Source organism: Bacteroidales bacterium (assembly GCA_023229505.1).
GTDB lineage: Bacteria > Bacteroidota > Bacteroidia > Bacteroidales > JAGOPY01 > JAGOPY01.
This window is the reverse complement of the sequence record JALNZD010000011.1, coordinates 1-57,671: the sequence shown is the minus strand read 5'-3', so window position 1 is coordinate 57,671 and position 57,671 is coordinate 1. Positions and strand designations below refer to the sequence as shown.

General features: G+C 42.3%; 40 protein-coding genes and 1 tRNA gene (1 of these 41 running past the window's edge). 21 read left to right on the top strand and 20 right to left on the bottom strand.

Features of this window, described 5'->3' with window-relative positions; genetic code table 11:
* Both M0Q51_05725 and M0Q51_05720 read right to left on the bottom strand, forming a co-directional pair.
* Positions 1-623 carry the 5' portion of a hypothetical protein gene (locus M0Q51_05725; protein ID MCK9399479.1) on the bottom strand. Its footprint begins 19 nt before the window's first position, so only the first 623 of its 642 coding nucleotides appear in the window; the start codon lies at positions 621-623; its stop codon lies off the left edge, out of view.
* On the bottom strand, positions 620-1,552 hold the full coding sequence (locus M0Q51_05720) for a hypothetical protein (protein ID MCK9399478.1): 933 nt from the start codon (positions 1,550-1,552) through the stop codon (positions 620-622). Before M0Q51_05720 ends, M0Q51_05725 begins: the two co-directional genes overlap by 4 nt.
* A 156-nt stretch (positions 1,553-1,708) precedes the next feature.
* On the opposite strand from M0Q51_05720, the gene M0Q51_05715 reads away from it, so the two are divergent.
* The 9 genes from M0Q51_05715 to M0Q51_05675 all read left to right on the top strand — a co-directional run bounded on the left by M0Q51_05715 (position 1,709) and on the right by M0Q51_05675 (position 9,287).
* Positions 1,709-2,785 carry a hypothetical protein gene (locus M0Q51_05715; protein MCK9399477.1) on the top strand — a complete coding sequence of 359 codons (1,077 nt, stop codon included), beginning with the start codon at positions 1,709-1,711 and terminating at the stop codon, positions 2,783-2,785.
* 93 nt (positions 2,786-2,878) lie between these two features.
* On the top strand, positions 2,879-3,283 hold the full coding sequence (locus M0Q51_05710) for a hypothetical protein (protein MCK9399476.1): 405 nt from the start codon (positions 2,879-2,881) through the stop codon (positions 3,281-3,283).
* 33 nt (positions 3,284-3,316) lie between these two features.
* Positions 3,317-4,645 carry a hypothetical protein gene (locus M0Q51_05705; GenBank protein MCK9399475.1) on the top strand — a complete coding sequence of 443 codons (1,329 nt, stop codon included), beginning with the start codon at positions 3,317-3,319 and terminating at the stop codon, positions 4,643-4,645.
* 36 nt (positions 4,646-4,681) lie between these two features.
* Positions 4,682-4,831 carry a hypothetical protein gene (locus M0Q51_05700; GenBank protein ID MCK9399474.1) on the top strand — a complete coding sequence of 50 codons (150 nt, stop codon included), beginning with the start codon at positions 4,682-4,684 and terminating at the stop codon, positions 4,829-4,831.
* Positions 4,832-5,009: 178 nt separating this feature from the next.
* Positions 5,010-5,777 carry an SDR family oxidoreductase gene (locus M0Q51_05695; protein MCK9399473.1) on the top strand — a complete coding sequence of 256 codons (768 nt, stop codon included), beginning with the start codon at positions 5,010-5,012 and terminating at the stop codon, positions 5,775-5,777.
* On the top strand, positions 5,774-6,652 hold the full coding sequence (locus tag M0Q51_05690) for a radical SAM protein (GenBank protein MCK9399472.1): 879 nt from the start codon (positions 5,774-5,776) through the stop codon (positions 6,650-6,652). The genes M0Q51_05695 and M0Q51_05690 overlap by 4 nt, the downstream gene beginning before the upstream one ends.
* Before the next feature lie 91 nt (positions 6,653-6,743).
* A complete protein-coding gene (locus M0Q51_05685) occupies positions 6,744-7,280 on the top strand; it encodes a hypothetical protein (protein ID MCK9399471.1) in 537 nt (178 codons plus the stop codon).
* A gap of 16 nt (positions 7,281-7,296) precedes the next feature.
* On the top strand, positions 7,297-8,592 hold the full coding sequence (locus M0Q51_05680) for a radical SAM protein (GenBank protein MCK9399470.1): 1,296 nt from the start codon (positions 7,297-7,299) through the stop codon (positions 8,590-8,592).
* A 101-nt stretch (positions 8,593-8,693) separates the two neighbouring features.
* On the top strand, positions 8,694-9,287 hold the full coding sequence (locus M0Q51_05675) for a hypothetical protein (GenBank protein MCK9399469.1): 594 nt from the start codon (positions 8,694-8,696) through the stop codon (positions 9,285-9,287).
* A gap of 6 nt (positions 9,288-9,293) precedes the next feature.
* Here the strand turns inward: M0Q51_05675 and M0Q51_05670 are convergent, their stop codons facing one another.
* From M0Q51_05670 to M0Q51_05635, 8 genes are all read right to left on the bottom strand, one after another.
* Positions 9,294-9,806 (bottom strand): cache domain-containing protein, encoded by a 513-nt coding sequence (locus M0Q51_05670; protein MCK9399468.1) that lies wholly within the window; start codon positions 9,804-9,806, stop codon positions 9,294-9,296.
* Positions 9,807-10,009: 203 nt separating this feature from the next.
* Positions 10,010-10,954: a glycyl-radical enzyme activating protein gene (locus tag M0Q51_05665; protein ID MCK9399467.1), complete on the bottom strand. Its 945-nt coding sequence runs from the start codon at positions 10,952-10,954 to the stop codon at positions 10,010-10,012.
* A 231-nt stretch (positions 10,955-11,185) separates the two neighbouring features.
* Entirely contained in the window at positions 11,186-13,876 is a 2,691-nt protein-coding gene (gene hpdB / locus M0Q51_05660) for a 4-hydroxyphenylacetate decarboxylase large subunit (GenBank protein ID MCK9399466.1), read from the bottom strand.
* Positions 13,877-13,924: 48 nt separating this feature from the next.
* Positions 13,925-14,884 (bottom strand): proline iminopeptidase-family hydrolase, encoded by a 960-nt coding sequence (locus tag M0Q51_05655; protein ID MCK9399465.1) that lies wholly within the window; start codon positions 14,882-14,884, stop codon positions 13,925-13,927.
* A gap of 432 nt (positions 14,885-15,316) precedes the next feature.
* Entirely contained in the window at positions 15,317-16,237 is a 921-nt protein-coding gene (locus tag M0Q51_05650) for a slipin family protein (protein ID MCK9399464.1), read from the bottom strand.
* A 162-nt stretch (positions 16,238-16,399) separates the two neighbouring features.
* A complete protein-coding gene (locus M0Q51_05645; protein ID MCK9399463.1) occupies positions 16,400-17,263 on the bottom strand; it encodes an endonuclease/exonuclease/phosphatase family protein in 864 nt (287 codons plus the stop codon).
* A gap of 136 nt (positions 17,264-17,399) precedes the next feature.
* Complete coding sequence (locus tag M0Q51_05640; protein ID MCK9399462.1) at positions 17,400-17,597, bottom strand: DUF6496 domain-containing protein; 198 nt, start codon at positions 17,595-17,597, stop codon at positions 17,400-17,402.
* 2 nt (positions 17,598-17,599) lie between these two features.
* A complete protein-coding gene (locus tag M0Q51_05635; GenBank protein MCK9399461.1) occupies positions 17,600-17,779 on the bottom strand; it encodes a hypothetical protein in 180 nt (59 codons plus the stop codon).
* A gap of 267 nt (positions 17,780-18,046) precedes the next feature.
* Here M0Q51_05635 and M0Q51_05630 point away from each other — a divergent pair, with 267 nt between their 5' ends.
* The 3 genes from M0Q51_05630 (at position 18,047) to M0Q51_05620 (ending at position 22,383) form a co-directional block, all read left to right on the top strand.
* Positions 18,047-20,158 carry a T9SS type A sorting domain-containing protein gene (locus tag M0Q51_05630; protein ID MCK9399460.1) on the top strand — a complete coding sequence of 704 codons (2,112 nt, stop codon included), beginning with the start codon at positions 18,047-18,049 and terminating at the stop codon, positions 20,156-20,158.
* A gap of 429 nt (positions 20,159-20,587) precedes the next feature.
* Positions 20,588-21,043: a hypothetical protein gene (locus M0Q51_05625; GenBank protein ID MCK9399459.1), complete on the top strand. Its 456-nt coding sequence runs from the start codon at positions 20,588-20,590 to the stop codon at positions 21,041-21,043.
* 89 nt (positions 21,044-21,132) lie between these two features.
* On the top strand, positions 21,133-22,383 hold the full coding sequence (locus tag M0Q51_05620; GenBank protein ID MCK9399458.1) for a carboxypeptidase-like regulatory domain-containing protein: 1,251 nt from the start codon (positions 21,133-21,135) through the stop codon (positions 22,381-22,383).
* Positions 22,384-22,756: 373 nt separating this feature from the next.
* Here the strand turns inward: M0Q51_05620 and M0Q51_05615 are convergent, their stop codons facing one another.
* Positions 22,757-25,615 carry a DUF5110 domain-containing protein gene (locus M0Q51_05615; GenBank protein ID MCK9399457.1) on the bottom strand — a complete coding sequence of 953 codons (2,859 nt, stop codon included), beginning with the start codon at positions 25,613-25,615 and terminating at the stop codon, positions 22,757-22,759.
* 222 nt (positions 25,616-25,837) lie between these two features.
* On the opposite strand from M0Q51_05615, the gene M0Q51_05610 reads away from it, so the two are divergent.
* From M0Q51_05610 to xylE, 3 genes are read left to right on the top strand one after another with little or no spacing between them, the layout of a single operon-like run.
* Positions 25,838-27,334 (top strand): FGGY family carbohydrate kinase, encoded by a 1,497-nt coding sequence (locus M0Q51_05610; protein MCK9399456.1) that lies wholly within the window; start codon positions 25,838-25,840, stop codon positions 27,332-27,334.
* A gap of 19 nt (positions 27,335-27,353) precedes the next feature.
* On the top strand, positions 27,354-28,667 hold the full coding sequence (xylA, locus tag M0Q51_05605) for a xylose isomerase (GenBank protein ID MCK9399455.1): 1,314 nt from the start codon (positions 27,354-27,356) through the stop codon (positions 28,665-28,667).
* A gap of 9 nt (positions 28,668-28,676) precedes the next feature.
* Entirely contained in the window at positions 28,677-30,299 is a 1,623-nt protein-coding gene (xylE, locus tag M0Q51_05600) for a D-xylose transporter XylE (GenBank protein MCK9399454.1), read from the top strand.
* Between the two features lie 45 nt (positions 30,300-30,344).
* Here xylE and M0Q51_05595 read toward each other — a convergent pair whose 3' ends face one another.
* The 5 genes from M0Q51_05595 to M0Q51_05575 form a co-directional block, all read right to left on the bottom strand.
* Positions 30,345-32,786 carry a DUF4982 domain-containing protein gene (locus tag M0Q51_05595; protein MCK9399453.1) on the bottom strand — a complete coding sequence of 814 codons (2,442 nt, stop codon included), beginning with the start codon at positions 32,784-32,786 and terminating at the stop codon, positions 30,345-30,347.
* A 7-nt stretch (positions 32,787-32,793) separates the two neighbouring features.
* Positions 32,794-34,977, bottom strand: coding sequence for a hypothetical protein (locus M0Q51_05590; GenBank protein ID MCK9399452.1), 2,184 nt, complete (start codon positions 34,975-34,977; stop codon positions 32,794-32,796).
* 138 nt (positions 34,978-35,115) lie between these two features.
* Entirely contained in the window at positions 35,116-36,534 is a 1,419-nt protein-coding gene (locus M0Q51_05585) for a hypothetical protein (protein ID MCK9399451.1), read from the bottom strand.
* Between the two features lie 67 nt (positions 36,535-36,601).
* Positions 36,602-38,236: a RagB/SusD family nutrient uptake outer membrane protein gene (locus M0Q51_05580; GenBank protein ID MCK9399450.1), complete on the bottom strand. Its 1,635-nt coding sequence runs from the start codon at positions 38,234-38,236 to the stop codon at positions 36,602-36,604.
* Between the two features lie 11 nt (positions 38,237-38,247).
* Positions 38,248-41,469: a TonB-dependent receptor gene (locus tag M0Q51_05575; GenBank protein MCK9399449.1), complete on the bottom strand. Its 3,222-nt coding sequence runs from the start codon at positions 41,467-41,469 to the stop codon at positions 38,248-38,250.
* A gap of 313 nt (positions 41,470-41,782) precedes the next feature.
* Between M0Q51_05575 and M0Q51_05570 the strand changes: the two genes are divergently transcribed.
* On the top strand, positions 41,783-42,739 hold the full coding sequence (locus M0Q51_05570; GenBank protein MCK9399448.1) for an AraC family transcriptional regulator: 957 nt from the start codon (positions 41,783-41,785) through the stop codon (positions 42,737-42,739).
* Positions 42,740-42,864: 125 nt separating this feature from the next.
* Here M0Q51_05570 and M0Q51_05565 read toward each other — a convergent pair whose 3' ends face one another.
* From M0Q51_05565 to M0Q51_05550, 4 genes are all read right to left on the bottom strand, one after another.
* Positions 42,865-43,086, bottom strand: coding sequence for an Ig-like domain-containing protein (locus M0Q51_05565; protein MCK9399447.1), 222 nt, complete (start codon positions 43,084-43,086; stop codon positions 42,865-42,867).
* A gap of 75 nt (positions 43,087-43,161) precedes the next feature.
* Positions 43,162-44,511 (bottom strand): alpha-L-fucosidase, encoded by a 1,350-nt coding sequence (locus tag M0Q51_05560; protein MCK9399446.1) that lies wholly within the window; start codon positions 44,509-44,511, stop codon positions 43,162-43,164.
* Positions 44,512-45,011: 500 nt separating this feature from the next.
* A tRNA-Val gene (locus tag M0Q51_05555) sits at positions 45,012-45,086 on the bottom strand.
* 163 nt (positions 45,087-45,249) lie between these two features.
* Complete coding sequence (locus M0Q51_05550) at positions 45,250-46,023, bottom strand: glycosyltransferase family 2 protein (GenBank protein MCK9399445.1); 774 nt, start codon at positions 46,021-46,023, stop codon at positions 45,250-45,252.
* 112 nt (positions 46,024-46,135) lie between these two features.
* On the opposite strand from M0Q51_05550, the gene M0Q51_05545 reads away from it, so the two are divergent.
* The 5 genes from M0Q51_05545 to M0Q51_05525 all read left to right on the top strand — a co-directional run bounded on the left by M0Q51_05545 (position 46,136) and on the right by M0Q51_05525 (position 57,529).
* A complete protein-coding gene (locus M0Q51_05545; protein MCK9399444.1) occupies positions 46,136-51,676 on the top strand; it encodes an MG2 domain-containing protein in 5,541 nt (1,846 codons plus the stop codon).
* Positions 51,636-53,933 carry a penicillin-binding protein 1C gene (gene pbpC / locus M0Q51_05540; protein ID MCK9399443.1) on the top strand — a complete coding sequence of 766 codons (2,298 nt, stop codon included), beginning with the start codon at positions 51,636-51,638 and terminating at the stop codon, positions 53,931-53,933. Before M0Q51_05545 ends, pbpC begins: the two co-directional genes overlap by 41 nt.
* A gap of 118 nt (positions 53,934-54,051) precedes the next feature.
* Positions 54,052-54,813: a hypothetical protein gene (locus tag M0Q51_05535; GenBank protein MCK9399442.1), complete on the top strand. Its 762-nt coding sequence runs from the start codon at positions 54,052-54,054 to the stop codon at positions 54,811-54,813.
* A 12-nt stretch (positions 54,814-54,825) separates the two neighbouring features.
* The gene (locus M0Q51_05530; protein ID MCK9399441.1) at positions 54,826-56,103 is read left to right on the top strand and encodes a 3-deoxy-D-manno-octulosonic acid transferase; all 1,278 of its coding nucleotides are present in this window, start codon (positions 54,826-54,828) and stop codon (positions 56,101-56,103) included.
* Positions 56,096-57,529, top strand: coding sequence for a leucyl aminopeptidase (locus M0Q51_05525; GenBank protein ID MCK9399440.1), 1,434 nt, complete (start codon positions 56,096-56,098; stop codon positions 57,527-57,529). The genes M0Q51_05530 and M0Q51_05525 overlap by 8 nt, the downstream gene beginning before the upstream one ends.
* Positions 57,530-57,671: the final 142 nt, after the last annotated feature.

Sequence of the window (57,671 nt, the reverse complement as noted above, 5' to 3'; positions counted from 1 at the left end):
AACACGCTCCACACCTGCAACGTATCTGGCCCAAACTGCTTGCGGACCTTCGAAGCAAAAATATCAACCTCCATCCTGTCGGGACCTGTAAATAGAGTATCAGAAGCGGAACTGATTTTCACACGCCGTGAAAATGAAAGTCTTCCTTTATAATTAAAATTATCGGTTCTACGCAAAGGCGCGGCAACCTCTATGGAATCGAAAATGAAATCCATGGAATTATAACCAGATGCTGAACAACTGCTCAGAAATTCGGTTATCTGGAAATTTTTCTCATTTGATTCTTGTAATAAGAGGGTTGTAACCCTTATAGTGTCGGACATGAACATGTCCAGGATCATCTGACGGGCCTGACTTTTAAAGGACTCATCCATTTGTTTATCCGAATAAATGTCAAGATAATCGGAAAAGTCCACCAGCTTTTGCTTCGCCTTAACTTCAAATGCCCTCAGTGACTTTTTTGAAAGGTCATCTGATTTAAATTCATTTTTAATGCTCTCCTTTGTTTTAGTCAGTTCAGCTTCCTGCCTGGCGGTATCATCTTTTTCATCAGATCCGCATGATTTAGAACATAACAGCAGATAAGCCAGGATAGCAACGAATATGAATAAAAATTTTCTCATTTATCTGCCTCCTTTTGCCTGAAACGGATAAGCGTAATTTTATCGCCCTGGTATTTGGTGTCCAGTATTTCGATATCCTTTAAACCGGTTGAAGGTAAAGTCAGTTTGTTGATGAATTCCCATTTGTTAAAGAGCTCCACTCCGATAGACTCTTTAGCAAAAACCTGGTAAATCATGGCGCTGTCAGCTATCACAAGATTTAGCTGGTCCCTCCTCTTTTGCCAGTCTTTCACATTCATCGTCGAAAAATATTGTATCATCATGACATAATTGTTCGGCCTGATCTGAACTATTTCGTCGCGGTTGAATTTATCGAGGATGCGGATAATTGTATCTGTTTGATAAAGAGGCGATTTTACCACAAAATGAACATTGACTTTTTCCGTTTTCAGGATGAAACTGCCGTCCGGCCCGCAAAGATAGCTCACCGGGGATTCTCCTTCCAGGAGTACATTGACTTCGATAATATTGTTGGTGACAGGCTCTTTGGTGTCGGCATCATAAAAACGGAATTTATAATCTCTGGTGCTGACCATTTTGAAAAGGATAAACAAGATGCCCAGGATCAGCAGGACTAATAGGGGGATATATATGAAATACCGGTTTGCTTTTTTTGTAGGATTAACAGTGATCTCCCGGCTTGTATTCTTAAATCTGAAATCATCCCAATTGGCATAACCGGCAAACTTGCTAAGCAGGTTGAGAATATCGATTCGCGGCAATGTATCCTTTGCGGTTTTAATATGACTATAAAACCATTTTTCACTGATATGGGCATTCACCTTCTGCAGCAATTCTTCCTGGAAATCAACGATCTCCTGCCCTTTCCAATCCGATATGGAAGGATTAATGCCCGGATATGACTGCAACATGCGCTCCACAATCTTTTGTTTCAGCAATTCGAATATCTGTGAATCTTTATCTTTCACAAAGATGATCAGTTACAGGGTGGTATAAAAGAAAAACAATTGTAAAATGTTTACAAATGGTTTACAAGCGCAATTCAAAAGAAAAAACCGGTTTGTCCCTAATTTCGACTTCTAAATTACAAAATTATTTTGTGTTTAATTTAAAACCCTGACCTTATGAAAAAGCTGATTATTTTACAAATTTTTATTATCGGGGCATTGGCATCCTGCACTTTTGCCGGCAACAATCCTGATAAAGAAGTACTTAAAGCCTTTAATCTGCGGATGAATGGTAAAGTTGACGAGGCAAAAGCTTTACTGGAAACTATCCTTGTCAAAGATTCAACCAACGCGATGGCCCATTATGAAATGGCCCGCCTCAAACATTATATGCTGACCGGGGGAGGAGGAATTAAAACTGAAGATATTCTCACCTCCGTCAATAAAGCGGTAACCTATGATCCCAAAAACGTGACTTATGCCTATTACAAGGCGATCGCCAGCTTTCTGAATGCTTTCATGGCCATGGAAACAGGACAGGGAGATGTGAAGAGATACCTTGAAGAGACCTGTATCCAGTTTGATAATGTTCTTTCCCTGAAACCGGATTATTATGAGGCCAGTTTGTACCTTGTTGAAATATATGGCATGCTGCCGAAGGATATGGGCGGGGACAGCGCAAAAGCAGCAGCTTATGCCGAAAAACTGGGAAAAGCTGACAGCTATTTCGGGGCAAAAGCAAAAGCTGCACTGGCTCCAGAAAATACCGACCTGGTAAAATTCTGGAAGGACCTGCTCGTTTTGGATGGGAAAAATCCTGAACTCTTCATGGAGACCGGTAGGGCTTGCCTGTATACAGATGATCTCATAAATGCTGAGAACTATTTTAATGAGGCGATCAAATCAGATCCTTCGAAAAACATCCTTATTCTTGACCTGGCCAGGTACCACATGATGAATGTCATGCAAAACAAAGATCTGGCCGGAACAGAATTGCCAATTGCCAAAACGTTTATTGAGAAGTATTTAAAAGTTACCCCGGAACCTGTTGTACCGCTGAAATCATATGCGATGGGGTTATTGATGCGGGTTGAAATGTTCCTTGGAAACCAGGCAGAAGCCGAAAAACTGATGGAAGAGGCAAAATCGTTGGATCCTTACTTCTCCAGGGCTTCTGGTATTCCGACATTATTGTTGTTTGATCCACCCGATCAGATTAGCCATCATTATTTTTCTTTTTTCAGCCCGTTTTAGGAATCTGGAGAAATCAAACCAGTTTAGTGTTGCAAAAAGCAATGAAATTTATTACATTTATACGAAACATAATTAAAATAGGAGGAACAAGCCATGTTAGAACATGTACACAAGCACATCATCTCTGAGCTGCAGCAGAGTGCGAAAACGGATATCATTTTTATCCTTTCATCTATTGCTCTGAACCTGATTACCCTTGCTGTCAATGCGGGTATGGTGGAAAAATCACGAACGGATGATACCATAGTGATGGTGATGTTCATTTTTGTCGGGTTGGTCATCCTGATCAACATTGTAGCCATTTTCGGTTTACTGAAAGGAAAACAGACGCGGACAAAACTGTTAAAAGGTTTAATTACCATGTACAAAGACCAGAAGGTCGACAAATATTACGATGAATCGTTGCTCAGCAGTTACAGCGTGAGGTATAACCTGTTTATCATGGTAGTTGTATGTACCGGTATTATAGCCATCATTGTTCCGTTTGTGATGAGATAAAAACATTTTTTTTAATTTATTAACCTTAATAACATGAAAAAGCTTACATGCATTCTAATACTAGTGGCATTTGCTTGTATTGCAAATTCTTACGGGCAAAGGCCGGCTATTGAATTGACCTTCACAAGTGTCAACGACACTTCATATTTTCAATTAAGCAACATCAAAGTGAAGAACCTCACCCAGGGAGGAGATACAATTTTATATTATCCTGACACGGTGCTCGTTTTGAACTATGTTGGCATCAACGAAAAACCGGATCTGCTCAATGAGTTCAGGGTGACGCAGAACTTTCCGAACCCTGTGGCAAACCGAACCACTATCGGCGTGTACGTCCCGGAAAAGGACAAAGTCAGTTTGACCGTTACAGATGTCCTTGGTCACCGGCTCATTACTTCAGAAAGAATGCTGGAGAAGGGTTATCACACATTCCAGTTTGAACCGACAGGCGAAAAGCTTAATTTTTTCACCGCCAGTTGGGAAGGTATCAGCAAAACCATAAAGATCCTGAATACCGGTTCGGGTTCCGGCAGGCCTTGCTCGCTGGAGTATATGGGAAGTGGTAATAATGATACTCCCTTAAAAAGCAGTCCTGCTATCCAGGAGTTTCCATTCAGCCCGGGTGATGAGCTAATGTTTATCGGTTACGCTGATACTCTGGAATCCGGATTCCTTGATTCCCCGGAAACAAGCCAGGACTATGTATTTCAATTTGCCACGAATATTCCCTGTCCGGGTGTGGATTCGGTATATTATGACGGACAATGGTATCATACCATCCAGATATTTAGCCAGTGCTGGATCAGAGAGAACATGAACGCGGGGATAATGATCCCGTCCACGCAGGTTCAGACTGACAACGACATCATCGAAAAATACTGTATGGGGGATGATGATTATTACTGCAATATTGCGGGAGGTTTGTATTTCTGGGATGAAATGATGAAGTATACCAATGAAGATGAAGGGCAGGGTATCTGTCCGGAAGGTTTTCACGTACCAGGCGATCTGGAATGGCAGATACTGGAAGGCGCCGCAGACAGCGGATATGAAATAGGGGATCCGGTGTGGGGAATTAATAGTTGGAGAGGCACCAATGCAGGCGGAAATCTCAAGCAAACGGGTACAACATACTGGGTGTATCCGAATACGGGAGCAACAGACGCTTTCGGTTTTACAGCTCTTCCCGGAGGATATTTTGTTCAGAATGCTTTCTGGGGCATTGGATATAAAGCTTATTTCTGGAGTTCTCATCCATTACAGAAATTCTACCGCAATATGGACTGGAATCAGGCCATGATCCAGAGGTATACGGGTGGAGATGGTACTATAGGTTTTTCTGTTCGTTGTATCAGGAATTAAAACGTGCCGGAAGCGCATCCTATAAAATCGAAAATTATGAATGAATATAAACTAAAAACCATTACTCGCACAGGCATGTGGCTTGCTGCGATTGCCGGAAGTATCTACGGCTTATTATTAACAATCATAGGATATTTATTGGACTATAGTTCTGGTTTACAACCCTTTAATGTCTTTTATATATAGCATCCCTGTTAGTCTGATTGCTGCTATTTTGTTTGGTGTATTTGTGTTTCTTTAATTTCGGGACACCTAACTTCTTTTTAGTCACTTTTCTATTAACAATAGTGTTGGTGATACTCAGTTCATTCTTTATTATTAGTTGGTATTTAAGAAAAGATAACAGCAAAATGAGAAATGAGAAATGAATTATGCTCTGATCACCGGAGCTTCCAAAGGCATTGGTTATGAATTAGCCCTGCTATTCGCTAAAAACGGGCATAATCTGATTCTTGTCGCCAGGCAGGAAAACAAATTAGCTCAATTAGCTGATAGCTTGATAAATAATTATAAGATTCATGTCTGTATTATTCCCATCGATTTAAGTCATCCCGATGCTGCCGGAGAAATTTTCCGACTCGTTCTGGAGAAATCAATTTCTGTAGATTACCTGGTTAATAATGCAGGCTTTTATGTAAAAGGCGCTTTTTCCAAAACGTCCTGGGAAGATGAGCAGAAAATGATTCAATTGCAATGCATAACTCACAGCCAGCTTACAAAATTGTTTCTTCCTGGTATGTTAGAACAGGGAAAGGGAAGGATACTAAATATTGGTTCAACAGGTTCATTTGTGCCTGGTCCATATAATGCCGTTTATTGCGCAGCAAAGAACTTTGTAATGAGTTTCTCAGAAGCTGTTGCCGAAGAAGTGCAAGGTTCAGGAGTTACTGTTACGGCTTTATGCCCTGGTGGGACTAAAACGGCTTTTCAGGATTTTACCAAGAGGAGGAAATCTTTCTTCTTTCCTGTAATGGATGCTTCCAGGGTCGCTAAAATCGGATATGAAGCCTTAATGAAAGGTAAAAGAGTCGTAATACCCGGAACGACTAATAAGATCCAGGTATTTCTAATTCGGTTTATCCCGCGAAATCTCGTTACCCGGCTGACAGGAATGAAAAATAACCACTTATGAAACAAGTCATCTTTGGAATAAAATATCTGGCAAATTATTGGCTGAGGGGAAAGGCAAACCCGCTGATATGCGGCCTTGTACTTCATAATAAATGTAACCTTCGGTGCCGTCATTGCACTGTGATTGATCGTCCGCCGGCAACCATGAGTTTTGACGAATCGGTTCAGGTCATTGATACTTTTTATGCTGAAGGAGGGCGTTGCCTTTATTTAGAGGGCGGGGAACCAATGATATGGTATGATCATTCTTACAACATGGAAGACATTGTTGACTATGCGAAAAAGAAGGGATATTATTCAGTTATTATTTATACCAATGGCACACGACCAATAGAATCGGGTGCTAATACAATTTTTGTGAGCGTCGACGGACTGCATGATACACATGACACATTGAGGGGGAAATCCTTTGATAAAATAATGGACAATATTCAGCAATCAAATCATCCTTCGATTTATATCAACTATACGATAAATTCAGTAAATAAAGAAGATATAGCTGGTTTTTGTGAATATGTAAGCAGGTTCCCACAAATCAAAGGCACATTCTTTTACTTCCATACACCTTACTACGGATATGATGAGCTTTACCTTGATATGGAGGCAAAAAATGAAATTTTAGTGAACCTGCTGAAACTGAAAGGTAAATATAACATACTAAATTCTTCTGCCGGACTTAAATCTGCAATCAGAAACAACTGGAAGAAAAACCTGGATATATGCAGCGTCTATGAGGATGGTAATTATTATACCTGTTGCAGGGAAAACAATAATGGTGAAGTATGTGAAGATTGCGGTTATTTAAGTTACGCAGAAATTGATCAGACGCTTAAACTTAAACCCGGCGCTATAGTTAATGCACTGAAATATTTTTAAATTTTAAAAACGGGCTTTGACAATATTGATGATGCATGGGAAAAATATAATAAGTTTTGCATTAGCACTCTTTTCTGCATTAATACCTTTAATGGCCTTTGCGGAAGAAGAAATTGATATTAAATACATATATACCCAAACCGACTCCAGCTACTCATTTTATAGCAGCTTCAAGATAAATGCTAACCCGAAATGTCTACTTGAAATATCTTTTAACTATGAACATATTCGCTCACTGGCAATGGATGCAAAAGAAGTCGTGTTAATTGACCAGGGCAGTAACTGGAACCAAATCAGTTATACCTATCAGAAATTTATCTTTTTTGAAAATACGACAGTTTGGTACAGGAAACTTGATGAAGAAAAACAAAGAGTGGATTTTACCCTGGTATCAAGTCAGAATAACCAAACGATAATGCCCCGGCTGATTTCGTCTTCAGGTTTTTACCAGGTTAAAAAGCAGGAGGAATATGTTATAGTGGAATACTATCAGCAATGCAGGCTTGCAGAATCATCTTTAACAAAAGTATATCTGAACAGGGTGAAAAAAGAAGCAATAAACTTCATGTACCTGTTTTCGGAATATGCCCTTGAACACTGTAGCTGGTCATCATTGCCTGATAATTAATAAACGATCTCACGCTATGATCACTGATTATTTAAGAAATAGGATTAGTAAAAACTTCACCGGGCAGGACAAGGTAATCTTTGACCGCAATATTCCATCCCAAGAATTACTGGCTGAAAAAATCAGGGACATTCAGGAAGCCGGTATTTATCTCCATATTCCGTTCTGCAATCAAATTTGTCCGTATTGTCCATATAATAAGGAGATTTTCAGGTATGAATCGTGCCGGAATTATAAAAATGCCCTTATAAAAGAAATAGATTCCTACATTCCCCTTCTAAGCAATAAACCGGTTACCAGTTTCTATATCGGAGGAGGCACGCCAACCACGATGATTGGAAATGGAATGGAGCAGATCATTGATCATATTTACAAGCATTTTAATATGCAATGCCATGTTCATATGGAAAGCCATCCGAATCACCTGACACATAAAAATCTAGATGCAATAGAGGCGATGGGTGTCAGGTATCTGAGTATTGGCGTTGAAGCCTTGCAGGACCGGCATCTGAAGTCCATTGAGAGGCCTTACACGGTTGCAGAAGTGAAAAAAAGCGTTGAGCGGGCAGTGGGAAGAAACTTCGAGTGTGTGAATATCGATTATATGTTTGATTTGCCCGGCCAGACTGCTGCGGAGGTTGAACAAGCAGGCCATGATATGGTGAACCTGGGCATACACCAGGTAGCGACTTATCCCTTATTCAGATTTCCTTATACACGCCTGGGAAGAGAATCTAATAATAATGGAAATGCAATTGCTACAATGTTTCGTCGCAGGAAATTACTGGGAATTCTGGAGGATATCTTTTATGATTCCGGGTTTGAGCGGTCATCAGTATGGGCATTCACGAAAAAAGGAATAGCTAAATATTGTTCTGTTACCGTGCCTCTGTACCTTGGGCTGGGGGCAAGCGGAGGTTCTTATTTGAAAGATGTTTTCTATGTAAACACGTTTAATGTTGCAGAGTACATTAAGGCTATCAATGAAGGAAAGTCGCCAATTGCTTTGTCACTTGATCTGTCTGAAGAAATGCAGATGGCAGGTTGGCTGTATTGGCGGATTTATGAAACCAAATTCAGAAAAAGCGATTTCCAGGATCGGTTTGGTGTAAGTTTTGACCAGAAATATGGGAAACAGATTAAAATGCTGTCGCGACTAGGTTATTTAACAAATGGCAGCGATCAGATTTGTTTGTCCGATAAAGGCACGTATTGGATCCATGCTTTTGAAGATTTTTTCTCCATCGATTATATCAGCAAACTCTGGGGCACTTCAAAATATAATCCCTGGCCGGAGAAGGTGGTTTTGTAAATCTTTCTGAAATTAGTTTGATATGACAAATAAACACAAGTCACAGTAAATTAATTGTTTGATATAATGTTATAAAGCAAAAACCATTAAATGTTAACAAGATGAGATCAACAATTTCCAGATCCGATAAGCTAGTCAATATATTGGCTCTTGCTGTAATAATTATAATAAATAGTTGTGATTATGCCATTCATCAAATGAGTGAAATAGTTGTAGATAAAATGGCCGGAATGAATGGCAGCTTTGAATTTACAAAGTCAGGATTACCTGTAAATTGGCTCCTTTACACGCCAAAAACGGTTCCTACAGGAGATTTTGAAATAATTGTTGATTCTATTGAATTCAAGGAGGGAAAGCAATCATTGAAATTCATAGTCCGGGAATGTTCTTCTGCTGGTGGGTGGTATTCTCCCGGATTTTGCAATGAATTCCCTGCTAAACCAGACGAATCTTATAAGATTAGTTTCTGGGTTAAAAATAATGGAAGTGGTTTTCATGTACGAATTGGTGGTGTGGGTTATTCAACGGGGCAATATGAAACGATAGTCAAATCAGATGAAACAATAGACAATTGGCAGCTATATGAATATAAATATGAAATTCCTGAAAAGATGAATGCGATCAGGTTTGAATTAAACATTTTAAAACCCGGCATTTTCTGGATTGATGATCTACGGATTGATCAGGTTTTATAGGATTTTTCAGAGATAGTATCCGCTGCCGACAACCCATCCGAATGGTTTGAACAGGAGTACGTATGATCGCTTAGGTTGGGCCGTAGTCTGGCCCTCCCTTGGAAACAAGTACTCGACATATCCGCCACCGGCTTTACCTTTTGCAAGGAATTCCTTTACGAAAAACGTGCCTTGTTGATCCTTATCCTCAAGCCGGTTTCTTCCCTCCACATCCTTTCGGCCATACAAAACCACATTAACGCCTTCCTCCGTATCGGCCCAGAAATATCCTCCGGTACCATAACTAAGTTCCCGCAAAAGGTCGGCGCCAAGTTTCTTTGCCTGCTCAAGGGTCATTTCCCCCTGTTGATATTTTGTGAAAATTGCCTGAAGCATGCTGACCGCTGTTTCGACCTCACACTTGACCAGCAGATCCTGTGCTGCCGAACCTGCCGGTTTTTCAGCCTGTGCACACGCAAGCTGACATAATGAGACCACACTCGAAAGAACCACAAGAACTGTCATCAATGCCCTTTTCATATTTCCTCCTTTTTTATAGTTGCTATTAAAAATGTTGCAAAACAATATTCTTTATCATTTTTACAAAAATATAATATAAAGATGGCAAATCCAAAAAATCATTAGATAGTTGGCTATGGAAAACTTAAAGAGAAAACCTGTAAGAAAAATATAGAATAATATTGAAATCATTTGGATATATGGTTCATTGTTTCTAAATATCATTAAAAAGGAGTTTCACTACCTATATAACAATCAATACCATATGCTTTAAATGCTTTTTCAATATCCCTTAATTTTTCATTTGTCGGAATAGGAAAGTTGCTCCCAAGATAATTATTATTAAGCATTGGATACTTCTCCCTGCCTAAATGATGTAAAGGCAAAATGTTGATTTCATTTCTTCCTGTTTTTTTAATAAATGAAATAATTGAGTCGATGTCTTCTTTCGAATCGTTAAAATCGGGAATTAATGGAAGTCGAAATACTAGTCTTCCGTCAAATTCTTTTGAAAGTAGTTTCGCATTTTCTAAAATCAGTGAATTGCCGGCATTTGTGGCCTTTTTGTGTTCCTGACTATTAAGATGTTTAAGGTCGAAGAAAATCCAATCAATGTACGGAATAACAGCTTGAAAGTTTTTCCATGGAATATTACCGCAGGTCTCGATAGCAGTGTGAATATAGGCATGGTGACATTTAGAAAGTATTTCTTTTACAAAATCTATCTGCAATAATGGTTCTCCACCTGTTAATGTTATTCCGCCTGCACTGCCCCAAAATTGTCTGTCGCGCTGGATAATTTCAAAGAGCTTTGAAACTGTAATTTCATATCCGCTTAATCTCAATGCATCGGTAAAACACTCATCAATACAACTTTGTTTTTCGCATACAGCACAAAGTTGCCTGGAAATTTTAAGTTTTTCATTTTCGATTCTAATTGCATTTTGCGAGCAATTGCTTATGCAATTACCGCAAGCAATGCATTTTGAAGAAAAATACAATAGCGAAGGTTTCCTATTGATGCCTTCCGGATTAGAACACCAAAAACAATTCATGGTGCATCCATTCAAAAATATTGATGTTCGACATCCGGGACCATCATGTACTGACAGTCCCTGAATATCGAATATATAACCTTTAGAATCGGAATGGTTATTGTTTAAAATCATTGCATGTAACTGCGTTCATTTCCGGATAAGCTTCATATTTGCTCATGCATGTTCCCCAATCGTTACCGTATAATAAAAAATTTGAACAATGTTTACATTTCTGTGCTTTTTCAAAATTATTACATGCTTCATCGTCGGCATTTATGTTGCTTTTATCTCTTTTACAAATGCCTTTAAAAACATCTGTGTTAAGGTAATATTTACAATCGTAGTGTATCACATTTATTAATTTTATCCTATTTGTTCATACTCTGTTCGCGCAATAACTTCATCTTGTATTTGTTTCCCGAGTTCAACCCAATATTGAGTAAATCCTGCTACCCGCACCATTAGTCCCCTGTATTTTTCAGGATTTTTTTGTGCATCTTTAAGCATTCTGGAATCAACAATATTGAACTGAATGTGGAACGCTCCTTTACGAAGGTAAGCTTTTATCATTTCTAAAAACTTCCGTGAACCTTCCCTTCCCTTAACAACCGAAGGATGGATTTTCATATTCAGCTGAGAATTCTGAGATAAAGCATGATTGTAACAAGTTGCAGAATTGAATAATGCATAAGGACCATTTTTATCAGATCCCGGATAAGCAGAAACAGATCCATCGGCAAAAGTAGTTCCACATAATCTTCCGTCAGGAGTTGCTAACGTTACAGCTCCCATTGGCGCATGTGTTGATACTGATATTTGACATGAATACATAGGTTTGTCATAAAGTGAACGGTAATTTTCACACATTTTGCTAAACCATATTTGCCATTCTTTAAAAATGTTGTCGACATATTTATCATCATTTCCATATTTGGGAGCATCAAGGCAAAGTTTATGAATTTTCAGCCAATCCATATAGTTTTTGGTTTTAACTTGTTCAATTAAGCTATATGAACCGGTTTCTAATGCCGATAGATAACCGAAATTTGATTCTATTGCAGCTTTGAGTTCTTGTAGTGATAATTTTTTCTCATCAATAACATTTTTCTTTATTGATGCTAATGAATTTACAAGATTTACACCTCCGCAAATTTCAACATTAAACGTTCTGTTGTACCGGCAACCTTTATGACTGATATCTTTCCCCACTTCCAAACAATCCGGTTTCAGCATGCTATTTATAATTGAGGGAGAAATTTTACCCCAAATGTCGTGCTGTATATTGTTTGCAAGGGTCAATACTTCAACCGTAATGCTAAAATACTTTTTAAAAACAGTCCATATTTCTTCATACGACTCTAATTTGGAACCATGTGCAGGATAAACACGTCTTCCTGTTCGTTTGTCCAGGCCATCAAATAAAACTGCTTCGAGTACTTTTGGAAGGGAAATAAAATGTACACCAACACTTGTTGCAGGTGCGGAACCGCCTGGTATAAAATATGTTTCTTCGTTAAGTTCAAGAGGCATCCAGCTTCCCGGTGAAGTTTCAAGACAACCTCCAATCGCCCATGCTCTTGCTTCTTCGAGTTGCATACCTTCTTTTTTGAAATTGTTAAGAAGAAACTCCATTGCAACCCTATTGTTTATCCATGCAGGATATCCTGTTCCAATTTTAGTACATTCAATGCCCTTTAATAAAAATTCTTCGGGTAATTTTTCATCATAAAGCAGACTAAGTGTTGGTTGAGGAGTATCGCAAGACATAGCTGACTCAAGGATAAGCATTTCTAATTCATTTGCTGCACTATCTCCATCTTTATCTAATCCACCAATGCACAGATTGTTAAACGTATTTCCGCTTAAAACTCCACCAACTACGCCCATTGACGCGAAACAGTCTAATTCTGTGAATTTCATGCGCATACACTCAAGAAGCTCAATTGTGCATTCTTTTGTAAGAATGCCTTGGTCCATATCCTGTTTCCAGAAAGGGTAAAGAACCTGCCCCAGACGACCCGGTGATAAGCCTGAAATTGCATCTTCGTTAAGGACAGCAACATGAAATATCCACACTAATTGAAGTGAATCGTGAAAAGTTCTAGGCTTGTTTTTCGTTAGCCATTCTAATCGCTCAGCAATATCAAGATATTCTTCTTTTTGAGTCTGATTATCCTCAAGCGAAGCCATGAAGCGAGCTTCTTTAGCATAATTCATTATCCACGTTTGAAGACCTTCAAGCATTATATAAACGGCTTTATAAAAGTACAATCTGTCCATGTCAGGATAACCGGCTGTTTGGTCTTGTTTTTCTTTGCAAATGTTTTTTATCCCTTCGATTCCAAATTGTAAAGGATAATAATAATTCATTACTTCTCTGCCTTGCGGAAGTGTGTATCCTGAATCGAACATACATATTACGGCACGCATTATCTCCTCTTTTGTATTATAGTCGGGAACAAGCTGCTCGTATTTATGACCTACATCATCAACTGATTTGTTAAACCATTTTTTTGCAGTTTTTATTAAAATCGGCATTTCTTCTTTTCGCAGACCAAATTTACCGGCAATGGAAATTACATTACCTACACTTTTTGTTACATTTCCACCACCTTGTCCCATGGTGGTTACTTCATCGGCACTTACTTTTCCTGATTTTTGAGCTTCTTTGTATAATTCATCTTCTTTAGCCAGAAAGAACGCTTCCGACAGCCATGGCATAGGATAAGAACCACGCAAATAATTTGCTTTTCTCATAGCCAGTAATTCTCCCGGTAATATGGCTGGAGTTAAATGTCCGAATCCTGCCTTTAACGCTTCGGCTCTTCTTATTATTGGAACCTCACCTTCCACTTCTTCCCATCGTCGTGTATACCAATAGGGAAACTCAACTGATGCAGATGACTTTGTTTCAAAATACATCTGGCGTGCCTTTTCAACACGTTGTGTGGGTGCTTTTTTTGCCTCTCTTGTTTGAATCTCGCCTTCCGGCTTTGTTCCATAATAGTTATAAATATCAGTGGAACATTGTACACAATCTTGATTTTCTGTCATAATACTAAATATCAAATTATTATACAACCAATAATTTAGGGCCATATTCTATTCTGTCACCTCAACCTTTTTAAGAAAGTTTTTGACAACCAGATTATATTCATCTGGCTTTTCAAGATGATGTTCGTGAGATGCGTTCTGGAAAATGTATATTTCAGAACCGGGGAGTTTACTCTGGTAAAACATTGTGGTAGCGGGAGTGGCTTCATCAAATTCGCCGCAGGTAAATAAGGTTGGAACCGTGATCAGGCTCAGCTGTTCACTCAGGTCCGCATTCTTCAATGTACCCATCGCGGTAAATTCACTGGGGCCCCACATATATTCGTACACATCTTTTCCAAATTTTTCCATCGCCCTATTCAGGCAATCGGGCCAGGGGTCAAGCCGGCAGACATGTTGACGATAATAATACATCATGGCGTCCTGGTATGAGGGAGATGCGAAATTTCCATTTTCTTCGTACTTTCTGATTGTATCCTGGATGTTCTGCGGAAGTTGTGAAATCCATATTTGTTGGTCGGCAATCCATTTCGGAGCATTTAAAAAGGGGCCGGAGAGAATCAGGCTTACAATACCTTCCGGTTTTTTCCGAAGCACATATTCAACTGCAAGCATAGTTCCCCATGATTGGCCCATGATGTGAACCTTTTCGAGATTTAACGCTGTGCGCACCTGCTCCAGTTCTTCCACGAAACGTGCTACATTCCACAAAGTGCTATCCGAAGGTTTATCGGAATTGCCGCATCCAAGCTGATCATAGAAAATTACCGGACGCTCGTCAGCAAGTGCCTCCAGCGTCTCAAGATAGTCATGGGGAGCTCCGGGCCCGCCATGCAATGTAAGCAACGGAATACCTGTTTTATCTGCACCTACGATCCTGTACCATACCTGACCTCCTGTGACATTTATCATACCTTCTTTTATTGAAGGAGCATCATCCTCATTTTTGGACCCGCACGAAAACAATGTCATAATCATTGTCAATGTCAAAATCAAATTGGTTTTCATAATTATTCCTCTTAAAGGTTACAACTCATTTATTTGTTTCCGCTTTATTCCAATTGCTGTTTTTCCATTGAACGCTAACAGACAGATTTTTATCGGACTGTAAAATCACAGTTAGTCTCTGATAAATCAACAATAAAATTCTTTAAATACTCCAGATAGCAGTACATATGATCGAAATCAATAAGGCCAATTTCATCTTGTGGGGTTTGGTAGTTTAGGAAATTCCCCATGGTGAATGTATGAGCGGGAATATCATGGCAAACACGACCGAACGCTTGTTGTTGAACGAATTTGAGTAAGTTGTTGAGTTAAACAATCTTGCTTTGGTTGAGTTTGATAATGTAAATATAAAATCTTTTCTTTGAACTCCGGAGGATTTTCTAAAAATATTTCCGGTTTCAACTCGCCTGAATGCGCTTACTTACGGAGTGATCAGGGATTATTTTCCTTCTCTTTATCCGCCTGTTCTTTTTTTAACTCCATGGTCAATGCAGTTAACCCGCTAAGGCCACCTAATTGCATAGATTCTACTGCCGAACTTGGAACGATCACGATGGTGGCATTTTGCTTTAAACCTTCATAAAGCATATTCATTGCTCTCAGGTGAAGAGCGATAGGATTATCAATATAAGTCTTAGCTGCATCCCCGAACTTTTCCGCTACCTGCCGTTCCGAATCTCCCAGTATTACACGGGCCTGCCGTTCTCTTTCTGCCTGTGCCTGCATCGACATGGCATCCTCCAGTGCCGGTGGAATCAGTACATCCTTAACCTCCACCGAAATAACGTTGACTCCCCAAGGCTCGGTGCGCTCGTCAATGATCTTTTGAAGCTCTGCACTGATTTTTTCCCTGCCTTCGAGCATATCCGAAAGCATAGTCTTGCCGATTACATCCCTTAGGGCTGTTTGCGATGCCCAGCTTATGGCACTTTGATAATCGGCTACATCGAGAGCTGCTTTTTTTGAGTCGATCACTTTCCAGAACAGGACCGCATCTACATCTACCGGGACCGTATCTTTGGTCAGGGTTTTTTCTGTCTTGAAAGTTGTCGTGATCACGCGGGTATCAATCCAGAAACGGACAGCATCGATTACCGGGATGATAAAAAACAGTCCGGGACCCTCAATGACACGGAATTTACCCAACCGCAATACCACCGCCTTTTCCCACTGATCCGCGACTTTAATTGCGGATGAAACAGTAATGGCGATAATAAAGGTTATGACGATGATACCCACAATTCTACCAGCATCAGCCGGACCGCTGTACGAATAATAAGCTAATCCTCCACCGATGGCCAGGATAAGTACGAAGATCATTGCTGCAAAAGTGTTAAAACTTCTCATTTCCATTCCCTCCATAATTTAGGTTCATAAACAGGCATTATTTTGGACATTCTAAAAAAGATAAAGATACCACTTTTTTTTGAAATATATTCAATTTCAGGAAGATAAGTTTATAAGATTCTTAAAATAAAATTATACCCCAGGCTTCCCTAAAAATAAAAAACCTCTCTAAGGTATTAATATAGAGTTGTATTTTTTTATTTTTATTATCCCATAATTTGCAGAATGATCTGATACCCAAAGTGAATCAATCAAACTTCCAAATTCTATGTTTTTAAAATAACTTTTGGAATAAAAAATTCTATCAATCCAGTTTTTTTCATACGTCGAATCTACATCATTTAACCCAATTTCTTTAAATTCATTTATTTCACCAGTATAATTAAAGTCACCCAACAAAATAACCGGTTCATTAATCTGTTTTAAATAATGAGCAGTATTCGGAATACCTTCTTGAATAGGCAAATAATGCAATGACATAGTATGTAAAGTAGTCGAATTATTAATTTCAATTTTAGCATCTAGTATACTACGCTTTTGCCATTTGTCAACGTATTCTACTTCTATATTATTAATATTAAGTATCTTATACTTTGTCAATATTGCGGTTCCCCATTCTCCATATACTGGATAAATTCCATAAGGATCGTTATATCCATGTGCTCCAAAAGCATAATTCATATTCAATTTAGCAGCTAACTCTTCAAGAAAATTTTTAACCTCTGCATTATAACGATTTCTTGGAACTTCTTGTAATGCAATGATATCAGGATTAATCTGTTTTAATACATCGGCTATGTTTTGAATTTGTGCTTTATTAGCGCCAATTTCTTCTTTTTCCCAAGGGTCTTGAATTGCCTTAAATCCTAAATGTATGTTATAAGTAACACAAATAATTATCGAATCATTATAAGATTGTTTATTAATGTTTTTAAAATATGAAGTCCTATTATTTTCATAATCATATGGTTCCTTGTTACAGGAAATTAAAATAAATAGTACAAAAAATAGATAAATGATTGTAGCTCTCATCTAAAAAATTATTGCTGCTCCCTTACACCCGCCATCCCTGTGGTCCTATAAACACACCAGTAGGGATGTGGATAGGCAATGGTGTATAGCGTGTTAGTTTAGTTCCACCTGGATTTGTTTTTAAGAATTGTTCTTTTTATTCTTGATTAAGAATTTTTTTCTTAGGAACTTTTGCTCCTGCTTGTCGCGCTTCACTTAGAGCGATGGCTATTGCCTGCTTGCGGCTTTTTACAATTCCACCTTTACCGCCCTTGCCTGATTTTAATTCTCCATGCTTATATTCATGCATGACCTTTTCAACTTTGTCCTGAGCTTTTTTGGAATATTTAGCCATAATTATTTGTTTTTAAAAATTGGAGGTGGTTCATCAATGCGGGTGGGGTCGATTTTTACGGGTTTGTTTGGAAGCGGATTGCCGGTTTTTTTTTGTGGATTTTCTCCTTCTTTTCCTGCTGATGGTTGATTTGACTTGCTATCAGACTGCTGACTGCGTTGGTCAATTTTATTTTTTTTCATTTTTATTTAAATTATGTATGATAATCACAATGCAAAGGTGAATACCCTTATAACGATAAGTGTTACACATTTTTAGAAATAAGTTACATCATTCACATATTTCAGAGTATACTATTGCACAAAACGTTGGCGATAGGACGCCAATGGAAATTTTAAGCCAAATAAAAATAGCTTGAAAATATTTAGAGACTTTTTCGGAGTTTATTGTGTGTTGGTTGACTATCAATTAAATAAATCATATCTTTGAAGAACCAATATATAAATGCCATGAGATCAATCGTGCTGCTATATTTTGTATTGAATTTCTGTTATCTGTCTTCTTTTTCCCAGGAAAAGTCATGGGAATGGAGCATTCAATCGTTCTCTACATGTCAGGATATGGCCGTTGACATGGTGATCGATGATGCGAATAATTGTTATCTCAGCGGAATTTATGACTCGGGTGACTTCCAAATCGGAGATTCTGCTTTCTCCGGTCAGGATGGAGACTTCAGATCTTTTATTTCAAGCTTTGACAGAGAGGGAAATTTCAGATGGGCAGTTTCTCTTCAGAAGGAGCCTGCCGGTCCCTACGGGATGGTTGCTGATTGCTTAATGGCGGTTGATGCCCAGCAAAATCTATATGTAACGGGCACTTTTGATTTTTCTGTCGACTTTGGTGATACGATACTTTATTCCCTTGGTAACTGGGACGTGTTTGTCGCTAAATACGACAGTTCGGGGCAATTTATCTGGGCGTACCATATCGGCGGGCCAAGCGTTGACCGGGTCGGAGACATCAAGATTGATGACCAGGATATTATCTATCTTGGTATGTATCATTCCAGGCCTCTGTTGGATAATTATGTAATCTATGGCAATAATGATACGACCGTGAATTTTAGCGACTATGCTGCATCAGTCCTTTCCCTTCAGGCCAATGCTGAATTCTCATGGCTTTCCTGCGGTACATCTTCCACAGAGGTGCAAACCAATAACCTTGTTCTGGATAATGAGAATAACCTTTATGCGCAATTTTTCGTGATCGGTGAGTTCCTGTTAAACGGGGACACCATAATAGGAGATCTCGAGCCATATACGCACATCATCATTCCTTACGCTGCGAACGGCCATCCCGGGGATTACATAAAATTCGCTCAATATTGGCTCACTGATATGGTGATCGACAGCCATGGTGATTTTATAACGATCGGTGACTTTAATTCACCACTCATCATCTTGGGTGACACGTTAAATCCTGTAGGCTATTATGACCGGTTACTGGTGAAATATGACCACCAGATGGAACCTGAATGGTATATTACCATTCCAAACATTACAGGGACGAGTGATTTTTCACTTGATCTGGACCGGGATGACGGGATTTATATCAGCGCTCCTTTCGAGGGCGAACTGGTCCTTGGAGATACCATTCTGCCGTGGGAAGGTATGAAAGGCCTGTTTATTGCAAAATTGCACCCTTTCGGAAACCTCAATTGGGCTATTACTGTTCAGGGTACTAACTTTCATTACAGCAGTGCACTGAATCTTGATCACTGTGGCAATATACTAATTGGAGGAGGGTTTAATGGAGAAATATATTTTGGAGAAGACACACTCAGCAGTTCCCTGGACATTCCCGAAGTATTCATAGCAAGGCTTTCCAACGAGATGGGGTTTCTTAACCTGGGAAAAGACACGGTCGTCTGCGGAAGCCTGCTGTTATCCTCCCCTGAAGGATATCATTACTACTCCTGGAACAATGGTGCTTCATACGAAGACCATTTTGTGGCGAATGAAACCGGCTTATATTCGCTTTTGGCAGTCGATGAACATTATTGCACCGACATGGATACTATCTTTGTAGAGATCACGCCACTGCCACAGGTGGATTTAGGCAGCGATACCCTGATTTTTATTTCAGACACACTAAATTTTTCTGTTGATCCTCAAACCGACTCCATCCGCTGGAGTGATGGTTCAACAGGAGTGGGTTTTATGTTTAGAGCCATTGATTATGGTGAAGGATATCATATAGTTTGGGTACACCTTGGTGAAAATGGATGCTACAAAGCTGATTCCATAAGCATCCATGTGGTTGATAATTCATTTCTGGACGAGCAGACATTGATGATAGACCACTTATACCCCAATCCTGCAAAAGATAAGCTCTATTTTGATTTAAGCCATATAGGATTAAAAAGTTATAGCGACCTGGCGGTTGAAATCTTTGATCTCAAAGGACAACTGCTGTTGAGTGTATTGATCAATAGTTTAGATGGATGCACTCATCCGGGTTGTGTCCTGGATATTTCCACCCTTACCGGCGGCATGTATTTTCTACTATTAAAAGAAGGTCGAAAAGTGATTACTGAGAAGAAATTCATTGTCTTCAAATAAAGTGTGAGATGACCTCATGTTCTAAACTTCCTTAAAGTTCGGCAATTAATTATTTATGGCAAAAACCACTCCCTCAATTCCTTATTTGCCAGCAGCCGTTTCACCAGCCCTGTCAGTTCTGCCCTATCCATTTCACCGTAATAGAAGCGATTGAACAGGATTTCTTTTTCCGGCATTTTCATCACATCACCTTCCTGGATTCGATAAATATGATAAGGATGGAAAGTTTATGGGTTACATGGTTCTCCCATCTATGAAATTGTAAATTTTACATGTCTGAGGCATTTTTTCGCACTTTAGGGCAAATTTATCCCTTATAATTATTTGCCTTTCCCCTTGCTTTCTCCTCAAAAAATCACTATCTTTGTAGCTGAAAATCAAGTCTTAATTTCCCTATTCGTGGCATAACTTTGTTTTAACTTAAATGTCATGAAAAAAAGAGTTTCTATTACCGGTTTGGTGGTTCTTGTGTGGATCACTATTTTTTTAGGTATTGATCTTAACTCCTATTCCCAGGAGGAAATTGCCCAGGCAACCCTCCAAAATGATGAGTTTATCCTGAAACTGCCTAAAGCAAGCCTGAGACATACAATGGCTGATACTATCTTGCCAACGATTTGCAATTCCGGGCAAGGGCTGTTGCACTATGAAATTATTTCAATACAGAATAATGAGAAAGGTTGCAATTATAATTTCAAGGGCGGCAGAAATTCAACTGCAATCCCTGAGGATTATACTGAATCAGAATTAAAATTCCTGAGAGAGCAGCAACGCCTGATGGATGAACAATATCATTATGAAGTGCAGCAACAAATAAGGAAGGATAAAATGGACATCGGTTTAGAAGAGATCATTAAAGGCTTTTATATGAAACCAGTTTTCTGATTAAGAAACTCATTCCATTCACCATTTATTCTTCCATAGTGCATTTCACCCCGACCTTCTCTCAAACACTTAAAATGACATCCACAGCCATGAAAACATTCAATAAGAATCTGATCCGTATTAGCATATTATTTCTGCTTTTTACGACATATGTTATAACTTTAGCACAAAATACATTTGTTACTGTTAATGGACTTTTGAAGGACGCCAAAACCGATGAAAAAGTTAGTTTTGCCACAATTACTGTTCCTAACACGAGCATTGGAACAGTATCAAACTCCGAAGGGGAATTCACTTTAAAAGTGAATACATCGCTCAATGCCGAATACTTTGAAGTATCGCACCTGAGTTATGCAACAGCAAAGTTTAAAATAAGTGAAGCAGTCGGAAAAGACAAAACATTCTATCTTGAGATTCAGCCTATCCAGCTAAAAGAGATACCTATAGTGCCGAAAGATGCACGCGGAATGGTGGAAATGGCTTTTAGAAACATCAGAAAGAATTACAGTGAAGTACCTAACATGATGACCGGCTTCTACCGTGAGTCCATCATGCAGCGCCACGATTATCTTTCAATTTGCGAAGCTGTTATTGATATTTATAAAGCTCCTTATTCAAGTATGCAGGACGACCAAGTGAAAATTTACAAAGGCCGCAAGGGTACCAATGTGAAAAAAGCAGATACCCTTATGGTTCAACTGCAAGGTGGTCCAAATGTTTCGATGTTGCTTGATATTGTCAAAAATACCGACCTCAGCATAGCTTTGGATAACCTTGATAATTACCAGTTCGAATTTGGGTCGATGGTAAATATTGATAATAAACTGAACTGGGTAATTACCTTCTCGCCTAATATTGTAAAAGAAGAGCCGCTTTATTTTGGAAAGCTCTACATCTCGCAGGATAACAAGGCAATAACCCGGGCTGAATTCAGCCTCGATCTCAATGATGAAGCCAAGGCTTCGCGCGTTTTTGTTCAGAAAAAACCTATGGGATTGCTCTTTATGCCGACTTCGACCAGCTACCTGGTAACCTATAAAGAACAAAACGGCAAATACTACCTCAACTATGTGCGCGTCGATCTGAAATTCCGTTGCGACTGGAAGAAACGACTATTCAAAAATTACTATACTGTGATGTCGGAGGTGGCCATTACAGACAGGCGTGAGGATAATATCATTAAATTTGCAAACCAGGAAGTTTTCAAGTCGAACATGGTTTTTACCGAAAAAGTTCAGGATTTTACAGATGTTGATTTCTGGGGTGAACACAATATCATTGAACCGGAAAATTCTATCGAAAATGCCATAAAAAAGCTTTCGAAAAGCATGAAGAAATAAATATAAAATATCGGATTTCAGATGTCCATTATTCAAATGGAAAGTAGATGGGTTTTCAATAATAATACAAAATGTTTCAACTTTGTTTAAACATTTCTAAGATAAAAATCTCTAAACATCTTATTATCTGTTGCATAGAGATTTCATTGTTGCCCGACTAGTGGACAGAGCTGATGATTTTACAAGTCCACGCTGAAGCAAATCGACCATCTAATTCTGTTGACAGATGGGAAGTTACTCTGGTATTTTAAATCGACGCAGACTGGTCAATTTGGTCAGCGTATGAAGTAAATGGAAGAGCCTAAAGGAACTATAATATTGAATATGAATTATCCTTTTCATGATGGATGATTATTAGATGATAAGTCAATGTTTACAGATCAGAAAGATCAATCTTTAGTTCCGTTCCGTCGTATGATATTACTTTGTCAGGTATTCCGTCGAATTTTAATTTTTCTGGTTTGTCTGTAGATACGACAACAACATTAAATGTCCTTTTTTCAAGCATACCGTCAAATCTCCCTTCACGCCTGCCGATGTTCAGGATTTTGGAAGATTCGTCATATCTGAATGAAATTGTCGCAAAGGCGCCTATTTCATAATTGTAATTGATATTTTCATCTTCGTAAAGTAAAAACTGTCCGTCTTTACCACTGAAAACAAAAAAGGTGACAGGATCTGCAGGTTTTTCAGCTGCATATTGAATATGTGGACCGACAGGCAAGATTGCACCTTCCCTGACAAAGATTGGGATATATTGTAATGGCGCCTGGGCATTTATGGTTTGTCCACCCTGGTAATAACGGCCGGTATAGAAGTCGTACCACCCACTGGCGGACGGCAGGTAAACCTCACGTTCACGGGATTTATACCTGCAAACAGGATTGATCAGAAGGTTTGGGCCAAACATGTATTGGTCCAGAATGTTGAGGACATTTTTATCGCTTCCAAAATCCATGACCAAAGGGCGGATGATGGTGTAATCGTTCAGCCAGGTTTGTCCCGCGAGCGAATAGATGTAAGGCATCAGCCGGTAACGCAGCACATCATAAGATAGCATTGCCTGATACGCGGGGTGGTTTTCAGGTGCAATATTAAAAATTTCGCGGTATGGGTATTGTCCATGTGAGCGAAAGATGGGTACGAATGTGCCGAACTGGTACCATCGGGTCATTAATTCACGCCATTCTTCCTGGTCGTTCTCCGTTGGATTCATATACCTGTTTTCTACTGCGAATCCCCCAATGTCCATGGTCCAGTATGGGACTCCTGAGATACAGAAGTTCAGCCCACATGGGATCTGGGCTGCCATGTCATGCCAGCGGGCTGCAATGTCGCCACTCCAGTTGGCCGCTGCATATCGTTGTAAACCCGCGAAGGCAGACCGCGTGAGAATATACACTCTTTGGCCGGGATCGGTTTTACGTTGTCCCTCGTACACGGCCTTGGATTGCTCTAGTGAGAAGGCGTTGAAATATTTAGCTGCGGGACCTAGGGCTGTGGGATTCATCAGCGCTTTACGTTCATCCATAGGCAGGTTGGAACAAATATCGGGCTCGGTGGCATCGAGCCACCAGGCGTCAACGCCTTTACTGAACAGTTTGGCATTGATCTGGTCCCAGAAGGCCTTTTGAGCATCGGTATTGTAGGCATCATAGAACGTGGAAACATAGCCCAGCCAGTCTTTCCGGTCCTTCTCAACATTAAGCCTGTATAACCAGCCTTTATTATCCATTTCTTCGAAATTTTCTGTCCCTTTATAATATTTCGCCCACACTGAAATCATGAGGTGTGCGTTCAAAGAATCGTGCAGCAGTTTCATCATTCCTGCAGGGTCAGGGAACCTGGAAGCCTCAAAATTGTGGTCGCCCCACTTGTCGATCGGCCAGTACTGCCAGTCGAGGACAATGTTATCGATAGGGATATTCCTTTTTCTGAATTCGCGCATCACATCCAGGAGCTCGTCCTGTGTTTGATAACGCTCCCGGCTTTGCCAGAAACCCATGGCCCATTTGGGCATCACCGGGGCTTTACCGGTGAGGGTGCGATAGCCGCTGATCACCTCATCCATATTCTGACCGGCAATGAAATAATAATCAATCTGATCAGCAGCTTCAGAAAACAACGTGATCCTGTTTTGTTCTTCAGCAGGCAGAGGTGTCAAATATTTCAACGTGATATAAGATTCGCCGCCGTCCGGGATCCACTCGATTCTCAGGCTATATTTTTTACCGGCTTCCATGGGAAATTCAAACCGGTTGGAGGAGGGATTCCAGCACTGGCGCCAGCGATCAAACAGCAGTATCCCATCAATCCACAGTTTTGCATAGCCTGCAGAGGTAAACATGAACTTATGAATGCCTGTCTCATTTGACTCGATGGCTCCTTCCCATGAAACAGCTCCTTCCCCGAGATTAAAGCCTTCAGGAAATTTTACAAGGTCAGGAATGAACTGGTAATTGATTTCCTTTTCCTTGCGAGTGAGAAAGACTTTTTTCAGGTCATTTCTGTCGGCGTACACTGCCGTCAAACCCCCTTCATTACCATCCTTATCGTAAAGTTTTAATCCTGACAATTCCATTAGCTCGCGCACATCCCCGAATTTGGTCCTGGAGTAATTATCCCATAGTATACCATAATTTCTGGAAGAGATGAGGAAAGGAACAACTGCCTGGGTGTTGTATTGAAACAAGTCCGCGTCTTTTCCTTTCAGGTTCAGGTATGAAGTCTGATTTGCACCCAATCCGTAAAGGGCCTCATCCTCTCGTGTTTCAAATCGCTGTATTATAGAAAGGTACTCTTTTTGGTCAAGTGTAATTGTTTCGAAGTCTTTACCTCCGCCTGATTTTTCAGCAAGGATAACATTGCCCTGGGGATCCATAAATATGACCTCGCCTGTATTCATCATTATCTGTGCCCGAATCAACGCAGTTTTCAGTATCACGGATTCCCCTTCTTCGCTGACGGTAAATTCCGGTCGTGACGGAAGAGAATCCAGTACGATCAGGCTTTTCATATCTTTAAATAATTCACCAGGTAATGAGGAAACATGGATAATGTTGTTCGTAATTACCTGTAAACGAACAGCATGATCGATTTTCTCTCCCTGGTGCTTCACATACACAATGAGCCCATCAGGAGTTGTTTTATACTGTGCATGGTTACATGAAACCATTAATGCCACGAATAACAGGCTGGTTATCTGGCTGATGTGCAGGAAACGCTTTTTCATATTTTCTATTCGTATTAGTACTTTATTTTCTTTGAAAAGATAGCTATCTGTTTTCTTATTTCAAGGTGAATTTTCCCACCCTAAATTTACTCTTAAATTTGTCCACTTTTGGCTGAAGATATACAATTTATATTTGCCATAATAATTATATATTTTGTCCTAATTATCCAGCATAAAATTGCCTTATTCACTTTTCTTTGTTAATAAATCCATCATGTTAGTATGTTGTTTCTTGGAATTGATATTGGCAGTTCTTCGATAAAAGTGAGCTTATTTGATGCCGACCAAGGTATATCAATGGCAACTGCCTCTTACCCTCCTGACGAAATGCAGATCATATCCAAAAATAAGGATTGGGCCGAACAAGATCCTGAAGTCTGGATGATCAATTTAAAAAAGGCAATACTTTTGCTCAAAGAAGGTTATTCAGGCAATTTACATAGTGTCGGGGCCATAGGGATAACTTACCAAATGCACGGCTTGGTTGCTTTAGATAAATCAGGCAGGCTTGTCAGAAATTCAATTATCTGGTGCGATAGCAGAGCGACCGGTATTGGTGACAAAGCTTTCCGGGATCTCGGCGAGGAATATTGCCTTTCACATTTACTGAATTCACCGGGTAACTTTACGGCTTCCAAGCTGCGATGGGTGCAACTTTATGAACCGGAAAATTACGAGCGGATAAATAAGATCATGCTCCCCGGCGATTATATTGCTTATCGCCTGACCGGTGAGATATACACAACTTCATCCGGCCTGTCAGAAGGTATCTTCTGGGATTTCGAGGAAAATAAACTTTCCGACAAATTACTTCATTATTATGATATAAGTAAGTTGATGATCCCGGAACAAGTAGATACGTTTTCAGATCAAGGGCGATTGACTGAGGAAATTGCCAGAGAACTCGGATTAAAAAAAGGAATACCGGTTGCTTACCGGGCCGGGGACCAATCCAACAATGCTTTCTCTTTAAACATACTGGAACCGGGAGAGATTGCAGCTACAGCGGGTACCTCCGGAGTGGTTTATGGAGTGACGGGAAATAAGTGTTATGACCCTTTATCAAGAGTGAACACATTCCTCCATGTCAACCATACTTCAGAAAATCCTCGTTATGGTGTACTAATATGTCTTAATTCAACTGGTATACTGAATGCCTGGGCAAAACATCAACTTACCGGCAATAGCTTAAACTATGAGGAAATGAATGAAATTGCCTCAAATGTACCGGCCGGTGCAGAAGGACTTAGGGTATTTCCTTTTGGAAACGGGGCTGAAAGAATTTTGCAGAATAAAAATATCGGGGCTTCCATCTTCAGACTCAATATAAATATTCACCACAGGGGTCATATGTTTAGGGCTATGCAGGAAGGTATCGTTTTCGCCATGTTTTACGGAATGGAGATCATGGCCGGCATGGGTCTTGATAAAAAAGTTATCCGGGCCGGGAAGGCCAATATGTTTCTGAGCAAAGTTTTCAGGCAATCACTGGCGGATATCTCCGGAGCAAGAATTGAGTTGTACAAAACTAATGGTGCTGAAGGCGCAGCCCGTGGCGCAGGCCTTGGAACTGGTTATTATAGCAATGCACGGGAAGCCTTTCGCAATCTGGAAATTCTTGAAGTAGTGAAGCCACAGAAGAATATACTACTCATTGAAGCTTATCATAATTGGAAAGATATTCTCATGAATCTTATCAGGAGTGAATATTATATATAAATCGACAAAATCCCTTAAAATGCAAAAAGAATACTTTAAAGATATCAGCAAAATCAAGTTTGAAGGGCAATCTTCTAAAAATCCCCTGGCATTTCATTACTTTGATCCAGATCGCATGGTCGACGGCAAACCTATGAAAGAACACCTCAGGTTTGCCATGGCTTATTGGCATAGCTTCCGCGGAACCGGCGAAGATCCATTCGGAAAGAGGACTATAAATTATATCTGGGATGACATATCAGATCCTCTGGATAGGGCAAAAGCCAGGATGGATGCGGCATTTGAATTCCTGGTAAAATCAGGAATAGATTATTATTGTTTTCATGATTTTGACCTTGTCGATGAAGCTGAAACAATCCTTGAATCAGAAAAATTGTTACAGTCTATTGTTAAATACGCGAAAAACAAGCAGGCGGAGACTGGAAAACGATTATTATGGGGCACAGCCAATCTTTTTTCTCATCCACGCTATATGAACGGTGCAGCCACTAACCCCGATTTTAATGTGGTTGCACAAGCTGCAGTTCAGGTTAAGAATGCCATAGATGCGACGATAGAACTGGGCGGGACTAATTATGTCTTCTGGGGTGGCCGCGAAGGTTATCTTTCCCTGCTAAATACCGATATGAAAAAGGAATTGGATCATTTGGCAAAATTCCTGGAGATGGCTCGTGATTACGGGCGAAGAAATGGTTTTAAAGGTACATTTCTTATCGAGCCCAAACCAGCCGAACCTTCCAAACACCAATACGATTTTGATGCAGCAACGGTTATAGGCTTTCTAAGGGAGTATGGCCTGGACTCTGACTTCAGACTGAATCTTGAGGTGAACCATGCGATCCTTGCCGGTCATACATTTCAGCATGAGTTACAGGTAGCGGCAAACGCGAACCTGCTGGGCTCTATTGATGCAAACAGGGGTGATTACCAGAATGGTTGGGATACCGACCAGTTCCCCATTAATATTTATGAGCTCGTTGAAGCAATGCTGGTAATACTTGAAGCCGGTGGCCTGGGAAAGGGTGGAATCAATTTTGATGCTAAAACCCGAAGGAATTCAACAGATAAAGAGGATTTGTTTATCGCGCACATTGCTGGTATGGATGCTTTTGCCCGCGCCTTAATCGCTGCCTCGGGCATCCTGTCAAATTCTGACTATAAAAAACTTAAAGAGCACAGGTACTCCTCCTTTGACAATGGCAAAGGAAAAGAATTTGAAGATGGAAACCTGACTCTGGAAGGCTTAAGAGAGTTCGCTATAAATCAAGGCGTAATCAAATTAAAGAGTGGTAAACAGGAACTTATGGAAGCGATTATAAACCTTTATGTTTAAGTAATATAAATGATGAGTAGTAAATTGACAGATGAAAATCAGGGCAGTAAGTGGTATGTTGCTGCCATCACTTTCACCGCCACACTGGGCGGCCTGCTTTTCGGTTACGATACAGCAGTCATATCAGGAACTGTCAAGTCACTTCAGGCATTCTTCCTGGATGGCCTGTCTGATAACTCTTACCAGGCTGACCAGATTGTAGTTCAATACCGAATGTTGATCATCCTGGTATTGTTATCGATTTCCCTGATCCTTTCCAGCTTGTTGTTCAGGATGTACAAGCGAAAAAAAGCGATATGGATTGCTGCGATTTTCATGTCGATCATCATTTTGACTGCTGTTCTTTATTACGCCCGGCCGGTGACGATTGATGAGACAATGATTAACTCCATCAAAGGATTCACAGTATCAAGTGCGCTGGTCGGATGTATCATTGGCGGAGCACTGGCAGGCAGGGTCAGTACAACCCTGGGAAGAAAAAAAGGTATGCTGCTGGCCGCATTCCTTTTTGCCATATCAGCTATTGGATCAGCTTTACCTGAGCGGTTAAATGTTTTTGGTACCCAGGATATAATTTCATTCATCATTTATCGTATTATTGGTGGCATTGGTGTAGGACTTGCTTCGATGCTGGCTCCGATGTATATTGCCGAGATCTCACCTGCACGAATGAGGGGCAAGCTCGTGTCATGGAACCAGTTTGCCATCATTTTCGGAATGCTGGTTATTTATTTTGTAAATTATTTTATTGCTTTGGGTAAGCCGCAGGAATGGATAGATACAATTGGCTGGCGCTGGATGTTTGCATCGGAACTTGTCCCGATCGTAATCTTTCTCCTGGCCTTGTTATTTGTCCCGGAAACACCAAGGTACTTAGTTATGATCAACAAAGAAGAAAAAGCGGCTGCAGTCCTTAAGAAAATCAATGGTGCTCACGAGGTCGCCGGTATTCTTGATTCTATAAAGGATTCTTTTAAAACCCAGTCAAGATCTTGGCTTCATTTTGGTTGGGCAGTCATAATTATTGGCATAATGCTTTCCGTTTTTCAACAGTTTGTCGGTATCAATGTTGTTTTGTATTACGCGCCCGAGATCTTCAGGACGCTTGGTGAAGGGACCGATTCCGCCTTATTGCAAACCATTATTGTAGGAACCATTAACTTATTGTTCACAGTAGTTGCCATTGTCACCGTCGATCGCTTCGGCCGGAAGATCCTAATGATCATTGGTGCGATAGCTATGGCATTGTCGATGTTTGCACTTGGAATGGTTTTCTATACGCAGACTTCAGGTATTACGGCATTAATCTTCATGTTGATGTATATAGCCGGATTTGCCATGTCATGGGGGCCTGTGACCTGGGTCCTGCTCTCTGAAATATTTCCGAACTCAATCCGGGGAGCAATGGCGCTTGCAGTTGCGGCCCAGTGGATTGCAAATCTGCTTGTTTCCTGGACCTTCCCTGTATTAAACGACAACAGCTGGTTAACCTATCACTTCCACCATGGATTTGCATATTGGATATACAGTTTCATGGGAATCCTGGCGGCTATCTTTGTATGGCGTTTCGTTCCGGAGACCAAAGGAAAAAGTCTCGAAGAAATTGAAAAAATCTGGAAACATTCACAATAGAATTTACTCTCCGTTACAAACCAAAATGGTTTTTCCAGGGGAAAACTACTTCACTGCCAGTTTAACAATTGCCGGTTTCAGCCCTTCAGATGTGGCTTTGATAATCGGATATCCCTCAATATTCTTTGATTGTACTATTAAAAGGCATTTACCATTAAAAGCTTTTCGATAATTTGCCTTGAAAGGTTCATGACTGGTTTGACACCCGTTATCCACCCCTGCAATGGAAACCATATCCGGAACTTCAAAATGTATCAGGTTATCTGCATAAGGGACCAGGTTGTTTTCATTATCTAATACATTAACGGTGATAAAAGCAAGATCAGTACCATCCGCTTTAACATTATCTCTGTCAGCTATTAATTCTAGTTTGGCAGGTGATCCGGCAGTGTTAATAATTACCTCCATTATTTCACCAGTCTTGTTTTTCCCTTTTGCTTTAAGACTGCCCGGTTCAAATGTGACCTGCCACTGAATATGAAGGTCATCGCCTTGCTTAGATTTGGATCCCTGTGATTTGCCATTAATAAATAATTCTACTTCATCAAAATTTGTATATGCCCAAACGTCAATTGTTTGCCCTTTTATCCAATTCCAGTGTGGGAATATATGCAGGACTGGTTTATCGGTCCATTCACTTTGATACATAAAGTAGGAATCTTTTGGAAAACCGGCAAGATCAATCAGACCAAAGTAACTGCTACGTGATGGCCATTGATATGGTGTCGGTTCGCCTAAATAATCGAAACCTGTCCAAATAAACAGACCTGATAAAAAATCATGTTTCCTGATCAGCTTCCACGTATCAGCATGCGTCGATCCCCAAGGCGCCATGCAGTTATCATATGAAGAACAGCTGTTATCCGGATTTCCTTCATAAAATGCCACATCCCATCTGTCTGGCCAAATGCGGATACTGTCGCTGGGCATATCATACATTCCCCTCGAACTTAATGAAGAATTGGTTTCTGTAGCTATAAAAATTTCACCATTAAATTTTTCAGGAAATTGTTCAAATGTTTGATGGTGATAATTAAATCCAATGAGATCGAGAACCCCCGATTTGATGATGTAATTGTGAGGTTCAGGATCATTAAGTCCTGATGTAACCGGCATTTCGGGGGCATATTTTTTTACGATAGCAGCAAGCTCCTTAGCTATAAATATACCCGTGGAATCCCATTGTTCCAATATTTCGTTTCCGATACTCCAAGAAAAGACAGAAGGGTGGTTACGATCGCGAAGAAGATGGTCGGTCAGATCTCGTATATGCCACTCTTCCCAGCACCTGGAATAATCGTTGTCAACCTTTTTTTTTGCCCATACATCGAAGGTTTCATCAATGACAATGAATCCCATTCGATCACATAGGTCTAACAATTCAGGAGCAGGGGGATTGTGTGAGGTTCTTATGCTGTTGCAGCCCATTTCTTTTAATATCTCCAGCTGCCTCTCAATAGCGCGTGCATTAATGGCAGTGCCCAGAGCGCCAAGATCATGATGGTTACATACTCCACATATTTTTATTGGCTGCCCGTTCAGGATAAATCCTTTCTGTGAATCGAATTTGAAGGAGCGTATTCCAAAAGGTGTCTCATAAACATCTATCTTATCCTTACTGAGCCTGAGAGTGCTGACGGCTTTATAAATACAGGGTTTTCCGATACTCCAGAGTTCAGGCGAGTTGATCAGAAATTTTTGAGTCAGTTCATAAGTGTTTTTTAGGTTAACCTGGACATTATATGACTGTATGGCAATAACATTTTCATTTTCATTAAGAATCTGAGTTTCCACTTTCACTTCCTTATCTTCACCGGTAGTATTTTTAATAATAATGGATAATTCGACCTGAGCAGACTTTTCGGAAACCGAGCGGGATGTAATATGCGTACCCCAGAGGTCAATATGGACCGGATGCATTTTTTCCAGCCATACATTACGATAGATTCCTGAACCACTGTACCATCGCGAATTTGGTTGGTCAGAATTATCGACGCGAACAGCAATTACATTCTGAGCTTCACCAAACTTCAGGTAGGGACTAAGGTCATATTGAAAGCTTATATATCCATTTGGGCGTATACCCAATAATTGTCCGTTCAGATAAACTTCACTATTATGATAAACACCATCAAAAGTTATATATATCCTTCGCAGGGAGTCAGACTCCGGAAGCCTGAAAGTTTTTCTGTACCAACCGGTACCTCCCGGCAATGCTCCACCTCCGATGCCTGCAGGATTGTCTTTGCTGAATGTTCCTTCAATGCTCCAGTCATGTGGCAGGTCCAACGAACGCCAATGAATGTCGTTGTATTCAACCTTGCTGTATGAAGAAGAATCTTTGAGTTCAAATTTCCAGGCATGGTTAAAATCAGTTTTTTCCCGCGTTATTTCAACCTCCTTGCTGCATGAGCATAAGAAAAATAAAGCGGCTGATACAAGGATATTGGTAATGATTTTCCCGGCATTTATCATTAATTTTTTCATCCTGTAATTATTTTTTATCACCGAAAACGATTCCTCTTCCGGCCGTACTCCGGTAAACCCTGCCAAAAACATTCATATCGCCCATGATGAACTGCCCGTTAGCCAGACTGCCGAACTGATGATCGTCGTCATTGATTCTGACCCAGGATTTACCTGCATCATCACTGCGATATGGCGCCAGGACATCGTTTTTTGCAGTTTTCCCATAAATGAAGATGGATGGGTAATTGCTGCCGTTGGGACCCTTACCCGTTCCCACGGCCTCACAATAGGTTACGGTTTCAATTTTTTCAAATATAAGTCCATAGTTCTTAGTAATATACAATCCCTGCCCCTTAACAGCGATCAAGACCTGGCCTTCATTGTCAGGAACTGAACGAATAATAGTGTTGCCACCTGTAAAACTTGTCATGGTCGTCGTAAACGTCTTTCCTTTATCCAGGCTTTTATAGAATTTACCAGAGGTTGAATAAGCATAAATAGCGTTGGGATTAACATAATCGGCTACTGGTGACAATGCACCGCTTATACCTTCGCATGCTGTCCAGTTCTGGCCAAGGTCCAGCGTATAGTATAATGTAGAACCGGACGAGGGGGACCAAAGAATGCACTCACCATCAGCTGAGACCGCCACGCGTCCCCTGTATTTTCCCACTGCTGTTGTAAAAATCCTTGACCAGGTATCTCCATAATCATCAGAATAATATAAGGCCCGATCTTCAGCATCTCCGCCGGCACGAACGACAAAGTTTGGTTTCTGTGCTGCGTAGGCTACTCCAGTGGACGTACCAATTGACGGGTAGTGTATTTTTTCCGGATATTTAGTGATATCTTTATGCATGAAACCATCGTAATCGCCAATGACCGATACCAAAGGGCCTCCCGGGATACTCACCAGGTCCAGCGGGACGGTCTCTTCCAGTCCTTTTGATGCATTTTGCCATATTGGGGCTCCGGAACCTAGATTATTGGTCACGTAAACGCCATTTCCGGAAATGATGAAGGCACGGTCTTCATTATACGGATCAATCTGCACATCTCCGGCCCAATGTATGGCAGCTTTGGCTGTCCAGGCTATATCACCGGGATCGGTACCTGAACCTCCGTCCTGGAAGAGCCTTGTCCATGTCAATCCATCATCGGTACTTTTATAAACTTCATCACCCCATGCCGATCCCTGGTTGATCCACTTATTCATGCTGGTGGCAATCAGCCTGGAGTGGTCATCGCTGATTGATATTCCACTGAAAGCTGTACCCGACTCTGGTGTGATATTCGTCCAATCGCTGCTGGCAATATGGTATTTCCATAAACTGCCGGTCGAACAATTCCATGGCCCTTCTGCATCCGCGTAACTCACATACAAGAATCCGCCAGCCAGCAAACTTCTCATAGGCATTTGATTTGTCGGGGCATTGGCCACTGTCTGCCAGGTATTCCCGCCATCATGGCTGACAAACAGATTATTGCTCCCTGAACGTGAAACACCAACAAAGATGTTTTGTGTCGCTGATCCCGGAGTCCCTTGTGATTCATCAAACCGGACAAAACAAATGCCATTCCCATTGGCTGTTGACGCAACAGGGAAAGTACTGATCTTTTGCCAGTTATGCCCTCCGTCATTGCTCTTCCACAGGCCATTTTTACGGGTTCCGCAGAACAAAATATCTCCCTGGTTAGGATCCACGACCAGCCTTTCTCCATTCTGCCGCCCCATTCCATTGCCATGGAATTTAAACATGGATGTAACATCAACTTTTTCAAAGGATTCGCCATAATCATCGGAAATAAGGATACAGGATAATCCGCTGTTCCAGTATTCTGTTCCCGCAGCGATGTAAACTTTTTGAGGATTGGCCGGATCAACAGCGATGCTTTCTATACCCAGGAGGGATGTTTCATCCGGACCGACAAAATCAGTGAGCGGTTTCCAGGATTTGGTCTCTTCTATCCAACGGTACGCTCCACCCACATCTGTACGCAGGTATATCAGGTTTTTCTCTGAGGGACAGGTTATGATCCCTGTAACGAAGCCGCCTCCACCAATGGCAACGCTCCCCCATTTATAGTCCCCTGCTATGGTCGGAACACCGGTCCCGGGGTCAGGATCAGGATCATTGCCATCCGGATTATTTTTCTTGCAGGAAAAAATCATTGTCGCTATTACAAGATACAATACCAGGAATGGCATAGTATTATGTATTAATTTAATATGTTTTTTAAGCATCATAACTGACAGGATCAGCGCTTATTAAAACATGAAAAAGGGAAATTAAGAGGTAATACGAGATTGCCTCTTAATTTCCGCAAAATGGGTCGATTGATATAATTACCTTTTGACCAGCTGGACAGATGAAGATTCGTTTTTATCGCCATTTTTCTGACCAAGCCATATACCTTCAGATGTGTAAGGATTCCCGTCGATGTCCCACTGAACATCAACTACCGGAACTGAAGTTCCTGTAAGGCTGATCCAGACAAGCGAGAATTCATCCACAAGTGCTGTTCCGAAGGTGATCACGCCTTCCGACACGGTATAAGTATTTGCGATGCCATTCAGCGTGCATGTACCATCACCGTTGAATATGTATTCTTTGGCATCGCCTGCCGTAAAGATTGAATCTGCATTTGAAGCGTCCCAGCCGACCAATGTTTCAATCATTTCCGCGCGGGTGGTCCATCCGTTAAGCCTTGTCCCTCCTGATTCACCAACTTCCGGCCATCCGATCCAATCCTGGGCAACCTGTGCATAATGCCAGGTACCTACCAGATCTGCGGCAGTAAATGTGGTAAGAATCGGCTCATAATACTCTACCGGTATAATGACGATACTTTCATAAATGTTTTTTTCAACGAAGTTGTATATTAACCAGCAGACCCCTTCTCCATGGACATCCTGGTCACGGGAAACAGCCAGGCGCAGAACCGTATCACTGATATCATAGATCTTATAATGCTGCCAGTCGGAAATGCCGGTAATGCCATCCACTTGAACCTCATTGACAATCGCGAAAGGCTTATAGCTTCTTAAGATAGAACCACCGGTGATGGTAATCGTGCGGGTATCCCAATCCAACACATAAGTACCATTTTCCGCGGGTTCTTTCTTCTTGTCGGCAATAAAATGCTTGCCGCCGATCAAGTCGAAGGACATGATGCCATAACCTTCCGTCCCCGGCCAGTCCATACGTACATTTGCCGAATCAGGATCAAATGTGAAAGCGAGATCTGCGTCCCACAACCAGCAATCATTCTGGTCAGCACACTCGAAGGTGACAAAATTCCAGGAGGTTCCCAGGAAAGATAATGGCCCGGGATGTACCTTTGCTTCAACATCAAGCACCCACTCTTTTTTATGGTTATAGCCACCGGTGAGATACTTCCAGTAATCTGTGTCATAAACAGTTGTATCCCCAACCAGCACCTCCACATCAAAAGGAACTGACGTTAAAGTCTGCCCCCCCGTAAGAATGCTGCAGGTAAACGAGAATGTCCCGGCTTCGGCAAATGCAACGTCAGCCTTTTGGTCTACAGCCGGGTAATCGGTACCACTGTATGTCCACCAGACATTTCCGGTAAGCGTTGTCGTGAATTTGACGACATTTTGAACTACAGTGTAATCAAAATTTGTATGAAGGACCGGTGTATAATCTATCGGTTCTTCTTCTTTATCCTTGCATGATGAGAATGCAAAGACTACTAATAACAAGATCATAAGGAAACTTGTTAAATAATGGAACTTTTTCATGTTAATGCTTTTTTAAGTTTATAAAAAATGATAGACACATATAATTATTCATCTTGTCAAAGATCTGTCACCAACCGTTGTTCTGCTGCAAAACCCCGCCGGAGAGAGTGATTTGATTGTAAGGGATCTGGCTAAGTCCGCGTGTAATGATAAGGTTATTGCCATAAATATTTTTCGGGTATTCCACTCCACCGGTCATGACAGTACCTGAATAAGCAACTTTACTGGCAGCATATTGCAGGGTATGATCATAGCGGAGCAGATCCCAATACCGGATTCCTTCAAATGCAAATTCCAGGCGGCGCTCTTCAAAGATTGCATCTTTATCCACGCCGGCTGCAGGTCCCAGTCCGGCCCTGGACCTTACCCTGTTCAGATAATCCAGGGCATTCCCGCTTCCCAGTTCTGCTGCCATCAGCAGGACATCTGCGAACCTGATGATAAAATAATCCTGGTACTGTCCAATCATGAAATTCACTCCTCCAAGTTCTTCGGCCACGCTGTTACCAGCGGTATCGCATAAGGGGATGTATTTTTTAGTGAAATACCCGGTATATTCTTTGACATCATTTATTTCAGTATAATCTATTCCTTCTTCTTCAATAGCCATAATAGATGCTTCACGACGGGCATCAGCCGTATCCCATGTGGCATAAACCCATGAGGGGACAGTGCAAGCCCCCCATCCATAGCCATAACCACTTTCCGGCCAGTTCATTTTCCTCAGGCCATACATCACCATCCAGTGATTCCCGTCAGTATTTCCGTCATAATTGCTGGTATAAGTGTATTTGATGGCAAATACTATTTCCATGTTATTCTCTCCCGCATAAGTAGTTTCGTAGATAGGATTTCCGGCTTGGGCAGCCTCGTATTGTGCAGCAGCAGGCCACAGATCGGAGAAATTACTTACCAGGTCATGACCGCTGTTAGAAATGACATCCTCAACAAGAGCTAAAGCATCAGCTTTAGTGACCTGTCCCACAAGATCGTCTTTGCCATAATACCCGGTATAGAATAAGTATACTCTTGCCAGCATAGCTTTCGCAGCCCATTTTGAGGCATGACCGTATTCAGATGAAGCCAATTGCCCGTATTGCTGGGCTTTTGCATGATCGGCGGCAAACAAAAGGTCTTCGGCAATCACCTTATAGATCTCATCAGGTTCAGACTGCGGGATGTTATCACTTGAAGGCTTGGTAAGCAGGGGGACCCTTTCCCAGAGCCTTACCATGTCAAAATAAAAATAAGCCCGCAGAAACCTGGCTTCTGCTTCTATTTCGAACTTCAAATCGGACTGGTTGCCCCAATCGACCTGATCCAGTTTCATGATCAGCGTATTACACCTGAAAATGCCTTTATAATAGTTTTTCCAGTTAGGTTCATACAGGTTGAGATCAGATGGGGAAACATTCCTGTCAAAGTCGTCTATCATAGGATAGCCATCGCCATCTCCCGCGCCTGTGCCACCAAAGCATAGATCTGACATGACATCTGCGGCAACCGGCATTGCAACGCCGTCTGAATAGATCAGCTGCAATGCATCATAACAGCCTACCAGGGCTTCACTGGCTTCTTCAGGAGTGGAATAATAGTTAGCATCGGTTTTTTCGGTAATTGAATCGGTATCAAGAAAATCCTTTGAACAAGATACGAGTAAGATTATTACCATTAAGAGGGATATGTTTTTAATCGTTTTCATGATCATCATTTTTAAAATTTGACATTCACTCCCAATAACATGGTTCTCGGATGCGGGTAAAAACCCAGGTCAATGCCTGATGAGAACTTATCCGTGGCGCCATTATCAAATCCATAACCCACTTCAGGATCCATCCCTGAATATTTTGTGAACGTGTACAGGTTCTGCACCGAAAAATAAATCCTGAGCTGGCTGATATAATTGGCTTTAATTACCTTGATCAGATCATAGCCCAGGGTGATATTACTGATGCGCAGATAACTTCCATTTTTTACAAAAATGTCAGAGAACTTGTAATTAATATTGTTATTGGTTACTCTCGGGATGGTATTTGACGTGCCGGGACCTGTCCAGCGGTCCAGTATTTCAGTTGTATAATTGGTATACCTATCGGTCTGGCTGCGGTAGGATTGCACGATCTGGTTGCCTGCCACTCCAGTGGCAATTAACAGAAAGTCAATGCCTTTATAATCGCATGAAAAATTCAGGCCATAAAGGAAATCAGGTATTGGATCCCCGAGGTCCACCTTGTCCAGGTCATCAATGACAGCATCATCGTTTTGATCTATATATCTCAAATCACCGGGTTTGGCATTGGGTTGTATGATTGTCCCATCTGAACTGATATGTTGGGAGACATCAACCGTGGTCTGAAACAAGCCATCTGTTTCCCAACCCCAGAAATATCCAATCGCATGGCCTGACTCCGCCCTGTAGAATTCTGAAGAATTGTTGTACAAGGTATTTGTGGCGCCATGAATGATACCATCTTCGGTAGGTATGTCGGTCACATTATTTTTATTATAAGCCCCGTTCACGTTGATCTGGTAATTGAAATCCCCTGCATTTCCATTGTATATCATGGCAAGTTCAACCCCTGAGTTAATCACATTACCTCCGTTGATATATGGGGCGTCGGTTCCTGCTGTGGCATAAGTAGGTGCTTTAATTAACCAGTCTTTAGTAACCTTTCTGTACCAATCGAAATTGATTTGCAGTTGACTGTTAAAAATCCTGGAGTCGAATCCAATATTGAGCTGTTCTGAAGTTTCCCATTTCAAATTCTCATTGGAAAGGCGGCTCGGATAAGAACCATTTTCACTCACCCCTTCCTCGTCGCCGAAAACATATGAGGCCTGGGTAAACTTAATCGGAGAGAGGTAATTAAACGGATCAGTTTTACAGCTTCCATTTTGCCCCCAACTGGCCCGGAGTTTCAGGAAATTTATATAGCTGTTTACTCCATTCATGAACGGCTCATTAGTCATGATCCAGCCGGCAGAAACCGAAGGAAAGTATCCCCACCTGTTGCCTTCGGCGAATTTGGAGGATCCGTCAGCACGGAAAGTGGCATTCAGCAGATAAGTTTCTTTTAAATCGTACTGGATCCGTCCGAAATAGGAAAGCAACTTGTCTTCATCATTTGGTTTCCCCTGAATTTTCATCTGTGCAGCATTAGACACATTCGTGGCGTTATTGAGGTAAGCATGGGCCAGGTCATTAAATGCCAGATCAGTGTTTTCCGAGTACATAAAGGTTCCATTATACTTATATACCGTCATCCCGGCCATCGCCACAATCCGATGAACACCAGATTCGAAGTTATAAGTCAATAAATTGTCATAATTCAATGCCAGACTTTTTTCCATAGTCTGTGATGTTTTCGAGAAATTCGAAAACGAGTAAACAGATAACTGGTAAATGGGCGTGAAGTCTCTTTCTCCCCTGCTATACTGATCAATTCCCAGGGCGGTACGGAATTGCAGGTTCTTCAAAATGTTAATTTCGACGAAAACATTACCTACCATCTTCTGGGAATTCTTGTCATTTTGATTATTATAGTACATGCTGCCATATGGATTTGCCTCCTGGTCGTTCCAGTAAGAATTACCATCCTGATCCAGGATGGTCTCATCCGCCGTATTGAAAAACTCACCGTTGTCATCGTAAACCGGTAGCAATGGACTCGAATTAAAGGCGCCTCTCAGGGTGTTGTCATACTGATTTCCGACGCTGATGCCATTGTTTTTCACATAGGCAAAGTTGAAATTTTCTCCGACTTTAATGATACCATTATACAAACTATGATCTGAATTGATCCTTCCCCCAAAACGATTATAATCAGAAAGGTCTGAGCCACCGACAATCCCTTCCTGGCCAGTGTATGACATGGACATTGAATAGGAAGAAATTTCGTTGGCTCCCATCATGCCAATGACATAATTCTGAGTCACTGCATTGCTGACAAACATCTCATCCAGCCAGTCAGCACTAGCATAACCATCAGAGGTATAAGCCGGAAGATTATTCACGTCGAAAGGAAGTTTAGAGGGGCTTCCGCCGGAATTTAAGTACTGCTCATTGATGATCGCTGCATACTCTTCTGAATTCAGCATGCTGATTTTCTTTTCCCGGTTCTGAATTCCATAATATGCATCAAACGTAACCAGGGAATTGCTGGACTTTCCTGAGGTGGCAGTGACATGTTTTCCCGTCCTGGTGGTAATCAGTATAACACCATTAGCGCCACGGTTGCCATAAATGGCAGCGGAGGCTGCATCCTTCAGGACGTCGATCGATTCAATGTCTGCAGGATTTAAAAAATCAATATCGCTTGTAGGAACGCCATCGACTAAATAAAGAGGCGAGGCATCTCCAATCGTCCCCAATCCGCGTATGGTTACTTTTAAATCCTCGCCAGGCTGACCTGAAGTGGATGTGATATTGACTCCGGGTGTCAGCCCCTGAAGTGCTTGAATGGCATTTATCGTATTACGCTGCTCCAGGTCTTCTCCTTTAACCTGGTCAGTAGCACCTGTAATAAGTTTTTTCTTCTGGGTCCCGTATCCGATAACTACAATTTCATCAAGCTCGGATATTTCCTCAACGAGTGACACATTTATTTCCAGGCGGTCGCCAACCAATACCTCCTGGGTCTGATAACCTATAAATGAAATCATAAGCACATCCTGAGGACTTACCAAAATACTGAAATTTCCATTAATATCCGTAGTCGTTCCCTTATCCGTCCCTTTGACGACAATATTCACTCCTGGAATCGTAATTTCATCCGCAACACTTTTGACTGTGCCAATAATTGTTTTCTCCTGAGCAAATAAATCAGCCTGGAGAAGGAAGAATGAAATCACAGTCAATAATACCAAAAACCATTTCTTCGGTATGTTTTGATGCGAAGTAAGTTTTGACTTTTCAAAGTGTGGTTTTCGTTGCATATTAATTAGAGATTATGATTCACATCCCTTAAAATTAATGAATTTTTAACAAATATTTAGAGTAGAAAGATATTTTTTTATGGAAATTTGAGCCTGATAGTCTGATATATGTTAAGGTTGCTGTATTAAATGTCAACATGGATATAATATATCTGCCGGCAATAAATTAACCTGATAATCCGATATTTTGATGATTTTCCCCGATTTTAATCACTCTTTATTAACTTTGTGTAAATATGCATAAAAAAAAAACCGATCAGTTTAAAAATATGGCCAAAAAGTAGTAATTTTTAGCCAAATTCAAAGATGCCATATGTCTACAAGAGCTTTAGGGTTAAACTATTTCAAAGATGACAATTGCCCGGTTATTCTTTACCGGGTCGACAGAAAACATGAAATAACGCACGAACATGACCTGACAGAAATCAATCATTATCATGATTTTGTGGAAATTGTGATAATAATTGACGGCCAGGGAGTCCAGGTTGTGGAAGCTCATGAATACCTCGTTTCTGCCGGAGATGTGTTTGTTTTGCAAGGCAATCAAAGCCACTATTTCAAAGAGGCCGGAAAGGTGGATATCGTAAATGTTATGTTTGAAGAGACCAAGAAAATAAACCTGATTCCCGACCGAATTAAACAACTTGAAGGTTACAATGCTTTGTTCATCCTGGAACCGAATTACCGGGAAAGGGATCATTTTAAAAACAAATTAAAGTTGAACCGGGAAGAGTTAGCAAAAATTGAATCGATAATCAATGAAATGTTCCAGGAAATGCAAAATAGGGAAGAAGGCTATGATATTATTTTGCGTAACCGTTTCCAGGAACTAATTGTTTTACTTTGTCGGCACTACACGAAGATTGGGTCCACAGAAGCCAGGTCGCTTATAAGGATAGGCAAAGTCATCGAATTTCTCGAGAATAATCCTGACAGGAAAATATATATCAAAGACATGGCCAGCTTAGCCAATATGTCAGTAAGGAATTTCCAACGAAATTTCGTTCGTGCGCTGGGACTTTCACCGATTAATTATCTGATACAGGTAAGATTGCAAAGGGCAAGAAAATTATTGCGGGAAACAGATCTTAAAATAATGGATATAGCCGATATCACCGGTTTTACAGACATCAGCCACTTTATTAAATGCTTCAAAAAATATTTCAAGGTTACTCCTTATAAGTACCGTATGCAGTTTTTAAATGATATTCCTCCGGAAATGAGTTCAGAAGCAGAGCCGGAAATCAAGCTCAAAGGCCGGGCGGTTTGAAATATAATGTATCATTTTAACCTAATATATTCCCGGGGCTGACCCTGCATGCCCAAATGATGCAACTACTGAACCTTTTCGGATCACATTGGGTTACTAACCATGCACCTTGTATTTCAAAATCACTATTTTTTTTTCAGATTTACACCATCCTTTACCTGACCGATGATTATCTGTAATTTCCCCTGAACATCGGAACCATCATTAGCAGTGGCTATTACAGTAATTGTACCGTTGTTTTTGGCGGTTAACAAACCATTTGAGCTTATAAAAGCAACTGTTGTATCACTTACTGACCAGGCAATAGTTTTATCGGTAGCATTTACCGGTGATACCATTGCTAACATTTGCAAAGTATCGCCATTGTCCGCAATAGTATTTAATCCGGCTTCACCATTTGCAGCTATACCAGTTACTTTAACCTATTGGTCAGAAGCTGTTGGAACTCCTGAAACATCAATAGCTACAACGGAGTTAATTGAATTTGGGGCAATTACAGGCACAGATATCCAAATGTACCCAATACTGTCGGTATAATTTAATAATGCGGTTGTGTCATTCAATAAGTATATTTTGTTGATGGTATTCGTAAGAGATGGAATCTTCAATAATCCGCTTACTGGCCATGAAAAAACATGAGCGTACAGTTTTCCCGGTTTCCTGGTATAAAAGCCCCACTTCGGTTCAGTGGTGTATGGACTTCTGTATGTCCCATAAATACTCTCACCATACACACTCATCCAGTTTCCCAAGCCGTTTATAATAGATATGGTTTGGTCTGTAACGGTACCATCACCCTTGGGCCCGATATTTAGCAAGTAATTACCATCTCTTGATATAACTTTAACCAATTCCCATATCAGGGTTGATGGAGTTTTATAAGCATTGTCCCCGGCATTATAGCCCCAGGAATCATTCATGGTCTGGCAGGTTTCCCATGGCCTGCTTAATGGGGCATCAGGCACTTGCTGTTCAGGACATTCAAAATCCCCTATACCAAAGCTTCTGCAAATCCGCTCATTAATAATCAGGTTTGAATCCAATCCTATAAGGTAATTATACAGGTCAATCCCATCAAACTTTGTCCACCATGAAGACAGTGTCGCTGCCCCGGAATTTTTGGTCCAATCTCCATCAAACCACAGAACAGCCGGATGATATTTCGTTATCAGTTCACTTAATTGAGTTTTCATATCATTGATATATGCATATCTTTCGTAAGATGAAGCCATATCTGAATAATAAGATGAACGATTAACCCGCTGAGAGGGGTGATTCCAATCCAAAATGGAATAGTACAAACAGAACTTAATTCCCTGCGCTTCGCAGGAGTCCTTCAGTTCCCGTAAGATATCCCTGGTCTTAAATGCTGTAAAACCGGGCAAATCGTATAGCTTTGTCCCAGCGGCATCCTTAAAGCTTTCAACCGCTGTTTGCCACATACAAAAGCCTTCATGATGCTTGGCCGTTATAACAAGGTATTTCATACCGGCAGTTTTAGCCAATCGTACCATGGCTCCTGCATTGAAACCAGTTGGATTGAATTTAGCCGAAACCCGGGTTTGGTATTTTGCTTTCGACCAGTTTTCAGAGAAAAAAGCCCATTCGCCATGACCAAGGTATGAATAGGATCCAAAATGTACAAACATTCCAAAACGGGCTTCGTACCACCATCCCATTTTTGAGGGAACAGTGTACTGCGCGGTAAGGTTTTGAGCTAATACCAGCAATGATATAAATAATAGACTTAAAAAACCAATATTACTCTTCATTAAATTCTCTTTCTTAAAACCATTGTCTTTATAAGGGTAAAAGTGTATGTCTTCTGCATAAACTGGACAAATAAGGATCGATATTTAAGGCGGTATTTAGGATCATTGATGACATAAAGTTAATTTGGTTTTTTTTAATATTCTGACTTTCTTTCTTTAAGGGGTTGCATTTTTATTTTCTTTCTCTTCTTCACTTTTTTATCAGCCCTTCCAAAGTAAACATCCGCAGGAGTGCAACATTTATAGAAGGTACGTGACCTCCCCCCAAAAAACCGGAGAATTATAAATTAGTGATTTTAGGAAATTTTGCAGAAAATGGCCTTCTAAATTTTTTTTATTGTCTTCATAACTCTTAATAAGGATAAATGGAAATATACTCTGTGTGGAGGGGGTGTTATTAACAATTGCAGTAGAGAAGCGTTGAAAAAATACACCAAATGTTACACTACATAAAAAACAAGTCAGCAAATTATCGATGTGAATTACTGACTTTCATGGAGTGGGATGTACTGGATTCGAACCAGTGACCTCATGCGTGTGAAGCATGCGCTCTGAACCAACTGAGCTAACATCCCGGTATTTCAATTTTGCCCTTGAACCAGTGACCTTCCCGACTAAGTCGGGACGCGCTGAACCAACTGAGATAACATCCCAATCTGGTATGCAAAAGTAAAAAATTAAACTTCCGGATTTTAATGTACAAATCAAATTCATGGACGATTGAACATGGACGATTTTTCATTTTTCATGTTTTCGCCCCTTCATCTTCCACAACGCTTTAAGCTTAGCATGTTTGAGGAAGTTGGAATATGCAGAGTTCCGGCAGATCAGAAAACCATAATAACCATCGAGAAAACCGAGCCTGAAAAAATAATGCCGGATGAATTTATAAGGCGGGCTGAAAAAAATGGATAAGTAAGAAGCCTTTCTTCCCCGTTCAAAGCTTCCCCTGGCCTGGATCTCTGTGAACCTGTTGATCTGGTGGATGTGATCTTCAACCGATAAATAAGTGTAATGAAGCAAATCGCCTTTCAAGTGCTTTACGGTCGAATTATCAGCCATGACAATTACATCATGCGGGTTTTTCCCTTTGACCAAGGCCTTTCTCCGGTCGAACAGCCTTATTTTCCGGTCAGGATACCAGCCACTGTGCCTGATCCATTTCCCGCAATAACTATTCAACCGGTTGAACTCATATCCGTCATGGGTCCAGTTAGCTTTTACTTCCCGGATTGAAGCACGCAGTTCATCACTTAAAGCTTCATCAGCATCTATCAATAAAATATAATCATTTGAAGCCTGGGAAATGACATAACTCTTCTGCTCAACATATCCTTCGAATGGATGACAGCTGAATTTTACGCCGTATTTCTGACAAATCTCCTCAGTTCGATCAGTTGAAAATGAATCAATTACGACGATTTCATCTGCAATTTCCTTTACCGACTGTAGACATCTTTCAATGTTAAGCTCTTCATTCAAGGTTATAATCACGGCTGAAATCTCCGGCATGATTGCTCGCTTTAGATAAAGGCCAAAGTTATTGATAAAGATGAAAAGATTGTCTTCATCTTTCTTTATTTATTCCTATCTTGTTCGTTTAAATATTTCAATCCACAATATTATGAAAACCAGGATACTTTTCGTTTCGTTGGCTTTTATCTTTCTTCTAACCAGCTGTGAAAAATCAGCGGTATCTACCGACCCTGCTGCATTTTCCGAATTTGTGAACGGATATACGATCGGGATGATTTCCAGGACAGAGCCGGTCAGGATTAAGCTGGCTGCTGCTACATCAAAATATGAAGTTGGAAAACCCTTGCCGGAAGGTATTTTTAAATTCGATCCCCCTGTTAAAGGCACAGCTTATTTGTATGCGGAAGATATGATTGAATTCAAACCTGAACCGGAATGGCCAGCAGGAAAAAATATCACCGCCTCATTCAGCCTTGCGAAAGTCCTGGAGGTCCCCAATAAATTGAGGATCTTCACTTTCGAATTTCAAACCATCAAACCTTCATTCAGCGTGTACCCCGGAAACATGATATCCACAGGGGAGAAGGAAAGAAAAATGAAAAAGATTGAAGGGAAGCTTGTTTCTGCCGATGTGATCGATATTAAGGATGTTGAAAAATTGATCAATGCTTCCTCGGATGGAGCAGATTACCCCCTGAAATGGGAAAGCGGCCCGGGATTGAATGAGTTCAGTTTTGTGATCGACAGCCTGCCGCGCAAAGATGTTTCATACCAGGTTGACCTAAAATGGAATGGAAATGCGATCGGTATCGACCTGAAAGGCAATTATACCTATGAAATACCTTCCATCAACGATTTTCTTTATGTCGGTTCAAGTGTTAGCCAGGGTGAGGAACAATATATCGACATTATGCTTTCTGACCCGGTCGACCCGTCGCAGGACCTCAGCGGGCTGATTTACCTTAAAGAAGGTGACGTGATTAGGCTCGTCCCAGACAATAATATTATCCGCCTTTACCCTGCCAACCGGCTGCAGGGATCGCGGGTCCTGATCCTGGAAAATTCGATCCGGAGCGATGCCAGGGCTAACTTGAAAGAAAGGGTGGAAGAAGAAATCTATTTCGAAGAGCTGAAGCCGGCAGCCGAATTTATCGGTAGCGGGGTTATCATGCCGGATGCGGAAGGGCTGTACCTCCCGATCAAGACCGTCAGTCTCAGAGCAGTTGACGTTATCGTTTATAAGATCTTCGAAAATAATATCCCTTACTTCCTTCAAAGTAATGATCTTGATAACGGTTACTTTTATGATTTCAAGCGGTTTGGCAGGCCAGTCTACGCAAAAACCCTGCTGGTGGATGAGGATAAATCACGTGACCTGCACCGGTGGAACATTTTTTCCCTCGACCTTTCCCCATTAATGAGCCAGGACCCTGGTGCTATTTACCGTGTAAAGCTCTATTTCCGGAAAGAGTACGCGCTTTATCGTTGCGATCCTGCACCTGATAAAGACATATCGAAATTTATCCTTGACGGAAAGCTAACGCAGGAAATTATTGATAATTGGAATACTCCCGGCTGGTACCAGGAAGACGAATGGCAGGATGATTACGATTGGCGTCAGGAAAATAATCCATGTCATAATTCATATTACAACAGTAACCGCTTCAAGGAAAAACTGATCCTGGCTTCAAAGATCGGGGTAGTAGCTAAATCCGCTGATGGAAAGCTTTTCGTGATCCATACCACGGACCTGATGCGGGCCGAACCGCTCTCTGATGTCAGTATCGAGTTGTATAATTACCAGAACCAGCTTCTTGGAAGCATCAGCTCTAATATGGACGGAATGGCAAAGATCAAGTTGGAGAATAAGCCATTTTACCTGAAAGCTTCGAAAGATAATCAAAAGACATGGCTTCGCCTTGATGATGGCTCTTCGCTTTCACTCAGCCAGTTTGACGTGGGCGGGGCGCAGGTGCAGAAAGGACTGAAAGGGATGATTTATGGCGAACGGGGCGTCTGGCGGCCGGGAGATACGCTCTTCCTGACTTTTCTCTTAGATGATCTTCAGAATCGACTTCCGCAGGGCTACCCTGTTCAGCTTGAATTATTCAATTCAAAGGGACAACTGGTTAACACCATTAAAAAGGTCGAAGGTGTTGACGGCTTTTATGCATTTAGCATCCCGACCGATCCCGAAGCGCCTACCGGGCTCTGGCGTGCCCTGGTGAAAGTAGGAGGGGCTTCATTCGAAAAAAGTATAAGGGTGGAAACCGTGAAGCCTAACCGGCTAAAGATCAAGCTGGACTTCAACCAGGAAGTTTTAAACACGTTTACCCAAAAACCGGAAGGAAGCCTTGAGGTGAAATGGCTGCACGGGGCCGTTGCACCAGGTTTAAAAACGAATATCAACCTGAGTTTCCGTAAAACCAGGACAACTTTCAAAGGCTACGAGAAGTACTCTTTCGAGAATCCTGCAAACAATTATTCAGGAGGAGAGCGCAATGTATTCGATAAAGAGCTTGATAACCAGGGTAAAGCAACATTTTCACTGGAACTTCCGGCAGGCAACAATGCCACAGGCATGATGGACGCGGTTTTTATGGTCAGGGCATTCGAAAAAGGCGGTGATTTCAGTACCGATGTATTCACGAAACAATATTCCCCCTTTAAGAATTATATCGGGATTTATGTGCCGGATGGAGGAAATTACGGCAATATGCTTGAAACGGATAAGGATCACGAGGTTGAGATTGCCAGTGTCGACTGGAAGGGGAATCCGGTATCATGCACTGGTTTAGAGGTAAAAGTATACAAAGCTCAATGGCGCTGGTGGTGGAGTTCCGGTGAAGAAAACCTGGCCTACTACATGGGAAGCCGCGATGCGGAAATTATTTACCAGGGAGAAGTCAATGCCATCAACGGGAAAGGCTCATTCAGATTCCAGGTTAAATACCCTGATTGGGGCCGGTACCTGATCGTAGTCAAGGATCCTGAGGGTGGCCACCAGTCAGGCCAGACGGTCTTTATCGACTGGCCATCCTACGTGAACCGCTCGGGACGGGTTAACCCCGCAGGCGCCACCATGCTGACCTTCAGTGCCGGTAAAGAAAAGTACAGCACCGGGGAAAAAGCTGTGATCAGTTTTCCTGCAACACCAGGAAGCAGGGCGCTTGTGAGCATTGAATCCGGAAGCAAAATATTATCGAGCCAGTGGAAAATTTGTGAAAAATCGGAAGAGACATTCGAATTTAATATCACGGAAGGAATGGCGCCAAATATCTACGTTTACCTCAGCCTGATCCAACCGCACAAGCAAACCGTAAACGATAATCCCATCCGCATGTACGGTGTTATCCCGCTGCTCATCGAAGACCCGTTGACTGTGCTGAAACCTGTCATTTCAATGCCCGGCGAGTTAAAACCCGAAGAAGATTTTACGGTGAAGGTCAGTGAAAAAGACGGGAAACCGATGACTTTCACTATTGCTATGGTTGATGAAGGCTTACTTGACCTCACCCGATTCAAAACCCCTGATCCTCATTCGATTTTCTATGCCCGGGAAGCGCTGGGAGTGAAAACATGGGATGTGTTCGACCTGGTCCTGGGCGCTTATGGGGGCAGGCTGGAAAAGGTCCTTGCCATCGGTGGCGATGAAGACGCCATCAATGCAAAAGACAAAAAAGCCCAGCGGTTTGTGCCTGTTGTGAGATACGCCGGTCCGTTCAGCCTTAAAAAGGGGGAGCAGAAAGATATTAATCTGCATATGCCCAATTACATCGGCTCGGTGAGGACGATGGTCATAGCTGGGAAAGATGGCGCATACGGACAGGCTGAGCAAACTACGCCGGTCAGGAAAGCGCTTATGGTACTGGTTACTTTGCCCAGGGTATTGGGACCGGATGAAGAGGTTGAATTGCCGGTTTCTGTCTTCGCAATGGATGAAAAAATTAAAAATGTCAGGATCGAAGTCGAATCCAATGACCTGGTCACATTAGTAGGTTCTTCCAAAGATCTGTCATTCAGCCAGATCGGTGAGCAGATGGCCTATTTTAAAATGAAGGTAAATGAAAAGACAGGTATTGGCAAGATAAAGGTGAAAGCCACTTCAGGTGCTGAAACTGCTTCACAGGAAATTGAAATCAATGTCCGCAACCCGAACCCGTTTCTCACCCAAACTGCTGATTTTGTTATCGAATCCGGTCAGTCGAATAATATTCCATATTTATTCACCGGGATGAAGGGTACAAATACTGGTAAGGTTACTTTCAGCGGCTTACCTGACTTCGACCTTGAAAAGCATATGCATTACCTGATCCGGTACCCTTATGGTTGCCTTGAACAAACGGTTTCGAGCGCATTTCCACAGCTTTATCTTGGCGAGCTGACGGATTTGAAGGGGGAACAGCAAATGGTGCTCGACCGGAATATCAGGGCAGCAATCAAAAGGATTTCCAGGATGACTTTGCCCAACGGGGGAATGAGCTACTGGCCGGGGCAGGCGGATGTGAACGGCTGGGCGACCTCCTATGCCGGTCATTTCCTTATCCTGGCAGCTAACAAAGGATATTTGCTCCCTGCCGGCCTGCTTGAGAAATGGATGGATTACCAGTACCGGACAGCAGGCAGTTACCAGGGCAGCCTGGCAGAGAGCCAGCCCTGGAATGACCTGAGCCAGGCTTACCGTTTGTATACCCTTGCACTGGGCCAAAAGCCTAACATGAGCGCAATGAACAGGATGAGGGAAGGAGGAAAGCTTTCGCCATCAACTGCCTGGATACTGGCAACTGCCTATCTCTATGCAGGCAAACCTGAAGTGGCTGAGGAAATAATTGCCGGCAGGCAGGTGGGGATAACGGATGAATATTATTATGCCGGTTATACCTATGGTTCATCATTGCGGGACCTGGCATTTACACTGGAAGCGCTTTCGATGTTGAAAAAAGATAACGAAGCCTTTCTAATCATGAAAAGAATTGCAGATGAGCTAAAAGACGGATATTACAGTACCCAGACTACGGCTTTCTGCCTCTATGCCATTGCCAGTTATGCGGGGAAAAATGCCGGCAAAGGCCTTGAGTTGGACTATATGTTGAATAAAACGAAATCAGAAACTTTAAAATCCGTGAAATCGGTTTATATGCTTGACCTGGAAGAATCAGCAGGCATGTCGGGAAATTTCCAGGTTAAAAACAACAAACCTGATACAAGGCTTTTTGTGAATGTGACACTTTCCGGCCAGCCGCTCCACGGGCTTGAAACCGAACAATCATCCAGTCTCAGAATAAGCGTCGTTTATACGGCTGATAACGGGAAAGTGCTGAATATTGATTCATTAAAGCAGGGAACTGACTTCATTGCCCAGGTGACGGTGGAACATCCGGGGGTATTGTTCTCATACACTGATATGGCTTTGAGCCAGGTTTTCCCTTCAGGCTGGGAGATCATCAACACGAGGGTGCAAGATATTGCATCGGGATTGAAGGAGGACAGCTATGTTTACCGCGACATTCGGGATGACAGGGTATACACGTTCTTTGACCTGGAAAAATATCAGAAGAAGACATTCCGTGTACGGCTCAATGCCGCTTACTCTGGAAAGTATTATCTCCCGGCGGTAAATTGCGAGGCAATGTATGAAAAGAATATCCATGCAAACACTAAGGGTCGTTGGGTTGAAGTGGTCAGGTAAAAGACTGACATGGATTGTTACAATAGTTGCCTTACTGGTAATTTTCTGGCTTTCCTTACCATCGCCGCTATTTGATGACCCTTATGCCACTGTTGTTTACGACCGGCATGGGAGGCTTCTCGGGGCCAGGATTGCCGGTGATGGACAGTGGCGCTTTCCTCCCGCAGATTCGGTTCCGGATAAATTCACGACCTGCCTGCTAAGGTTTGAAGACAGGCATTTCTACCGGCATCCCGGGTTTAACCCGGTATCGCTTGGACGGGCGCTCTGGCAGAATATCCGTGCCGGGAAGGTCGTCAGCGGAGGAAGCACCCTTACCATGCAGACGATACGTCTTTCGCGCAAAGGGAAACCGCGCACCGTTTGGGAAAAAGTGCTGGAAATATGGCTGGCCTTCAGGCTGGAGGTCTCTTATTCCAAAAACAGCATTCTCGGGATGTATGCTTCGCATGCCCCTTTCGGAGGAAATAATGTCGGCCTGGGCGCCGCTTCCTGGCGCTATTTCGGACGGCCGCCATCGGAACTCTCCTGGGCCGAAGCTGCTGTGCTGGCGGTGCTCCCCAATGCTCCTTCAGCCATCCACCCGGGAAAAAACAGGGATGTGCTCCTCAAAAAGAGGAACAGGCTGCTTAATAAACTTATGGCGGACGGGAGAATCGATGAGATCACCTGCAATCTCGCTTGTGATGAGCCGCTTCCGCAAGATCCTCTCCCGTTACCGAACAATGCCCGTCACTTTGTAGCTCGTCTAACAAAACAACAAGGCGGGGAGCAGATCATGAGCACCATCGATGCGGGCCTGCAGGAAAAAGTTTCCGCCATTGCCAGGCGGAATCAGCCCATCCTGGCGGCCAACCAGGTTTTTAACGCTGCCATTATGGTGATGGACCTGAATTCGGGGGAAGTCCTTGCTTATTTGGGAAATTCGGCCGATCAAAATGATTCCGTTCACAGTCCTGATGTGGACATTATCGTGGCTCCCCGCAGCAGTGGCAGCATATTGAAGCCTTTTCTTTATGCCGCGATGATGGATGCCGGTGAGTTGTTGCCAGGGATGCTGGTGCCGGATGTACCTTCATATTTTTCCGGATTTTCACCGAAGAATTTCAGCCAGACTTACGATGGCGCGGTTCCGGCAAGGCTTGCCCTGAGCAGGTCGCTGAACATCCCGGCAGTTTACCTGCTGAAAGAGTACGGCGTACAGCCTTTCTACGATTTACTGAAAAAGCTTGGCATGACCACCCTGAATAAGCCTGCCTCCCATTACGGCCTTTCGCTGATCCTTGGCGGGGCGGAGGCAAGCCTGTGGGATGTCTGCTCGATGTACAGCAACATGGGCCGTACTTTAAAAGGGACTCCATCCCCCGGGATGGAGTCCCCGGCCTACTCCGCCGGCGCCGCCTGGCTGACACTCCATGCCATGTGCGATGTCAACCGCCCGGAAGAAGAAGAGGGCTGGAGGGCTTTTGCATCTTCGAGGAATATTGCCTGGAAGACAGGCACCAGCTTCGGTTTCCGGGATGCCTGGTCGGTGGGGATGACTGCGGATTACCTTGTGGGCGTCTGGGTCGGCAATGCCGGTGGCGAAGGGCGGCCGGGACTTACCGGTGTATCAGCTGCTGCTCCCCTGATGTTCGAGGTTTTCAGGGTGCTTCCGGCACCCGGTCATTGGTTTCCGGAGCCTTTTGATGAACTTGAGAAAACAGAAGTTTGCAGGCAAAGTGGCTACAGGCCTTCGGTGTATTGTCCGGAGCGTGATTCTGTCACCATTTGCCTTGAAGGGCTGAAATCGATGCCATGCCCTTACCACCGACTGCTTCAGCTCGATGAAACCGGTCAGTACCGCGTGAATGCCGATTGTTATCCGTCGGAAAAGATTGTCCCGACCCCTTGGTTTATTCTTCCCCCGGCACTGGGCGCCTATTACAGGCTGAGGGATCCATTTTACAGGCCGGTGCCTCCGCTATTGAGCGGCTGCAGCGACGACCGGCAGAAACTGATGCAGTTCATCTACCCGGCGGGAGATAAAAAGATATTGATACCACATGAGCAGAATGGCAGGCTTGGAGAAGTTATCTTCGAAGCCGCCCATCAGATTCCATCAACCATCATTTACTGGCACCTGGATGACGAATACCTTGGTTTCACAAGGGATATACATAAGATGAGCCTGCAGCCACCGCAAGGAAAACATAACATTACGCTGGTGGATGAGAACGGTAACAGGCTGGTTACGGAGATTGAGGTGGTGCAATGATTGGGTGATAGGGGGATTGGGAGATTTGGAGATTTGTTGATTTGATGATTTGATGATGTTAAGATTTGACCGCTGACCGCCGACTCAAAATAAACTTATCTTTGCAAAAAACCATTCCATGCGCCTGTTCAGGATATTACTGCCGATAATACTCTTGGTGCTTTCATTCCAGGCACAATCACAGCGCGCCAAATCCGATTCCGCGGTAAGCATACCGATGTTCTATGGATTCTACGGTTACCAGTGGCCGGGGGCGGATATGGCCGAAAGGTTCGGGTCGAATTCGACCGTCGGGCCCGGATTCATGTGGAAAACCTCTTCTAACTGGCTTTTTGGCGTTGAATATAACTACCTGTTCGGGAGCAATGTCAAAAATGGTTTAAGCATCCTGAAAGGGATCATGACTTCTGAAGGAAATGTCATCAACGGTGATGGAACACCTGCTGTCGTCGCCCTCTTTGAGCGCGGACATGTTATTGGGGCCAAATTCGGGAAATTGATTCCTTTGATTAAAGCAGATAAAAATTCAGGCATTTTCTTTACTGCCGGTTTTGGATACATCACCCATAAGATCAGGATCGAAGTGGAAAACTCAAGCGCACCACAATTAAAGGGTGATTATAAAAGGGGCTACGACAGGCTGAGCGGCGGTTTAATGCTCAACCAGTCGATCGGCTTCATGTATTTCGGCCAAAATCGCTTGTTGAATTTCACGTTCTCAATTGAAGCTTTTGAAGGATGGACTAAGGGCTACAGGGATTATTATTTCGATACGATGGCGCCACCCGAAGGGAAAAGGTTTGACTTTCTCATCGGTCCAAAGATCGCCTGGATGATCCCGCTGCGCCAGCGCACATTGAAGGAATTTTATTATTATTAAGTCCCTAAGCCGATGTGGATTATCTATGACCTTATCATTCACCTGTATGGAGATGTCATCTCGGTCGCGGCGCTTTTTAATCCGAAAGCACGAAGGTGGGTGAGTGGGAGAAAGAGGATTTTCAAGGAACTGAGTTCAAAGTTCAAAGTTCAAAGTTCAAAGGGGGCTCTCGCCTGGTTTCACTGCGCTTCCCTGGGAGAGTTTGAGCAAGGCCGGCCGGTGATCGAGGCTTTCCGGAATGAGCATCCCGACTGGAAAATTCTTTTGACCTTTTTCTCCCCTTCCGGTTATGAGATCAGGAAAAATTATGATGGGGCCGATTACATCTTTTACCTTCCACTCGACAGCCCGTGGAATGCGAAGAAATTCATCCGCCTTGTGCGCCCTGCGCTGGCCGTTTTCGTGAAATATGAGTTCTGGTTCCGGTATCTCGATTTTCTTTACAGGGAAAAAATCCCCGTTTATGTGATCTCTGCCATCTTCAGGTCAAACCAGCATTTTTTCATGTGGTACGGCGGCTGGGCAAGAAAACAGCTCCTGAAAGTGACCCGGTTTTTTGTCCAGGATAATCAATCAGCAGAATTATTGCGATCTTTTGGTATCGACCAGGTAACCGTAAGCGGTGATACCCGTTTCGACCGGGTGGCATCAATTGCTGCGAAATCCCGGTCATTTCCCCTGGTAGAAAAATTTGTCGGGGATCAGCCTGTTTTTCTCGCAGGCAGCACCTGGCCGGCTGATGAAGAACTGATTATTAAATTGATCGAAATCCTGGGCGACCGGATGAAGTTTATTATCGCACCGCATGAGGTGGGGGCAGTGTGGGTGGCAACGCTGGTTGCTGCAGTTCAAAGTTCAAAGTTCAAAGTTCAAAGTTGTCGTGTGGAAGTTTTTTCTGCTCTTTCAGAAGATAATGCAATACCTTGCAATGTTCTGATCGTCGATGGAATCGGCTATCTCTCCCATTTATATCAGTACGCCACAATTGCCTACATCGGTGGCGGATTTGGAGCAGGGATCCATAATATTCTGGAGGCGGCAGCTTTCGGAAAACCGGTGATATTCGGGCCAAAATATGAGAAATTCTGCGAAGCCGTTGATCTGATCGAAACCGGGGGAGCTTTTTCCATCTGCAACCAGGAGGAGCTGAACAGACGGTCTACACAATTAATTGAAAATCGTAAATTTTACCTGGCTACGGGGGAAATTTGCAAGCGTTTTGTTGAGGAGAGGAAGGGAACTACCGGAAAAATTTTATCATTCATTTTAAAAACTACTAACCATGTCTAAGAAGATCAATAAAATCTCGCTTGACGATAATATCATCCTGCTGACCTCCGATGTGAAAAACATCGACCTGAAATACCTGAGCAAGGAAGAAATTGCCTATGCCAGCCAGGTTTTATCTGAACATAAAAAGGAAACAGTTGTTTTTGACAGGCTCGGCAAGTGGGTGCTGGTTCAATTGATCAAAGAAGAAAAAGAGGGCTATAAGCGGCTGGAGAATTGCCGCAAAGCCGGCGACAGCCTGGCAGCCAGGCTGAATGAGCTGAAAGCGAAAAGCGTTGTAGTGGTGGATGTCGATGGCAAAGGCCCGGAGACACTTGCCCTGGTGGAAGGGATTGCCCTCGGCAGCTACCAGTTTCTGAAATATAAGAGCGATAAGAAAGAGAAAGAGAATTCGCTTTCCTCGGTAGGTATACTTTCCAAATTGATAAAAGACGCGGAGATCGACAGGATGAACATTTTAACCGATTCAGTCATCCGTTGCAGGACGCTGGTCAATGAGCCAGTATCTCACCTGTCGGCCCAGGTACTGGCGAAAGAATTCCAGAAAATGGGTGAAGAAGTGGGTATAAAGGTTGAAGTGCTGAACAAAAACAAAATCGAAGCGCTGAAAATGGGCGGTCTACTGGCTGTAAACAAAGGAAGTGCTGATCCGCCGACTTTCACTATCATGGAATGGAATCCTCCGAAACCGGTCAACAAAAAGCCGGTTATCCTGGTTGGAAAAGGAGTGGTTTTCGATACGGGAGGTTTGAACTTGAAGACCGCCAATTTCATGGATAATATGAAAGATGACATGGCCGGTGCGGCCACGATGGCGACGGTTATTTATGCCATTGCCAGACTAAACCTTCCCTTACATGTGATTGGCCTGATGCCTGCCACAGATAACAGGATGGATGCCAATTCCATTGCCCCGGGCGATGTCATCAAAATGTACGACGGAACAACGGTTGAAGTGCTGAATACCGATGCTGAAGGACGGTTGATCCTGGGAGATGCGCTCAGCTACGCGAAGAAATTCAAGCCTGAACTGGTTATTGATGCGGCAACCCTTACCGGCGCTGCCAGCCGGGCAATCGGCAGATATGGCATTGTAGCCATGGAAAACCGGGCTGAAAAAGAGATGGAACTTCTTATAGAATGCGGCAAGATGGTTTACGAGCGGATCGCGGTATTCCCGTTCTGGGAAGAATACGGCGAACTGATCAAATCGGATGTGGCTGATATCAAGAACATCGGCGGCACGGATGCCGGCATGATCACGGCGGGCAAGTTCCTCGCACATTTCACCGACTACCCTTTTATCCACCTTGACATTGCCGGACCGGCTTTCATAGAAAAAAAAGACAGTTACAGGACTGCAGGGGGAACAGGGTTTGGAGTGAGGTTGCTGGTGGAGTTTCTGGAGCAAAGGGCGAAAAGATAAGTTCAAAGTTCAAAGTTGAGCCCGTTCCGAAAAGGGGCAATTTGATAAACGTTTATAATTGACGAAAAAATAAAAATAGACCAATATGGAAAACGTAAGCTGAATTTTCTTTCAAAATGTGTCCAAAAGCAAATTTTTGATA

Bases quoted from the DNA above. Each gene is read 5' to 3' on its own strand.
- M0Q51_05670 (MCK9399468.1), bottom strand. From the start codon at position 9,806: ATGAAAAGGGCATTGATGACAGTTCTTGTGGTTCTTTCGAGTGTGGTC.
- M0Q51_05635 (MCK9399461.1), bottom strand. From the start codon at position 17,779: ATGAAAAAAAATAAAATTGACCAACGCAGTCAGCAGTCTGATAGCAAG.
- M0Q51_05645 (MCK9399463.1), bottom strand. From the start codon at position 17,263: ATGAGAGCTACAATCATTTATCTATTTTTTGTACTATTTATTTTAATT.
- M0Q51_05575 (MCK9399449.1), bottom strand. From the start codon at position 41,469: ATGCAACGAAAACCACACTTTGAAAAGTCAAAACTTACTTCGCATCAA.
- hpdB (MCK9399466.1), bottom strand. From the start codon at position 13,876: ATGACAGAAAATCAAGATTGTGTACAATGTTCCACTGATATTTATAAC.
- xylE (MCK9399454.1), top strand. From the start codon at position 28,677: ATGATGAGTAGTAAATTGACAGATGAAAATCAGGGCAGTAAGTGGTAT.
- M0Q51_05535 (MCK9399442.1), top strand. From the start codon at position 54,052: ATGCGCCTGTTCAGGATATTACTGCCGATAATACTCTTGGTGCTTTCA.
- M0Q51_05680 (MCK9399470.1), top strand. From the start codon at position 7,297: ATGATCACTGATTATTTAAGAAATAGGATTAGTAAAAACTTCACCGGG.
- M0Q51_05550 (MCK9399445.1), bottom strand. From the start codon at position 46,023: ATGCCGGAGATTTCAGCCGTGATTATAACCTTGAATGAAGAGCTTAAC.
- M0Q51_05525 (MCK9399440.1), top strand. From the start codon at position 56,096: ATGTCTAAGAAGATCAATAAAATCTCGCTTGACGATAATATCATCCTG.
- M0Q51_05655 (MCK9399465.1), bottom strand. From the start codon at position 14,884: ATGAAAACCAATTTGATTTTGACATTGACAATGATTATGACATTGTTT.
- M0Q51_05700 (MCK9399474.1), top strand. From the start codon at position 4,682: ATGAATGAATATAAACTAAAAACCATTACTCGCACAGGCATGTGGCTT.
- M0Q51_05545 (MCK9399444.1), top strand. From the start codon at position 46,136: ATGAAAACCAGGATACTTTTCGTTTCGTTGGCTTTTATCTTTCTTCTA.
- M0Q51_05590 (MCK9399452.1), bottom strand. From the start codon at position 34,977: ATGCCATTCCTGGTATTGTATCTTGTAATAGCGACAATGATTTTTTCC.
- M0Q51_05630 (MCK9399460.1), top strand. From the start codon at position 18,047: ATGAGATCAATCGTGCTGCTATATTTTGTATTGAATTTCTGTTATCTG.
- M0Q51_05685 (MCK9399471.1), top strand. From the start codon at position 6,744: ATGGCCTTTGCGGAAGAAGAAATTGATATTAAATACATATATACCCAA.
- M0Q51_05715 (MCK9399477.1), top strand. From the start codon at position 1,709: ATGAAAAAGCTGATTATTTTACAAATTTTTATTATCGGGGCATTGGCA.
- M0Q51_05665 (MCK9399467.1), bottom strand. From the start codon at position 10,954: ATGATTTTAAACAATAACCATTCCGATTCTAAAGGTTATATATTCGAT.
- pbpC (MCK9399443.1), top strand. From the start codon at position 51,636: ATGCAAACACTAAGGGTCGTTGGGTTGAAGTGGTCAGGTAAAAGACTG.
- M0Q51_05695 (MCK9399473.1), top strand. From the start codon at position 5,010: ATGAATTATGCTCTGATCACCGGAGCTTCCAAAGGCATTGGTTATGAA.
- M0Q51_05640 (MCK9399462.1), bottom strand. From the start codon at position 17,597: ATGGCTAAATATTCCAAAAAAGCTCAGGACAAAGTTGAAAAGGTCATG.
- M0Q51_05595 (MCK9399453.1), bottom strand. From the start codon at position 32,786: ATGAAAAAATTAATGATAAATGCCGGGAAAATCATTACCAATATCCTT.
- M0Q51_05560 (MCK9399446.1), bottom strand. From the start codon at position 44,511: ATGAAGAGTAATATTGGTTTTTTAAGTCTATTATTTATATCATTGCTG.
- M0Q51_05650 (MCK9399464.1), bottom strand. From the start codon at position 16,237: ATGGAAATGAGAAGTTTTAACACTTTTGCAGCAATGATCTTCGTACTT.
- M0Q51_05620 (MCK9399458.1), top strand. From the start codon at position 21,133: ATGAAAACATTCAATAAGAATCTGATCCGTATTAGCATATTATTTCTG.
- M0Q51_05710 (MCK9399476.1), top strand. From the start codon at position 2,879: ATGTTAGAACATGTACACAAGCACATCATCTCTGAGCTGCAGCAGAGT.
- M0Q51_05675 (MCK9399469.1), top strand. From the start codon at position 8,694: ATGAGATCAACAATTTCCAGATCCGATAAGCTAGTCAATATATTGGCT.
- M0Q51_05565 (MCK9399447.1), bottom strand. From the start codon at position 43,086: ATGTTAGCAATGGTATCACCGGTAAATGCTACCGATAAAACTATTGCC.
- M0Q51_05610 (MCK9399456.1), top strand. From the start codon at position 25,838: ATGTTGTTTCTTGGAATTGATATTGGCAGTTCTTCGATAAAAGTGAGC.
- M0Q51_05690 (MCK9399472.1), top strand. From the start codon at position 5,774: ATGAAACAAGTCATCTTTGGAATAAAATATCTGGCAAATTATTGGCTG.
- xylA (MCK9399455.1), top strand. From the start codon at position 27,354: ATGCAAAAAGAATACTTTAAAGATATCAGCAAAATCAAGTTTGAAGGG.
- M0Q51_05625 (MCK9399459.1), top strand. From the start codon at position 20,588: ATGAAAAAAAGAGTTTCTATTACCGGTTTGGTGGTTCTTGTGTGGATC.
- M0Q51_05705 (MCK9399475.1), top strand. From the start codon at position 3,317: ATGAAAAAGCTTACATGCATTCTAATACTAGTGGCATTTGCTTGTATT.
- M0Q51_05585 (MCK9399451.1), bottom strand. From the start codon at position 36,534: ATGAAAAAGTTCCATTATTTAACAAGTTTCCTTATGATCTTGTTATTA.
- M0Q51_05580 (MCK9399450.1), bottom strand. From the start codon at position 38,236: ATGAAAACGATTAAAAACATATCCCTCTTAATGGTAATAATCTTACTC.
- M0Q51_05570 (MCK9399448.1), top strand. From the start codon at position 41,783: ATGTCTACAAGAGCTTTAGGGTTAAACTATTTCAAAGATGACAATTGC.
- M0Q51_05530 (MCK9399441.1), top strand. From the start codon at position 54,826: ATGTGGATTATCTATGACCTTATCATTCACCTGTATGGAGATGTCATC.
- M0Q51_05615 (MCK9399457.1), bottom strand. From the start codon at position 25,615: ATGAAAAAGCGTTTCCTGCACATCAGCCAGATAACCAGCCTGTTATTC.